The 57,671-nt window shown below is 36.5% G+C and carries 52 protein-coding genes and 1 riboswitch (2 of these 53 running past the window's edge); of the genes, 31 read left to right on the forward strand and 21 right to left on the reverse strand.

Annotated elements, in window-relative coordinates:
• The 3 genes from ilvD to folP all read right to left on the reverse strand — a co-directional run.
• Positions 1-524, reverse strand: the beginning of a protein-coding gene (gene ilvD / locus EK417_RS08105; protein ID WP_136521858.1) for a dihydroxy-acid dehydratase. It extends 1,159 nt beyond the left edge of the window; 524 of the gene's 1,683 nt are visible here — the first part of the coding sequence; its start codon is at positions 522-524; its stop codon lies off the left edge, out of view.
• A 180-nt stretch (positions 525-704) separates the two neighbouring features.
• Positions 705-1,577, reverse strand: a complete 873-nt coding sequence (gene ilvE / locus EK417_RS08110; protein WP_136521859.1) for a branched-chain-amino-acid transaminase — start codon at positions 1,575-1,577, stop codon at positions 705-707.
• Positions 1,578-1,947: 370 nt separating this feature from the next.
• On the reverse strand, positions 1,948-2,814 hold the full coding sequence (folP, locus tag EK417_RS08115) for a dihydropteroate synthase (RefSeq protein ID WP_168801955.1): 867 nt from the start codon (positions 2,812-2,814) through the stop codon (positions 1,948-1,950).
• A gap of 240 nt (positions 2,815-3,054) precedes the next feature.
• Here folP and EK417_RS08120 point away from each other — a divergent pair, with 240 nt between their 5' ends.
• The 4 genes from EK417_RS08120 to tpiA all read left to right on the forward strand — a co-directional run bounded on the left by EK417_RS08120 (position 3,055) and on the right by tpiA (position 6,021).
• Entirely contained in the window at positions 3,055-3,621 is a 567-nt protein-coding gene (locus tag EK417_RS08120) for a DUF1599 domain-containing protein (RefSeq protein ID WP_110367562.1), read from the forward strand.
• Position 3,622: 1 nt separating this feature from the next.
• Positions 3,623-4,741: a BT_3928 family protein gene (locus EK417_RS08125; RefSeq protein WP_136521860.1), complete on the forward strand. Its 1,119-nt coding sequence runs from the start codon at positions 3,623-3,625 to the stop codon at positions 4,739-4,741.
• A 133-nt stretch (positions 4,742-4,874) separates the two neighbouring features.
• The gene (locus tag EK417_RS08130) at positions 4,875-5,222 is read left to right on the forward strand and encodes a tellurite resistance TerB family protein (protein ID WP_034692300.1); all 348 of its coding nucleotides are present in this window, start codon (positions 4,875-4,877) and stop codon (positions 5,220-5,222) included.
• A gap of 40 nt (positions 5,223-5,262) precedes the next feature.
• Complete coding sequence (tpiA, locus tag EK417_RS08135; RefSeq protein WP_076595731.1) at positions 5,263-6,021, forward strand: triose-phosphate isomerase; 759 nt, start codon at positions 5,263-5,265, stop codon at positions 6,019-6,021.
• Between the two features lie 361 nt (positions 6,022-6,382).
• On the opposite strand, the gene EK417_RS08145 is transcribed toward tpiA, so the two are convergent.
• Positions 6,383-7,651, reverse strand: coding sequence for an esterase-like activity of phytase family protein (locus EK417_RS08145; protein WP_136521862.1), 1,269 nt, complete (start codon positions 7,649-7,651; stop codon positions 6,383-6,385).
• 234 nt (positions 7,652-7,885) lie between these two features.
• A riboswitch (cobalamin riboswitch) is annotated at positions 7,886-8,077 on the forward strand.
• 63 nt (positions 8,078-8,140) lie between these two features.
• On the opposite strand from EK417_RS08145, the gene EK417_RS08150 reads away from it, so the two are divergent.
• A complete protein-coding gene (locus EK417_RS08150) occupies positions 8,141-9,247 on the forward strand; it encodes a T9SS type A sorting domain-containing protein (RefSeq protein ID WP_136521863.1) in 1,107 nt (368 codons plus the stop codon).
• Between the two features lie 239 nt (positions 9,248-9,486).
• On the opposite strand, the gene clpP is transcribed toward EK417_RS08150, so the two are convergent.
• Together clpP and dnaG are read right to left on the reverse strand one after the other, a co-directional pair.
• Positions 9,487-10,173 (reverse strand): ATP-dependent Clp endopeptidase proteolytic subunit ClpP, encoded by a 687-nt coding sequence (gene clpP, locus EK417_RS08155; RefSeq protein ID WP_027373257.1) that lies wholly within the window; start codon positions 10,171-10,173, stop codon positions 9,487-9,489.
• A gap of 112 nt (positions 10,174-10,285) precedes the next feature.
• On the reverse strand, positions 10,286-12,268 hold the full coding sequence (gene dnaG, locus EK417_RS08160; RefSeq protein WP_076595736.1) for a DNA primase: 1,983 nt from the start codon (positions 12,266-12,268) through the stop codon (positions 10,286-10,288).
• Positions 12,269-12,479: 211 nt separating this feature from the next.
• Between dnaG and tsaE the strand changes: the two genes are divergently transcribed.
• The 7 genes from tsaE to EK417_RS08195 all read left to right on the forward strand — a co-directional run bounded on the left by tsaE (position 12,480) and on the right by EK417_RS08195 (position 19,351).
• Positions 12,480-12,887 carry a tRNA (adenosine(37)-N6)-threonylcarbamoyltransferase complex ATPase subunit type 1 TsaE gene (gene tsaE, locus EK417_RS08165; RefSeq protein WP_110367555.1) on the forward strand — a complete coding sequence of 136 codons (408 nt, stop codon included), beginning with the start codon at positions 12,480-12,482 and terminating at the stop codon, positions 12,885-12,887.
• Between the two features lie 67 nt (positions 12,888-12,954).
• Complete coding sequence (locus EK417_RS08170; protein ID WP_076595739.1) at positions 12,955-14,145, forward strand: alanine dehydrogenase; 1,191 nt, start codon at positions 12,955-12,957, stop codon at positions 14,143-14,145.
• Positions 14,145-14,516, forward strand: coding sequence for a DUF4258 domain-containing protein (locus tag EK417_RS08175; RefSeq protein WP_034692291.1), 372 nt, complete (start codon positions 14,145-14,147; stop codon positions 14,514-14,516). Before EK417_RS08170 ends, EK417_RS08175 begins: the two co-directional genes overlap by 1 nt.
• Before the next feature lie 19 nt (positions 14,517-14,535).
• A complete protein-coding gene (locus tag EK417_RS08180) occupies positions 14,536-15,309 on the forward strand; it encodes a histidine kinase (RefSeq protein ID WP_136521864.1) in 774 nt (257 codons plus the stop codon).
• Positions 15,284-15,994 carry a LytR/AlgR family response regulator transcription factor gene (locus EK417_RS08185; protein WP_136521865.1) on the forward strand — a complete coding sequence of 237 codons (711 nt, stop codon included), beginning with the start codon at positions 15,284-15,286 and terminating at the stop codon, positions 15,992-15,994. Before EK417_RS08180 ends, EK417_RS08185 begins: the two co-directional genes overlap by 26 nt.
• 249 nt (positions 15,995-16,243) lie before the next feature.
• Entirely contained in the window at positions 16,244-18,523 is a 2,280-nt protein-coding gene (locus EK417_RS08190; RefSeq protein WP_228457911.1) for a cation:proton antiporter, read from the forward strand.
• A gap of 303 nt (positions 18,524-18,826) precedes the next feature.
• Complete coding sequence (locus tag EK417_RS08195) at positions 18,827-19,351, forward strand: hypothetical protein (RefSeq protein ID WP_317129499.1); 525 nt, start codon at positions 18,827-18,829, stop codon at positions 19,349-19,351.
• Positions 19,352-19,358: 7 nt separating this feature from the next.
• Here EK417_RS08195 and EK417_RS08200 read toward each other — a convergent pair whose 3' ends face one another.
• Positions 19,359-20,006, reverse strand: a complete 648-nt coding sequence (locus EK417_RS08200) for a hypothetical protein (protein ID WP_136521867.1) — start codon at positions 20,004-20,006, stop codon at positions 19,359-19,361.
• A 449-nt stretch (positions 20,007-20,455) separates the two neighbouring features.
• On the opposite strand from EK417_RS08200, the gene EK417_RS08205 reads away from it, so the two are divergent.
• The 8 genes from EK417_RS08205 (at position 20,456) to EK417_RS08240 (ending at position 29,634) form a co-directional block, all read left to right on the forward strand.
• Complete coding sequence (locus EK417_RS08205; protein WP_136521868.1) at positions 20,456-21,478, forward strand: LysM peptidoglycan-binding domain-containing protein; 1,023 nt, start codon at positions 20,456-20,458, stop codon at positions 21,476-21,478.
• A 1-nt stretch (position 21,479) separates the two neighbouring features.
• A complete protein-coding gene (locus EK417_RS21300; protein ID WP_181446071.1) occupies positions 21,480-22,310 on the forward strand; it encodes a DUF4280 and LysM peptidoglycan-binding domain-containing protein in 831 nt (276 codons plus the stop codon).
• A 3-nt stretch (positions 22,311-22,313) separates the two neighbouring features.
• Entirely contained in the window at positions 22,314-24,941 is a 2,628-nt protein-coding gene (locus EK417_RS08215) for a M23 family metallopeptidase (protein WP_136521869.1), read from the forward strand.
• An 8-nt stretch (positions 24,942-24,949) separates the two neighbouring features.
• Positions 24,950-25,714 (forward strand): hypothetical protein, encoded by a 765-nt coding sequence (locus EK417_RS08220; RefSeq protein WP_136521870.1) that lies wholly within the window; start codon positions 24,950-24,952, stop codon positions 25,712-25,714.
• Positions 25,715-25,819: 105 nt separating this feature from the next.
• Complete coding sequence (locus EK417_RS08225) at positions 25,820-26,911, forward strand: hypothetical protein (protein WP_136521871.1); 1,092 nt, start codon at positions 25,820-25,822, stop codon at positions 26,909-26,911.
• Between the two features lie 10 nt (positions 26,912-26,921).
• Positions 26,922-28,019: an SH3 domain-containing protein gene (locus EK417_RS08230; protein ID WP_136521872.1), complete on the forward strand. Its 1,098-nt coding sequence runs from the start codon at positions 26,922-26,924 to the stop codon at positions 28,017-28,019.
• 13 nt (positions 28,020-28,032) lie between these two features.
• The gene (locus EK417_RS08235; protein ID WP_136521873.1) at positions 28,033-28,533 is read left to right on the forward strand and encodes a hypothetical protein; all 501 of its coding nucleotides are present in this window, start codon (positions 28,033-28,035) and stop codon (positions 28,531-28,533) included.
• Positions 28,534-28,791: 258 nt separating this feature from the next.
• Positions 28,792-29,634 (forward strand): prephenate dehydrogenase, encoded by an 843-nt coding sequence (locus EK417_RS08240; RefSeq protein ID WP_136521874.1) that lies wholly within the window; start codon positions 28,792-28,794, stop codon positions 29,632-29,634.
• 108 nt (positions 29,635-29,742) lie between these two features.
• On the opposite strand, the gene EK417_RS08245 is transcribed toward EK417_RS08240, so the two are convergent.
• From EK417_RS08245 to EK417_RS08275, 7 genes are all read right to left on the reverse strand, one after another.
• Complete coding sequence (locus tag EK417_RS08245; protein ID WP_136521875.1) at positions 29,743-31,161, reverse strand: L-serine ammonia-lyase; 1,419 nt, start codon at positions 31,159-31,161, stop codon at positions 29,743-29,745.
• Between the two features lie 100 nt (positions 31,162-31,261).
• Positions 31,262-32,605 (reverse strand): ammonium transporter, encoded by a 1,344-nt coding sequence (locus EK417_RS08250; protein ID WP_136521876.1) that lies wholly within the window; start codon positions 32,603-32,605, stop codon positions 31,262-31,264.
• Between the two features lie 84 nt (positions 32,606-32,689).
• The gene (locus EK417_RS08255; protein ID WP_136521877.1) at positions 32,690-33,355 is read right to left on the reverse strand and encodes an alpha/beta hydrolase; all 666 of its coding nucleotides are present in this window, start codon (positions 33,353-33,355) and stop codon (positions 32,690-32,692) included.
• A gap of 177 nt (positions 33,356-33,532) precedes the next feature.
• The gene (locus tag EK417_RS08260; protein WP_076595760.1) at positions 33,533-34,159 is read right to left on the reverse strand and encodes a YceI family protein; all 627 of its coding nucleotides are present in this window, start codon (positions 34,157-34,159) and stop codon (positions 33,533-33,535) included.
• Between the two features lie 78 nt (positions 34,160-34,237).
• Positions 34,238-34,804 carry a YceI family protein gene (locus EK417_RS08265; protein ID WP_076595761.1) on the reverse strand — a complete coding sequence of 189 codons (567 nt, stop codon included), beginning with the start codon at positions 34,802-34,804 and terminating at the stop codon, positions 34,238-34,240.
• A gap of 143 nt (positions 34,805-34,947) precedes the next feature.
• Complete coding sequence (locus EK417_RS08270; protein ID WP_136521878.1) at positions 34,948-35,997, reverse strand: glucokinase; 1,050 nt, start codon at positions 35,995-35,997, stop codon at positions 34,948-34,950.
• A gap of 116 nt (positions 35,998-36,113) precedes the next feature.
• A complete protein-coding gene (locus EK417_RS08275) occupies positions 36,114-36,677 on the reverse strand; it encodes a hypothetical protein (RefSeq protein ID WP_076595763.1) in 564 nt (187 codons plus the stop codon).
• Between the two features lie 380 nt (positions 36,678-37,057).
• On the opposite strand from EK417_RS08275, the gene EK417_RS08280 reads away from it, so the two are divergent.
• Together EK417_RS08280 and EK417_RS08285 are read left to right on the forward strand one after the other, a co-directional pair.
• Positions 37,058-38,464, forward strand: a complete 1,407-nt coding sequence (locus EK417_RS08280; protein WP_228457912.1) for a DUF1800 domain-containing protein — start codon at positions 37,058-37,060, stop codon at positions 38,462-38,464.
• 171 nt (positions 38,465-38,635) lie between these two features.
• Positions 38,636-39,820, forward strand: coding sequence for a DUF1501 domain-containing protein (locus tag EK417_RS08285; protein ID WP_136521879.1), 1,185 nt, complete (start codon positions 38,636-38,638; stop codon positions 39,818-39,820).
• Between the two features lie 353 nt (positions 39,821-40,173).
• Here the strand turns inward: EK417_RS08285 and EK417_RS21025 are convergent, their stop codons facing one another.
• From EK417_RS21025 to EK417_RS08295, 3 genes are all read right to left on the reverse strand, one after another.
• Entirely contained in the window at positions 40,174-40,311 is a 138-nt protein-coding gene (locus EK417_RS21025) for a hypothetical protein (RefSeq protein WP_168801952.1), read from the reverse strand.
• 106 nt (positions 40,312-40,417) lie between these two features.
• The gene (locus EK417_RS08290) at positions 40,418-41,437 is read right to left on the reverse strand and encodes a helix-turn-helix transcriptional regulator (protein ID WP_136521880.1); all 1,020 of its coding nucleotides are present in this window, start codon (positions 41,435-41,437) and stop codon (positions 40,418-40,420) included.
• Between the two features lie 67 nt (positions 41,438-41,504).
• Positions 41,505-41,840 (reverse strand): HopJ type III effector protein, encoded by a 336-nt coding sequence (locus tag EK417_RS08295; protein ID WP_110367540.1) that lies wholly within the window; start codon positions 41,838-41,840, stop codon positions 41,505-41,507.
• Between the two features lie 739 nt (positions 41,841-42,579).
• On the opposite strand from EK417_RS08295, the gene EK417_RS21770 reads away from it, so the two are divergent.
• From EK417_RS21770 to EK417_RS08310, 3 genes are all read left to right on the forward strand, one after another.
• On the forward strand, positions 42,580-43,380 hold the full coding sequence (locus tag EK417_RS21770) for an RtcB family protein (RefSeq protein WP_374709946.1): 801 nt from the start codon (positions 42,580-42,582) through the stop codon (positions 43,378-43,380).
• Between the two features lie 266 nt (positions 43,381-43,646).
• A complete protein-coding gene (locus EK417_RS08305) occupies positions 43,647-45,401 on the forward strand; it encodes a hypothetical protein (RefSeq protein WP_136521881.1) in 1,755 nt (584 codons plus the stop codon).
• Positions 45,402-45,546: 145 nt separating this feature from the next.
• On the forward strand, positions 45,547-46,752 hold the full coding sequence (locus EK417_RS08310; protein ID WP_076595768.1) for a hypothetical protein: 1,206 nt from the start codon (positions 45,547-45,549) through the stop codon (positions 46,750-46,752).
• A 152-nt stretch (positions 46,753-46,904) separates the two neighbouring features.
• Here EK417_RS08310 and EK417_RS08315 read toward each other — a convergent pair whose 3' ends face one another.
• Genes EK417_RS08315 through cobT form a run of 3 tightly spaced genes read right to left on the reverse strand, consistent with a single transcriptional unit; the run spans position 46,905 to position 49,231 of the window.
• Complete coding sequence (locus EK417_RS08315; protein WP_136521882.1) at positions 46,905-47,459, reverse strand: histidine phosphatase family protein; 555 nt, start codon at positions 47,457-47,459, stop codon at positions 46,905-46,907.
• Positions 47,444-48,226: an adenosylcobinamide-GDP ribazoletransferase gene (locus EK417_RS08320; RefSeq protein ID WP_136521883.1), complete on the reverse strand. Its 783-nt coding sequence runs from the start codon at positions 48,224-48,226 to the stop codon at positions 47,444-47,446. The genes EK417_RS08315 and EK417_RS08320 overlap by 16 nt, the downstream gene beginning before the upstream one ends.
• Positions 48,227-49,231 (reverse strand): nicotinate-nucleotide--dimethylbenzimidazole phosphoribosyltransferase, encoded by a 1,005-nt coding sequence (gene cobT, locus EK417_RS08325; protein ID WP_136521884.1) that lies wholly within the window; start codon positions 49,229-49,231, stop codon positions 48,227-48,229.
• A gap of 268 nt (positions 49,232-49,499) precedes the next feature.
• Between cobT and EK417_RS08330 the strand changes: the two genes are divergently transcribed.
• From EK417_RS08330 to EK417_RS08350, 5 genes are read left to right on the forward strand one after another with little or no spacing between them, the layout of a single operon-like run.
• Positions 49,500-50,249: a nucleotidyltransferase domain-containing protein gene (locus EK417_RS08330; protein WP_136521885.1), complete on the forward strand. Its 750-nt coding sequence runs from the start codon at positions 49,500-49,502 to the stop codon at positions 50,247-50,249.
• 2 nt (positions 50,250-50,251) lie between these two features.
• Positions 50,252-51,079, forward strand: a complete 828-nt coding sequence (locus EK417_RS08335) for an SIR2 family NAD-dependent protein deacylase (protein ID WP_136521886.1) — start codon at positions 50,252-50,254, stop codon at positions 51,077-51,079.
• Between the two features lie 10 nt (positions 51,080-51,089).
• Positions 51,090-51,821, forward strand: coding sequence for an ATP-grasp domain-containing protein (locus tag EK417_RS08340; protein WP_136521887.1), 732 nt, complete (start codon positions 51,090-51,092; stop codon positions 51,819-51,821).
• Between the two features lie 44 nt (positions 51,822-51,865).
• Positions 51,866-52,552, forward strand: coding sequence for a hypothetical protein (locus EK417_RS08345; RefSeq protein WP_136521888.1), 687 nt, complete (start codon positions 51,866-51,868; stop codon positions 52,550-52,552).
• 10 nt (positions 52,553-52,562) lie between these two features.
• Positions 52,563-53,654, forward strand: a complete 1,092-nt coding sequence (locus EK417_RS08350) for a nucleotidyltransferase domain-containing protein (RefSeq protein ID WP_136521889.1) — start codon at positions 52,563-52,565, stop codon at positions 53,652-53,654.
• A gap of 94 nt (positions 53,655-53,748) precedes the next feature.
• On the opposite strand, the gene EK417_RS08355 is transcribed toward EK417_RS08350, so the two are convergent.
• Complete coding sequence (locus EK417_RS08355; RefSeq protein WP_110367531.1) at positions 53,749-56,022, reverse strand: polyribonucleotide nucleotidyltransferase; 2,274 nt, start codon at positions 56,020-56,022, stop codon at positions 53,749-53,751.
• A 438-nt stretch (positions 56,023-56,460) separates the two neighbouring features.
• On the opposite strand from EK417_RS08355, the gene EK417_RS08360 reads away from it, so the two are divergent.
• Positions 56,461-57,671 carry the 5' portion of a sugar MFS transporter gene (locus EK417_RS08360; protein WP_136521890.1) on the forward strand. 211 nt of this gene lie beyond the right edge of the window, so the window shows 1,211 of its 1,422 coding nt (coding positions 1-1,211); its start codon is at positions 56,461-56,463; the stop codon falls past the right edge of the window.

Consider the following 57,671-nt stretch of genomic DNA (forward strand, 5'->3'; position numbering starts at 1 on the left):
ATTTCTCCTGCAATCTTTTTACCCAACGCTTCAAAAGCAGAAACAATATTAAGCTGTTCCCCTTTATAGCATCCCGGAGCTATAGTCCCTCCGTACACCATGATTGAGGGTCTGTTCAGTCTTCCCATCGCAATGATGGTTCCCGGCATATTTTTGTCGCAGCCTGGCAATGCGATCAATCCGTCGTAGTATTGTGCTCCACAGATGGCTTCGATACTGTCTGCAATTACATCACGGCTTACCAGAGAATAGCGCATTCCATCTGTTCCGTTGCTCATTCCGTCACTTACTCCGATGGTGTTAAAAATCAATCCGGCTAATCCATGATTCCATGTTCCTTTTTTTACAACCTGAGCAAGATCATTCAAATGCATATTGCAGGTGTTTCCATCATAGCCCATACTGGCGATTCCGACCTGAGCCTTGTGCATATCTTCTTCTGTAAATCCTATCCCGTACAACATAGCTTTGGCTGCGGGCTGTTCACTGTTCTGCGTGAATGTTTTTGAATATTTATTTAACATATTTATTATGCATTTCCTGTTCTTTTTCTCTCCTAAAAATGGAGTTCTTTACTAAATTTCGATCCAAAACTACATTTTGTAATATTCTTTTCATTTTCCGTTTTTCTAAAAAATACAATATTCAATCATTCACAAAATACACACAACCAATTAATAATCAAATATTTAAATCCTAAAAATCTACAATGACAGAACTCTTACCAATTTTAAATATGCCTGCTGTACTCTCCTGCTTGCCGTATTTTCCCAATTTTTGGCAAACGGAACATCATCAAGCGAATCCAGGGCAACAATTTCTGCTGCAGTACCACAAAAAAAGCCTGCATCTGCACCTCTCATTTCTTCCGGCTTAAAAAAGGTTTCTTTTACTGGAATATCAAGCTCATTACAAATCTCCATCACGGTTTGTCTTGTAATTCCCGGGAGGATACTTCCTTTGGCCGGAGTATATAAAACTCCATCTTTTTCGTAGAAAACATTAGCGCCTGAACTCTCGGCAACATTTCCGTTTTCATCCAGAACCAGTGCTTCATCATAGCCTTTGTCTTTGGCATCCTGACAGGCTAATATGGAATTTACATAATGCCCTCCTACTTTGGCCTCCACCTTAAAGGCTTTAGGATTAGGACGTTGAAAAGGAGAAGTCATAATTTTCATTTTATCTGCCAGATAGCCGTTGTTCCATTCCCAGGCAAGAAGAGACAGGTAGGATTTTTGTCCTTTTGAAAGTGACATATTGGGAGAACACGTAACCAATGGACGGATATAAGCATCTGTAAACCCATTTCGATCCAGAAGTTCATAAGTCAATTCTGTAAGCTGGTCTGCAGAATAATCAAAGGGAATATGCATGAGTTCTGCTGATCTTTTCAGTCTTTCGTAGTGTTCTTTTGCTTTGAAAATTTGGGTTCCCTGATCTGTGCTGTAGGATTTGATTCCTTCAAAAACAGAGTAACCATAGTGAAGTGATTGTCCATAAAGATCTGTTCCGGCGTCTTTTGCTTTCATAAATTTTCCGTCAAAATAGATTGTCGTGTCGTCGTTGTAATACATGTTATAGAGGTTTAAAAAAATTAATAATTGGAAATAAAAAAGCCCTCTCACGTTGTGAGAGGGCTCAATATATGTACAGTCATACATTTTCCTTCTCACAGACGCAAGGGAATAATAATGACGATAATAATTACTGATAATAACTGATACATATTTTTGTACTATAAAAAATTAAAATAAAAAAAACCGTTTCATAATTTGAAACGGTTTTATATATAATTTAAATTAAAATCTATTTAAAATGCCGTTTCCTTACTGTTGCTAATGACAACAGCGATAATAGAAATGACAACAATATTTTTCTGATTCGTAAAATTCATATTGCAAATGTATAAACTTTTTAATTACTCACAAATTTTTTTTAAACTTTTTATTTTTTTCGTAAAAAAAGAGTCAGTGTTGCCTTTGCTGAAGCTACATCATGAACTCTTATAATTTTTGCTCCCTGTTCCAATACTTTTATATGAAGTTTTTGTGTTTCCTCATTGATATCAAGAGGTGATTTTCCCAAAGGTTTATAGATAAATGACTTTCTGGAAATACCTATTAAGACAGGGAATTTTCCAAGTCCGAGATATTTCACTTCCTGGATCATTTTCATCTGGTCTTCTACTGTTTTTCCGAAACCAAAACCGGGATCAAGAATGATGTCATTCACTCCTTTTTCTAAAAGTTCTTTTGTTTTTTTGGAAAAATATTGGTTCACTTCCAGCGTAATGTCTTCGAATTTAATTTTATCGTGCATGGTTTCGTAGGAAGGATTTACATGCATCAGGATGTAAGGAAGCTTCGTTTCAGCAGCTATATCAAACATTTCTGCATCATACTGACCGCCAGAAATATCGTTGATGAGATCTATTCCTTCATTAAATCCGAATCTTACTGTTTCTGCATAAAAACTATCAAGCGAAATCAGAGCTTCCGGAAATTCTTTTTTGATCAGAGAAATAAGATTTCCTATTCGGCTTATTTCTTCGGCAGCGTTTAAGAATTCGGCATTTGGACGTGTAGACTGAGGTCCGATATCCAGTATTTCAGCTCCTTCTTTCAACAGCTTTTCGGCATGATGCAACGCAGATTTTTCATTATTGAATTTTCCACCATCAGAGAATGAATCCGGTGTCAGATTAAGGATTCCCATGATTTTTGGAATGTCGAGCTGTACTAACCGGCCATTGCAATTGATTGAATAGGTTTTAGGGTCTGAGGGTTGTAAAGTTAGAGGGTTGGAGAGCATGAGTTGGATGATGATGGGTAAATGATAGTTGATAATTGATGAACGATTTCTGTACTGCAAAATTAGTGATTTATGAGTTTTTAATGAGAAGAAATTAGAATTTACAGGTTGGAAGCTAGAAGTTGGAGGCTGGATGTTAAATAAGCCCTCTTACTCTCCAACCCTCTTACTCACAAACTCAGCTTTTCAAATTCAAAAATCTAAAACCGAATTCGTATATTTGGAAGATTAAGAAAATTTATGCTAAAAACATCAGTACAGTTCGAGAAAGTTATCAGTCAGTGTCGTGATCTTTTCGGTAAAAAATTACAGGATTATGGTGCGGCATGGAGGGTTTTGAGGCCTAGTTCCATTACAGATCAGATTTATATCAAAGTCAACAGAATCCGTACGCTGCAGATGACTGATAAAAAAATGGTGGATGAGAGTGAGGAAGATGAATTTATCGCTATTGTGAACTATTCTATCATTGGGCTTATTCAGCTGGAGAAAGGTCTTTCCAATGATTTCAATGAAAATAAAGAAGAAATTTTAGGTCTGTATGACCAATATGCCAATGAAGCAAAAGCTTTGATGGAAAGAAAAAACCATGATTATGGTGAAGCATGGAGGGATATGAGAATTTCTTCCATTACGGATCTTATTTATCAGAAAGTATTGAGAACTAAGCAGATTGAAGACAATCAGGGAAAAACAATCGTTTCAGAAGGGCTTGATGCCAACTATTTCGATATGCTGAATTATTCGGTCTTCTGTCTGATCAAGTTTTCAGAAAAAGAAAATCAATTCGAACCCAAAACTATTTAATATGCTCAAAGGTTTATTACGCTTTATTATTGCTGTTATTTTTATCCTTTCAGGCTTTGTGAAAGCCGTGGATCTGGTAGGTTTTTCTTTCAAGATGGAAGAATATTTTGCGCCTCCGGTTTTCAACATGCCATTTTTAGAAAAGTTTGCCCTGCTGTTTTCCATTATTGTGGTGGTACTGGAGCTTTTCTTAGGATTTATGCTGCTGCTTAAATTAAAGCTTAAATTTACCTTGTCCATATTAATCGCACTTTGTATTTTCTTTGGATTCCTTACATTCTATTCTGCCTATTTCAATGTGGTAACAGATTGTGGATGTTTTGGAGATGCTATCAAATTCACTCCCTGGCAGAGCTTCTTAAAAGACGTTGTATTGCTGGTAGGATTGATTATTTTATTCATCCTTTACAGAAAAGATTTCCGTAAAAAGGATGAGTATGGAATCACTCAAAAAGAGCCTTCCAACACATTTAAATATATTCTTTTAACCATATTTTCTCTGGGGATGATTTACGTTATGACACAGGGAATTATGCATGAACCGATCATTGATTTCCGTGATTATAAAATCGGTACTGATATTAAAGGTGAAAAAATAAAAATTGATAAAAATCCTTCAGAATATAAATCTTTCTACACGCTGAAAAATCAGAAGACAGGAGCTGTTGTAAAAGTAAATCAGGATGATTATATTAAAAAAACAGAATACTGGGCAGAAGGATCTCCCTGGAAAATTGAGGATGGAAAGAATGAATCTGTCCTGATCAAAGAAGGTTATAAATCTGAGATTGTAAAATTCAAGATTGAAGATCCTACAGGAATGGAAGTTACCCAGGAAATCATTAACGCTCCTAAAGCCATTCTGGTTTTCTCTTATCATCCAAAAGATGTTCCTGCAGATCTTCTTCAGAAAGTGGAAGCAAAAGTAAATACTCAGAAAGGAGCACTTATCTACGGCGTTTCCACCGAACCGAATACTTTTAAAACCATCAAAAATCTAATGATGGACGGAACTGCTATCAAAACAATAGCAAGAAGCAACCCATTTGTACTTATCCTTGAAAATGGAAAAATTGTGGATAAACAACCTGCAAAAGACTACATTACTAATTATAAATGATGAGTGATGAATTATAAATGATCTTTTTGACGAGAGCCAATCGTAGATCAATTATCAATTATCAATTATCAATTATCAATTATCAATTATCAATTATCAAATTTAAACACTAAACTTAAACATACAACAACCCATGCAAAAATCAAATAAATCAATCGCCGGCTATCACTTATTAATGATCCTTTCATCTGTAGACGGAGAATTTGCTCCTGAGGAAGGAATGCTGGTACAGCAATACATGGCAGATGAATTCCCGTTCAGAATGAATCTTGACAACGAGCTTGAAACGCTGGCACTTTTACAGCCTGAAGAATGGAAAGATCATTTTGAATTCCATGCAAGATGTTTCCATGAAGATTCCACCGAGGATGAACGTGTAAAATTTGTTCAGTTTGCAAAGTCGCTGATCAAAGCCGATAATAAAGTAACCGAAGAGGAACATACGTTTTACGTTCTGTTGAAAAACCTTTGGGGATTATAAACAACTACGAAAAAATAAAATAAATCTATATTTAAATCTTATGAGAAGAAAAATAGTTGCAGGAAACTGGAAAATGAACAAAAATGTAATTGATGCACAACAATTAATGATTCAGTTACTAAGCTATAAAAACAACAATGCTACCAACTGTGAGGTTTGGATTGCTCCACCTGCATTGTATCTGATGATGGCAAAAGATGTTTTTGAAAAAGATGAAATCGGGGTGTTTTCTCAGGATATGAGCGAGCATGAAAGCGGAGCTTATACTGGTGAAATTTCTGCTGATATGCTGGAATCTATTGATGCAACAGGTTCATTAATCGGGCACTCTGAAAGAAGACAATACCACGGAGAAACAGATTCTCACTGTAACAGAAAAATCAAATTAGCGCTTGATAAAGGTCTTATTCCTGTTTACTGTAACGGAGAAACTCTTGAGCAGAGAAAAGCAGGACAACACCTTGAAGTCGTAAAAAATCAGACTGAAGTAGCTCTTTTTACGCTTTCTGCTGAAGAGATCAAAAAAGTTGTGATTGCTTATGAGCCGGTTTGGGCTATCGGAACGGGAGAAACGGCAAGTCCGGAGCAGGCTCAGGAAATCCATGCTCACATCAGAAATATTATTGCTGCAAAATACGGACAGGAAGTTGCTGACGAGATTTCTATCCTTTACGGAGGATCTGTAAAGCCGGACAATGCTAAAGAAATATTCTCTCAGCCGGATATCGACGGTGGTCTTATCGGAGGAGCAGCTTTGAAATTGGAAGATTTTTCTAAGATCATTGAAGCTTTTAATTAAAATAAAGAATCTTTTAGGACAAACATGAAAAATTTCATTTTGATATTCTTCGGACTTCTTTTATTTGATTTTCTTTATGTATTTGTTTATGATCAGTTTTTAATTGGCATAAAACCTGACTTTTTGAGTTATCTATTGGCACTGATCAAGGTTCTGGCGATATCTCCGGCAGTTTTATTTAATAAATCATTGCCCTTTTATGCCATTATTCCAACTTATCAGGCGGTACTCGTATTCATTGGAAACGTTCTGGTACAAACTTTTTTAGTATATAGATTTTTCTTTAAAAAGAGAAAGGTTAGCTCACAATAAAAAGCTGCGGGATCTTCGATCCCGCCGCTTTTCGTTAAAAAAAATCCAATTATTGAATATCGACTACATACATCGTTCCTTTGTCTACTTTACCTGTCTTAGGTAAAATTTTGGCTTTTGGATTTCCGTTTCCATCATCTACTACTCCAAAGTCATCATCATTGAAAACAGCCAGTTTATTATTTCCCAAATAAACAATTCCCTCGAATTTATCGTGTTCGTAGCCCAGTTTTGCTACCAGATCTACGGCTAATGTTTTGGTAACAGGCTTTATTCCGGCATTGCTAATTTCATCCCATGAGCATTGCTCTAAAGATTTACCGTTAATTTTCATTCCGTCTACAGCATTTATATCAGCTCCGTTTACATCACTGGCATTGCTTAAGTTTATTCTGTATACTTTTTTTATACCTCCCTGAGAACCGAAATTTCCGTCTCTTTCAATCACCAGGAATTCATTGTTACTTAATGCGGTAATATCACACACCGAATCAGAAGCACCTCCGTCCTGTCTATATAAAAACTGTCTGGTTTGCCCTGTAATAATATCAAAAGTGACAATTCTCGTTAAAGTGGTATTGGTTGCCAATGCTTTGCTGGGGACAAGCATCATTGACTGTATTGTTCCTACCAGCGTTCTTCCATCCGGAGTGATGCAAAGTCCTTCCATTCCTCTGTTGGCTCTTCTTTTGGCTAAAACAGCAGGTAATTTTCTTGGTCCTGTATCTACCCCAATCGGGCTTATTCTCTCCATCTCCATTCCATCAGCACTGTAATGCACAATGTGCGGTCCATATTCATCGGAAACCCAGAATGTACCATCAGCAGCAGCAACAATACTTTCACTGTCCAATCCATATTTATCTGTCCCTAAAATATTGCCGGAAGCATCATAAGCAATTTCCCCAGTACTTCCCATTCCGACAGGGTTTGGAAGTCCGGTAATTGTTTGTCCGTATGGATTTTTAAGTTTAATATATTTAATTACCTCTATATTTCCGTCAGCATTGATTTTAAAATGCATAATGGTTGGGGTAAAATTAGGAGCAAGAAACTTTTTACCATTCTGGAAATCGGTATTAGGACCTCTATCCGTAATGACGTAGAATTCACCTTTTCTTGTAGGGTGAGCGGCTGCACCGGAGCCAAATCCTCCGTTTATCACATCTACTCCATTGATGGCAGCAAGTTTTGTAAATGGAAATTCCTGAGGCAGTTTGGAATAATTAATATCCTGATTAATCATTGTGGTATCGTCATCATTTTTACATGAAGCCAATACTGCCAGCACTACGGCAGACAATAGCAATTTTTTCATATTTACTTTTATGGCTGCGAAAGTATAAATTGATTGTAAACTGATCTTGAATATAATGATAATTGTTTTTTAACAATAGAACAGATAAAATAGTTTGAAAGTGAACAGAAAAATAACAGATTTATAAATAAAAATTCAATAATCCGGTTGAGTAAACAATCAATATAAAAATCGACTTTTTAAGAATATCTGAAAAATAATAATTCACAAAACGGACTCACAGATTTATATGATATATTTGCAGCGTTTTAAGGCTGAACAATGTTCATTAATAGGGAATCAAGTGAGAATGATATTCAAATCTTGAGCTGTACCCGCAACTGTAAACTGTTTAAACTTACCGCAAAAAAATCCACTGGATCTTAAAATCCGGGAAGGAAGCTGTAAGATGTGAGCCAGGAGACCTGCCTTAGAATACTGACTTCAGAGAACGAACCGTTTCTACTCTGAAGATAAGTTTCGGGAATAAAACTTTAAATTAATTATATCATGAGGAAAATTTATCTTTTTTTCTTACTGCTTTGCATGCAGGTATTATCGGCCCAATTCACAGAAAACGATATTAAATTTTGGGTAGGAACCGGATCTAAAAAAGCATATTTCATTGCGGACTTTAATGACAACAGCACACCCAATTCTTATGCATGGGGATACCGTTTTGATGGCGATGGCCTTTTGATGGAAGATCTTATCAATGCAATTGTGGCAGCAGAATCCAAAATGCAGGTTGACATTCCTACAGGATATCTTTCTATTCTGAATTATAATCATCACACATCCACTACTGATGACAGCTGGATAACATGGTCTGGATCCAGCTCATCAAACATGACTTGGAACAATGGGGTAGGTTATACTCCTTTGGTGGACGGAAAATGGTATGGGGTTACATACGGCCTTGATCATTATGATATTCCTCCCTCTCCTCCCGTTCCAGCCTACAGTTCTGCATGGTTTACTCCGTCTCAGGTTACAAACTGGGTTGGAAGCGGAAGTAATAAAAGCCTAATAGTTATTGATTTCGGAACTGATAATGCTAACGGGAATGCCAATTCTTTTGTTTTTGGAATTAAATATAACGGAAGCATCACTGCTGAACAGGCGTTACAATTGATCCAGGCTCAAGCTTCCTATTTTAATTTTGCATCAGCGAATAATCAGATTACTACCCTATCATTAAATTCCTTTACCGGAAATACTTCCGGATCAGACAGCTGGAAATTGTATAAAGGAAAAGACCTATCAAGCTGGCAAGCGAAAGCCAATCTTTCTCAGATTCAACTGGGTAATAATGATTGGTTTGGATTAAGCTTCGGGCAAAGAAGACCATTTACCCCCACAGAAGCACAGCTGACTTTAGGAATTTCTTCTGTTACAAAGAAAAAATTCAGTGTTTATCCAAATCCGGCAAGTGATTTCATTCAGATTGAAACGGCTGAGAAACTGAAAGAAGTGAATATTTATTCAGCTACAGGACAAAAGGTAATAACTTCTCAAGAATTAAAGATTGCTATCCAGTCTTTACCTTCAGGTGTTTATTTTGTTGAGATTAAAACCAATGATAGTTCCACGATACATAAGATGGTTAAGAAATAAAGAAAAGTACCTTTAAAAAGGCGCTTTTTTAATGAGGATATGTGGAAAATCACCCCGTCAAAAATTCTTTGAATTTTCGCGACCTTTCCAAAGGATGGGAATTTTTACATCTTCAGTTGGAGTTTGGCCTGGATTACAGATTCCTTCTGAATAATCAAGAATACAGTTCAAAATCCATAATTGATTCAACAAAAAAACCGCACCAGATGGGTGCGGTTTTCTTATGATATTACAATCAATTATTTTTTCTCAGTAGATCTTTGTAAAACCTCATCTACCATTCCGTAGCCTTTAGCTTCTTCAGAAGTCATCCAGTAATCTCTGTCAGATGATTTTTCTACCCACTCATACGTTTGTCCTGAGTGATGGCCAATGATTTCATAAAGCTCCTGCTTCAGTTTCAACATCTCTCTCAAGTTGATCTCCATATCAGAAGCTACCCCTTGTGCACCTCCTGAAGGCTGGTGAATCATTACTCTGGAATGTTTAAGCGCAGAACGCTTTCCTTTTTCTCCGGCAACCAGTAATACAGCTCCCATGGAAGCAGCCATACCTGTACAGATAGTCGCTACATCCGGCTTGATGATCTGCATAGTGTCATAAATACCTAAACCTGCATAAACACTACCACCAGGAGAGTTGATATAGATCTGAATATCTTTTGAAGGATCAGCACTTTCTAAGAATAAAAGCTGAGCCGTAACGATGTTTGCAACCTGATCATCAATACCTGTTCCCAGGAAGATAATTCTGTCCATCATCAAACGGGAGAAAACGTCCATCTGGGCAACGTTTAATCTTCTCTCTTCCATGATGTACGGAGTAAGATTCGTTGGGCCATACATTCCCATATACTGATCGGTAACCAAACCGTTGTTTCCTAAATGTTTTACAGAGAAATCTCTGAATTCCTTTTTAATGTCCATATTTCTATTATGTATTATTTTTAAAATATTCTCGAAGTTTAAATTACAATATTTATTCCTAAAATTTTATAGGACTTTTTGTCACAGAACATCAAAAAAATCTGACTTCAAATTATCTTTTTCTATCTACATAAATCCCTTTGATAGGCGAATATTCGATGATATTGCTCAACCGTATGGAAGCCTGCTTCAGTAAAGTGATTTTTTTGATCAGCTCATAATACTTTACTTCATCTGTACTGCTGTACTGATCAAGTTCTTTGGCTGTTTCCCTGATCAGATAATCAATATATCTGTATTTATGTAACAGAACATCTCCCTGAATCTGATCTGCCAATTTATCACCATAATTGGGAGGGTAAATATTTCTGGAAGCCCAGTTTTCAAGCTCATCCAGCGGGATCAGAGCATCTACAACCTTTGTGGTGATTTCTTCATCCATAAAAGATACAAAAAAGTTTCCACTTCTGAGTTCATCTTTTTGAATCCCTTCCCTCACCTGATTGATAATAATTTCATTTTCTCTGACTAAAAATGTATACTGCTCCTCTTCGAAATGATGAAGGATTTCTTCAATAACAGTTATCTCATATTCTTCATTCTGTTCGTTTTTTCTTTTCAGAATAATATCTCCGAACATCAGCATATGATCTACCAGTTTGTTTTCCATAAACAGTACATCATACAGAAAAGGATCTTCTTTTTCCTTATCCAAAGGAACAATCTCCATCTTTGGAGCTGCTTTTTCCTTCTGCTGCTGAACATGATGGGTCTGATTTTGCGTAATCTGCTTCTGAACATCCAGCTCATTAAACAAGCTTTGCTCCGAAAGTCCGAATTTGTTGGAAACCTCTTTAAGGTAAACCTCTCTTTTCAGGGCATTCTGTACAAAAGAAACAGATTTTACAATATCTCTGATCGCTTCAGCCTTTTTAATAGGATCATTTCCGATATCCCTCAGAAGAATTTCCGCCTTAAAGTCGATGAAATCCATCGCTTCATTTTCGATGTATTTTTCAACATACTCCTGCGGATGTTTTCTGGCAAAGGAATCCGGGTCATCTCCGTCAGGGAAAAGCAGAACACGGATGTTCATTCCCTCAGTCAGTAACATATCAATACTTCGGAAACTGGCTTTGATACCTGCATTATCACCGTCAAAAAGAATCGTTACATTTTCCGTAAGTCTCTTAATAAGTTTGATTTGTTCTGTTGTCAAAGACGTTCCGGAACTTGCCACTACGTTTTCGATCCCGGACATATGAAGTGAAATAACATCCATATATCCTTCCACCAAAAGACAGGCATTCTTTCTTGAAATCGCTTGTTTACTCTGGTTTAATCCATAAAGAACATTGGATTTATGGTAGATCTCTGTTTCCGGTGAATTGAGATATTTTGCTGTTTTGACATTGTTCTTCAGGATTCTTGCCCCAAAACCTAAAACCCTTCCTGAAAAACTGTGAATAGGGAAAATGACCCTTTCTCTGAAACGGTCAACACCAGCAGGTGTATTTTCCGGAAATATAGAAAGTCCGGATTTCTCAAGAATTTCTTTATTATATCCTTTTTCCAGTGCATAAGCTGTAAAAGCATTCTTCTTCTCGGGAGAATATCCCAGCTGGAACTTTTTAATAATATCATCCCGGAGTTCTCTCTCTTTGAAATAAGAAAGACCTATGCTTCTGCCTTCCTGATCATCCCAAAGAATCTCCTGAAAATAAGTATTCGCTACTTCATGGATTTTATACAGCAGATCTTTTTCAGTCTGTGCATTTTTTGCTTCTTCAGAAATTTCACGCTGGTCTTCTTCAATTTCAATTCCATATTTTTTTGCAGCGTGGCGAAGTGCCTCAGGATAAGTAAAGTTCTCAATTTCCATAAGGAAAGAGATGGCTGTACCACCTTTTCCTGTAGAGAAATCCTTCCAGATCTGTTTGCTGGCAGAAACTACAAAACTGGGTGTTTTTTCATCATGAAAAGGACTGAGTCCTTTATAGTTAGACCCTGCTCTTTTCAGCTGCACATATTCGCCTACAATCTCTTCAACGCGGATTGTGGAGAATATTTTATCAATGGTCTGTTTGGAAATCATGCTGTAAAATTAAGTATTTTTATGGATAAGTTGGAAGAGTTTCAAAGTTTGAGAGTCGGAGGGTTTGAGGGTTTAAGAGTGGGCGTGTAAAAGTTGTTCTTTACAACCTCCAGCCTCTAACTTCCAGCTTCCAGCCTGCAATTTATAATTTCTGACTTCTTCCACTCATTAAAAACTCATAAATCACTATTTTTGCAAAACAAATTAGTATATGCAGTTCACTATCAATACAATCGAAGACTGGCAGGAAGTTGTTGACACCATCATTCCTCAATTAAAACATAATATCTTTTTATTAAAGGGAAATCTTGGAGCCGGGAAGACGACCTTCACGCAATTTCTGCTTAAAAACATGGGCAGCAAAGACGAAGTAAACTCTCCTACTTATTCTATTGTGAATGAATACAATACTGAAAAGGGAAAAGTATATCATTTTGATCTTTACCGCCTGAAAAATATTGAAGAAGTCTATGATATCGGAATTGAAGAATACCTGGACAACTCTTTTTTATGCATCATCGAGTGGCCGGAAGTCTATGAAGAGGAGCTTTATGGTCTTAACTACCACACAATGAGCATTGTGAATACGGATGAAAAAAGAGAAATTTCATTCGAGTAAATATTATGTATCTTTGCTTCTTAATTGAGTGTAAAAAACAATCTGTAAGACATAATTTAATTTAAGGATGAGTACAAATATTTTTACTCCTTTCACAGAAGAAGAATTAATGCCGAAAGAGGAAAAATTGGAGGTTATAAAGAAGGGAAAACAGTTCAGTATTGGAATTCCTAAAGAAACCTGTCTCAACGAAAGGAGAACCTGCATTACTCCTGACGCCGTACAGGTGTTGGTAGAACACGGCCATGAGATCATTATTGAGGCGGGGGCCGGAGAAGGTTCATTCTTTACAGATTTACAATATTCGGAATCAGGAGCGAAGATCACTAATGATCCTAAGGAAGCTTTCGGACAGGATCTTATCCTGAAGATAAATCCTCCTACAGAAGATGAAATTGAGTACATGAAACCTAATACTTATCTGGTTTCGGCACTTCAGATCAATCTCAGAGACAAGGAATATTTCTTAAAGCTTGCAGAGAAAAAAATAAATGCCATCGCCTTTGAATTTATCGTGGATGAATACAAGCAGCTAGCTTTGGTAAGACTGGTCGGGGAAATTGCAGGTACCGTTTCAATTTTATACGCTTCCGAATTATTAGCCTTATCCAATGGTTTAATGCTGGGCGGAATTACAGGAGTAAGACCTGCAGAAGTTGTGATTCTTGGAGCCGGAATTGTAGGGGAATTTGCTACAAAAGCAGCAATAGGTCTTGGAGCCAGCGTAAAAGTTTTCGATAACTCTTTATCAAAACTGAGAAGACTCCATACTATCGTTGACAGCCGTGTACCTACTTCCATTATTGATCCCAAAGAACTCAGCAAAAGCTTAAGACGTGCCGACGTGGTGATTGGAGCCCTTCCAAGATTGAACATGACCCCTATCGTTACCGAAGATATGGTCATGAAAATGAAAAAAGGCAGTGTAATCATTGACATCACCATAGACAACGGTAAAGTGATTGAAACTTCAGAGCTTACCACCATGGAAGATCCTTATATCATCAAGCATGGTGTTATCCACTGCGGACTTCCGAACCTTACTTCAAGAATGCCGAGAACCACCACCAAGGCCATCTCGAATTTCTTCCTTTCCTATATTTTAAATTATGACGAGGAGGGCGGCTTTGAAAACATGCTGATCCGCAAAAATGAAATGAAGCAGAGCTTATATATGTACAAAGGAAGACATACCAAGAAGATCATCTGCGACCGTTTCGGACTTACGTACCACGATATCAATCTTTTAATTTTCTAATGAAGAAACTGAAATTTTATGCAATAGGCTTCGTTCCGGGGCTTTTGATCGTATTTTTTATTTTAAACAAAAAAGGGGCAAGCTGCAGCGGTTATTTACCGAACAGCCGCGTTATTGCTGAAAGTCTTTCCAAAGAATTCAAATATTCTGAAGAGGCTAAAAATGCAATGACGACCTACAAGATTGATGAGAAATTTATAAAAGACAGTATTATTACGAACGGAAAAGTAGACTTTGACCGCAGCCATGCTCAGAAAAAACCTTGTCCTGATTATCTTATCACTTATCCTGAAAAAAATCCTTCTTACGAGATCACTTTTGAAAAATGTGAAGAAACAGTGACGGTTAACGGTCTTAAAAAGCTGAAATAGTTTCCAATAACGACAAGCTATGGACGGCAATTACTACATGATTCATGACTATCTGATATTCATCGGAGTTTTTGCCATTTTTCTTTTCCTGACAATAAGCATTTATCTTTTCAGCCAGAATCAGAAGCTGAAACAGAGAAATACCAAACTAACAGAAACCAATAAGCTTATTGAACAGCGTCTGAATGAAGTTCGTCTGGAACATATCGGGACAAAGCTGAATCCGCATTTGTTTAAGAATATTCTCAATTCGGTGCAGTCTCATGCCTATCAGACCTATATGTCACTGGATAAGCTGGCGAATGTGCTGGACTATATTTTATACGAAAGCAACAATAAGTATGTAAGTCCGAAAGAAGAGCTTAATTTTGCTTTAAGCCTTATTGAGATTAATAAAATCAAGATCAATCCCCTTTTTGATTTCAGGATCAAATCCAGGATCAATAAATCTGATGCTTTATACGAAGAAAAGGTATTTGCTCCGCTGATCTCTGTGGATCTTATTGAAAATGCCTTCAAACATACAGATTTCCTGGTCCAGGATTCTTTTATTTCTATTTATATGGAACTTGAAGGTGGAATTTTCACCATGAAAGTCAGTAATAAAGCTTCCCTGAAAAACATTCTGGAAAAAGAAAAAAGCGGTTTTGGAAGCCAGTCTTTTGATCAGAGGCTCAAAATGATCTACAGTACTTATTATCAGCTGGAAAGAAGCTCAAAAAACGGAATCTTTACGGCGGAATTAAAAATAAATTTAGGAGAGTTCTATGATAAAATGCGTTATTCTGGATGATGAATTACTGGCCATCAGTTATTTAAAGCTTCTATGCGAACAGATTGACAATGTAGAAGTGGTAAAAGCATTCAATGATCCTAAAGTTTTCCTGAACGAAATAGACAACCTCGACTGCAACTTGTGTATTCTGGATATTGAAATGCCCGGAATGACAGGCCTTCAGATAGCTGAGATTATTTCAGGTTCAAAAAAAATTATCTTTACAACAGCTTATAAAGAATATGCAGCCGAAGCTTTTGATCTGAATGTGGTGGATTATGTACGAAAACCCATCAAAAAAGAACGGCTGGTTCAGGCATTTGTGAAAGCTAAGGAACTGGTGGAAAATGCTCCTAAAAAAACTTTTATCGAGTGGAATACCAATATCGGGAAAACCGTCATATTTACCGAGCAGATTTCTTATATCAAAACCTCTGAAATCGACAGCCGGGATAAAGATATTATGCTTATAGACGGAACTACCATCGTTTTAAAAAACCTGAATTTTAAAAATCTTCTTGAAATGCTTCCTGCAAAAGATTTTGCACAGGTCAACAAAAAAGAGATCATTGCACGCTCTTCCGTTAAAGTATTTTCCACCACCGAAATTATTACGACCATTCCTACCGAAGACCATACTTTTCTAAAACTTCAGATTGGAGATGCCTATAAAAATTCCCTGATGGAGCTGTTCGGAAAATAGGACTATTTCAAATATTTCCGGTTTCACCACATAACTTCCAGCCTGTACTGCAACTCTCTTTTCAATACAGAATCCGTTTGCTTTTGTTCAAAACCCATTGATATGATGAAAGCCAGGCTTTAGCTCAAAACATCAAACCAGCTTTCCATTAGATTTTTATTACATTTTTCAGAGCATTCATTACATTTAAAAAAAAAGAGTATTTACCATAACTATATTCTTATCAACTTTGCATAAAATATTGGAATCATGAATTTGGGAAAATACAAAAATCTAATTTTCTATATTACAACCATAGCCGTTTTTTCTGCACTGATGTATTATTTCATCATCGAAGGACAGACATTGGAAGTAAAAGAAAATATCTTTGCTAAAACCAGCAGCGGCTCAACGTGGGAAAATTTTCTGGAATCATTTAAAACCAATCTTCACCATCCGCTTGCTTTATTATTGGCCCAAATCGTCACCATTATTATAACGGCAAGGCTTTTCGGATGGATTTGTATGAAAATAAAACAACCCACCGTAATCGGAGAAATGATTGCAGGTATTGTGCTTGGGCCATCTCTTGTCGGAATGTATTTTCCAGAATTTTCAGCATTTCTTTTCCCAAAAGAATCATTGGGGAATCTGCAGTTTCTGAGTCAGATAGGTCTTATTCTTTTTATGTATATCGTAGGAATGGAGCTGGATCTGAGTGTATTAAGAAAAAAAGCTCATGATGCCGTGGTCATCAGCCATGCGAGTATTATTATTCCTTTTGCTTTGGGAATTGGGCTTTCTTATTTTGTGTATCAGGAATTTGCACCAGATGGCATCCAGTTTACCTCTTTTGCCTTATTCATAGCGATCTCGATGAGTATTACAGCATTTCCGGTACTGGCGAGAATCGTACAGGAGAGAAACCTTCAGAAAACCAAACTCGGAACGATTGTGATTACCTGTGCTGCTGCCGATGATATTACAGCATGGTGTATTCTTGCGGCCGTAATTGCTATTGTAAAAGCAGGCTCTTTCACAAGTTCAATCTATGTGATTATCATGGCAATCACCTATGTATTTTTAATGATTAAAATTGTCAGACCATTCCTGAAAAGAATCGGAGACCTTCAGGCAGGAAAAAATACGATCAGCAAACCCATGGTTGCTATCTTTTTCCTGACACTGATCCTGTCTGCATACGCCACTGAGGTAATTGGTATCCACGCCTTATTTGGAGCTTTTATGGCCGGAGCTATTATGCCGGAAAATACAAAGTTCCGCACCCTTTTTATTGATAAGGTTGAAGATGTGGCTTTAGTACTTCTGCTTCCATTATTCTTTGTATTTACAGGACTTCGTACCCAGATCGGCCTGCTTAACGACAGCCATCTGTGGATGACGGCCGGATTTATTATTATGACCGCAGTTCTCGGAAAGTTTGCAGGAAGTGCCCTCACCGCCAGATTTGTAGGTATAAACTGGAAAGAAAGCTTAACGATAGGAGCTCTGATGAATACAAGAGGTCTTATGGAACTTATTGTCCTGAATATCGGATACGACCTTGGTGTTTTAAGCCCTGAAATATTTGCAATGCTTGTAATTATGGCACTTTTTACAACCTTCATGACAGGGCCTGCACTGGACTTCATCAATTTTATTTTTAAAACTAAAAAAGATCCGGACGAATCTATGCAGAGTAACGATTCTAAGTACCGCGTTCTTCTCTCTTTTGATAAACCGGAATCCGGAAGTACTTTGTTGAAACTTGCACACAACTTTACCCATAAAATGAATGGCAATAAGAGCATCACTGCCATGAATATTGCTCCGGTAGATGAAATGCATGCCTATGACATCAATGAGTATGAAGAATCCCAGTTCCAGAACGTGATTGAAACCTCTCATGACCTTAATCTGGAGGTTACAACATTCTTTAAAGCATCTACCGATATTGAAAGTGACCTTGCCAATATTACCAATAAAGGCCATTATGATCTCCTGCTGATCATGCTTGGAAAATCAATGTATGAAGGAAGTTTATTAGGAAGATTATTAGGCTTTACAACCAAAATTATTAATCCTGAAAAGCTTCTGAATACGGTAAAAGGCAAAGGAAATATCTTCAACAATTCTCCTTTTGACGATTTTACCCTTCAGATTCTCGATAAAACCCATATTCCTGTAGGTGTTCTGGTGGAAAAAGATTTTAAGGCCGCAGACAAAGTGTTTGTTCCGATCTTCAATCTGAGTGATTTTTACCTTCTTGAATATGCGAAAAGGCTTATTAATAACAATAATTCTCAGGTTATCATTCTGGATGCGGCAGGACAGATCCGAAATAATATTGAAGTGAAAGAACTGATCAGAAGTATTGAACAGGTTGCTCCTAATCATATCACCCTGTACAATGAGAAAAAAATTGAGAAAGAATTCCTGAATTCTCAGGACCTGATGCTCATCAGCAGCAAAAGCTGGAAAAATCTGATCGATACAAAGAGCCTATGGCTGTCTGATATTCCATCCACATTAATAATATCAAATCCATAACATAACACACACCGATATTTCTATTTCTATTGAAGCTGTAAATATTATTCGTGGTCTGTAAAGAAAAAACGGGTATATTTATAGCTTCAATTTTTTGGGTCATGCTGATTAAATGCCACCCATTAAAAAAAGAAAACACCTTACCCAAGCTGTACATTCACATTCCCTTGGGGAAATGTAAGGTCGGTCTACGATCCTGAAAGTGCAAGCAGCCTGATGGGAATCAACTTTAATGAAGAGGAAAAAACAAATACAAAATAACTTATAACCAAAGAATAAGATAATACTATGTGCCGATATGCCATGATGGTTTACAAAGGACATTATGCCTGTTTCAACTGCCAGAAAACATTCAAACGCCGCCACCTGAAAGATGTGGACCGGGATGTTCAGACCTCTGTGGAAGCCAAGTGTCCGGAATGTGGGAATCTGATGGCTAATATGGGACTTGACTTTAAATCCCCGCCCAAAAATGATGACAAGCAATGGGCTCACATCCGGGATTTGTATACGGTTGGAATCACTTTTCATTCCTGTGGATGCTCGGGACCGGGATATATTCCCCAGGACCGGAAGGCTATTATTGATTACCTTGAAAAAGTTCGTTCAGAATATATGAAATCCCTGGTATTCTGGAGATACCGGATAGAGCCTGAAAATAAAAAAGAACGCGAACTGGACTATCAAAAAAACAGCTCACACCTAAGGGCCGTCAACCGTAATGCTTTCAAAGAAACGGTGACCAATCAGGAAGGAATTAACTATTGGCTTAAAAGAATCACTGAACTGGAAGAAAGGCTGAATATTATCAAAGCTGATAAACCATAACGCTACTCTAATTTGCAAGCTTCAGAAGCTTTTTGAAACTCTCTGTTAAGTTTTTCTCCTGTTCATACGGATAATCAGCACTGATATTAAATCCACGTCCTGTAGTATTGGTGATCATAATGATATTTCCATTTTCAAAATAATTCCGGGTCATTATTACTTTTGATTTTTTCAAGTCAAATGCTTCCATGTCATTATTTTCTTTCATTGCTTTAGTGTCATAGAAAAGCGGTCGGTTATACCTATACTCTTTCTCGAAAACAAAAGAAAGCTGTCCGTTCATAAGATAATATTCTATCAGCATTTGTCCCATTTCTCCATAATGTCTGGCTATAACTTTTTCCAGCCCTTTATCTGTATAATAAAATGTGGCCTCCCCTCCTTCTGCAGATTCTCCTTCAATATCTTTCTTTTTGACAGAAGTCCATTTTGTCACGGAATTGATACTTTTAAAATTAGCCTGGATAGGTTTTATCCTGTTTTTTAAACTCTTGCTGCCCGTAGTATCTTTCTCGGTCAATGTTTCACCAATCTTTACAGTATCCTGTGCTTTAGTGGTGAAAAAAACAGGCACTTGACCTCCGGACTTCTGAGCATATGCAGAACTCAAACTGATCCATATTATGAAAAATCCATGCAAGAATCTATTCTTCATATTTTCTTTTTTATAGCTTTAAAATTAATAATAACTTTTGGTTGTATTGTATATCATGAAACCACAAAAGTCACAAGAGTTTTTTTGGCTTGCTTTAAACTGTTTTTAAAAGTACATAAGTTTTAAAATATAGCTGCTTAGATTCCTACGGAATGACATAATTGGAGTGATAGTTTTACCCATACAGTTTGTCATTCCGTAGAATCAAGCCACATTAAACCAACACGAAAAGCATCAACAAAAACTCCAATACTGACCAGCATCACAACTGAAGACGTAAAAATTCCCATCCTCCGGAGGCATGCGAAAATTCAAAGAATTTTTGACGGGGTTGTTTTCTGTACGACATCAATCTCATGTCGTAATTCTACGACAATTTTTAAAATTTAATTCCAAAAATTAATTTAAAATAGAGTTTTTTAATAGCTTTATCTGATAATTCACTTTGGATGGAAATTGATTTCTTACAATATCAGGTACGAAACGGAGACACGCTTACCTCCATTGCTTCCCGGCTGGGTATGACCAGTGAGGAGCTTAAGCTGTTTCATAATTCCCATTGCCCGAAAATGGATAAAGTCTGGTTTGAAAACCTTAATGACGTTAAAAATATTTTTGTCCCTACTCATTTTAAAACAGAATCACAGAAGGAAAATGAAAGGAATAACAGTCTTCCCGGCCAGTTCTCTGATTCCTTTTGGGCCCAAACTTATAGTATTAATGAGACTTTTGAAACGTCTTTCGAATCTTCGGTTAACATCGATTATACCATTGATGTAAATCTCCGAAAAGACAAAAACACAGGTCTGTATATCCTTAGCTACAGTCAGAGAGACTTTAAATCCGGAGGAAATGAACCGGATGATAAGGTAAGCGGCCTTTCTATAGCCTGCATGAAAAGTATTATGCCGCTTGAATTTATCCTAGATGAACAAGGCAGGATAAAAGGATTGACAGATCATAAAAAAATCACTGACACTTTTACCAGGCAGCGTAAAGAGCTTGAAGCGTTTTATATAGGCGAAATCGCTCAAAATTATATGGATTCTTTTGAAAGGAGTATCAGCAATGAAGCGTTTTTATTACGACAATTTCAGAGTACGCTTCTGTTTCAGGCCCTGTTTCCCCAAACAGACTGGTTCCGGAGAAAGATAAAGTGGACAGAACATTTTTATTTTATACAGAACTCATTTCCGGTAGCCTGTGAAATCAATACTGAACAGAAAAATGAAGAAGAAGACTCTGTTTTGACTATTTTAAACGGAAAAATCACCGAAAAATGCACTTCACAGGAGATCATGCGCGGGATCAGACTCAAAGAATCAGCAGCAATACCAGCTTCAGGAAATATTGTATTAGAATACACCACTCACACTAAAAACAAGAATCTTCTTCAGGCTAAAGCCTCGGTTTTACTCAGCCATGAAGAGGTATTGATACACCAACATCACATCATTATAACACAAGGATAATATGAAAAATTATGTCATACAAAAAGGCGATACTTTCAGTTCACTGGCCCGGCAGCTTAAGCTGAAAAATGAAGGTATTTTAAAAACTTACCATAATCTCCACTGCCCGCCGGAAGACATCATGGAGGAACCTGTTCCGGGAAAAACGATTTTGATTCCGGAAGATCCACAGCTCATGACTGAGGAAACAGAACCTCAAAATATAGCTGCATCTTCTCAGGAGGAATCTACAGAAAATGCAGGTTCTGATGAAGGAGATTCAACGGAAGAAACTCCACAAAATGAAGAGCAGTCATCCGGAAAAACGGAACAACAAAGTGATAAAGAAGACAGTGGTTCCAGTCCTCATGAAGGAAAATATTTCATTGTGCAGAAAGGAACCGTGCAATGCAATCAGGGGTTCAAATTTCCAAAATTTAAAGTGACCAGCCACCAGAAACACTACTGGAATGATGAAGAAGGAAACGCTGATTATCTGGCCGTAACAGAGGATGATCTTCAGCTCGATCCTGCGGCACAGCCGTTTGGACAATGCAAACTCAAGCCAAGTTCGGGAGGATATCTTCCGTGTGCTTATGCTCCTGCAGGAAAGTGGCAGAAGACGTATGAAAAAGTAAAAGTGATGGGAAAAAGCTGTCTTACGGAAATCTCAGAACTGATGTGCAGCACGGGCGGGAAAATTACCATCCTCAAGCACGGACAGCAAAGCGAAATCGGTAAAAGCCAGGTTGCCAAAGCAAATACGCAGGAACAGCAGGTTTATAATCCCGTTGTGGATTTTGATGAATTCAAGGAAGGTACAAAAGATACAGACGAACTTTATTACAGCTAAGCCATGACAGGAACTATTATCGGGAATCAGAATCCTCTGGTAGGAACAACGTATACCTACGAAATAAAACCTTCAGGACTGTCATTTGGTCTTAAAGGTGATTATGAATGGTATCTCTTTAAGAAACAAAAGAACGGAAGCTGGAAAGATATCACAGGAAAGCCCAAGACCGGTGAAAAGGTAACGTACAAGTTTGGGGAAATAGCACTGGGAATAGAGTTTCAAATGAAAGTCTATGAAACTAAAAAAGGTCTTTTACCCGGACTTCCCTCTACCAGAGAACTGGCTGGCAGCTGTATATTAATTCCTACCAGCAATAAGGTTCCGAAGATTGATAAAGTAGTACTCTTCAACAGAGGAGCAAAAGACGTTAATAAAGCCAGCTACCGTGATACTCTTATTGCGCAGGCTCATTGTATTGCGATGTTTAATAAAGAGATTGAGTTTCACCTTTGGGAAGATGACGCGCCTGGAAAAGGGCACGATGCCGGTATTAACAAAAACAACCGTCACACCCGCAGCTATAAGGCTCGCGTCAATGAAAAAGGCATTGCAGAAGTATCAATACCTCTGATGTCTGATGAAAAAATCCTTCGTCAGATGGCCAATCAGTTTCTGATGAAAGGTGACAGAAATGAAGGCGCGAATCATGAATATTATGTTACGGCCACCTACTCCGGAAAAATTCAGGGTGCCAGCCAGGTGAATGTAGATGTGGCTAACCCTGATCATAAAGGGCAGCCTCAAAACCAGCCAAAACCCAAGCCACAACCTGAAAAACACACGCCAAAATTCCCGGCCGGACAAGGAGGTGGTCCCAAACAGCCGGATCCTAAAGGCAATATTATAGAAGCGGTTTTCATTGATGATACAGGAAAAGAACTTTCCAAAGTCGCTGTAGGTGATAAAGTAAGGGTAAGAATCCACTCCAAAAATATGGTGGGAAAACACATCCAATATGTAGTCTGGGAATATGATACCACTTCCAATGATGAAGTTTACAGAAGCGGAAATATTAAAATTCCTGCCGATATATGTGATACTTCAGGATTTGTCATTACCAAAGACATTTTCGGAAAAGGAATAGACTCTCCTATCGGCGATCCGGATTCCGATACACAAAATTATTTCATCGAAATTATCTCCAAGGATCTTTCTGCAGAATCTCAGAAATTTGGGGTAAATTCGGAAGGACTGATGAAGGTGGAGAAGGTGAAAAGTGCGGCGGGGGTGCAGAATACACAGAAACCAGATAAGTCAGGAAGTTGTATATGTCAGGAACAGTATAAAGATTTAGTATGGGGTGAAAAAGTAAACTGTGAATTTAGAAAGAAAGTTGTACAAATATGTGCAGAATTATGGGGTGAAAATAGAAAGCTAGAAATGGCAAATGGATTAATGGCTGTAATGAATGTTGAAACAAGTGGAAGTTTTAAAGCACAACAATTAGAAGGATGGAACTCAACAAAAGATCCAAATAAAATGACAATAAAAGACTTCTGGAAAGAGGGAAACAGAAAGTCATCAAGAGCAATAGGCTTAATCCAATTCACCCAAGATGCCTTACAAAATAATCTTAAAGAATATAAAAGTAATCCAAAATTATCTGTTGAAGAACGCTTTGATGAACTAAACAAACTAAAATTAGAATATGCTCAAATGGGAGAAATAAAACAACTTGATAAGGTAAAAAAATATTTTGAACCGCACAAAAACAGTATTAAATCTCCTGAAGATATTTATTTATCAGTTTTTGCCCCTATAGGAGTAGGCAAAAATGACGATTTTATTTTATATCAAAAATATGATAATCCGCAAAATGAAAAAGAAAAAACAAGTAATAAAAATTATAAAGCAAATAAAAGTGTAGATGAAGAGAATAACGATGATAAAAAAATTCAAAGAAGAGAAATATTAGGTAGATATAATATTAGTTTTAGCCGAGGTTTAGGCAATAAACCAAAAACATTCAACTGTGAAAGTGCTGTAACAAATCCTCAGAATTCTTCTCCTAAAAACACTAAATGGCATGATCCAGTTGACAATCCAATGTTATGCTTGTACACTCAAAATGGGAACTACAGACCTAGATATAATGTTTTTGGAACAGTCAGAAAAGAAAGAAGTAATCACAACCATCAAGGAATAGACCTTCTTGCTCTACCAGGGTCAAATGCTTATGCATGCGTAGATGCATATGTGGAATTTATAAGTATACAATCAGGATATGGAAATGTAATTTGTTTGAAAGTAAAAGACCCTAAAGAATTTTTGAAAAGAAAAAGAGATTTCAATTTACAATATTCAAATATGGGAGAAATACAAAGTGGATCAGGTTTTAGCTTTAATGGTGATTTTTATTTATTTTATGCTCATTTACAAGAGGTAGAAAAATCATTAAAAACTAAGCAAGAAGTTAGCTGTGGGACAATTATTGGCAAGAATGGCACAAGTGGTTACGGACAAACTAAAGACCCACACTTACATTTTGAAATTAGAAGTTCTGTTACCGGTGGTGGGTTAAGTAATCGATGTCATCCAGGTATTTTCGTTTATTACAAAGATGAAAATACAATGTCACAAAAAGAAAAAGATTATCAAAAAGAAATAGCACAAAAATTTTGGGATTAATTAATAATATGAAAAAGATAATAACAATTTTAATTTCGTTCTTTCTATTATCCTGTCAAGGACAGAAAAAAGAAGAAGAAAAAAACAGTAAAAAAGAAACATCAACATCTGAAGTTTCAAGCAAGTCAGATAACACTAAAAACCTACTTCAATTAACTAAAATCAATTGTTACGAAGAAAGTACAGAATCAACAAATTATACATTAAACTGTAAAAACTTCACTGTCTCAAATACCCTTATTGAAGGAAGTGATCAAAACAGATATGAACTTATAACTTTTGTTTTTAATGACATAGAGAAGGCTATAATTAGGAAAATCAATAATGAAGATCTGGAAACCTCTTCTCCTATTGTATATTTTTCAAATACCTCTAAAAACTATATCATCTTCTTTCCTATAAATGGTGAAAACCATTTTGGGTGGAAATTATATCTGTATAAAAATAAAGTTTTATACCCGTTGGGACAAAGGGTATTGTATTGGAAACCAGATTATGAAGAATCTAATATTAATTATTCTGATATATTAAAAATCTATGAAACAGGAGATAATATTCTTGTTCAAATACCAAGTAAGTACATTATTAAAAATGATAATGATTACCAAAATTATCCTAATTATTTAGATGGAAAATATTATGAGAAGGAAGAGAAATCCTACTTTGAATTTTCAATATCAAAAATAGAATATTACAAAAAGTATAAAAATGGACTTTTTGAAGGAGATTATAATAAAATGATTAATAATAAAATAATTGACTTAATAAAATAAGCCATTCATAAGTATAGAATATCTGATAGATTTTCTATGAATGCTCACTTCAATTTATTATAAATTAGAGACCATAAAATCACTGAATGTAAAAACTTTGAATTAATGAAGGGTATATTATTTATAGCAATTTTAGCATTTTCGACCGTAGCTTCATGTCAAAAAAATCCAGATAACTTAGTAAATATTCCTACTCAAAAAAATTTAAATGAATTTCTAAAAATCACATTGTCTGAAGGTGAGAATATTTTCATTGGAAAATTGAATACTATAAACAATTCTCCACGTGAAGATTTCGAAATCAAGAATATTAAAGATTCTATTTTTGTATATAAAAATTTTATAGAATCAGATAACTTTGATGGTAAGAAGATTATTATTGAAAAAAGTAATTCCTTAATAAAAAAAATTGATCTAATTTATAAAGTAGCTCTTTTTTTTAATGGAACTGAAAAAGCTAATAAATTTATTCCCTTAAACTTCAATATACCTGTTACTATTGATAAAAATTCTACAATTCCTTTATTTTCAAAACTGAAAAATAATAAAGAATTACAAAATTTTATTGTTAAAAATAATTCAAAAATAAAAGAAAAGGCTTATGAATATTATATAAATTATTACTCTAATATTCCTGACGAAGAACTTAAAACTTGCTGTATTACAGATTTTAATAATTATAACAAACTTAAAAATATAAATAAGAATTCTATTGCCGCATTGGATATAGAAAAAGATTTAGGAATGTATATTGATTATGAATCTATAATAATTAATTTAATTGGTAGCCCCCTTAAAAAATCTATTATTTTCACAAAAAATATTGACAGCAATACACCTGACAATCAAAGTATTAAAAATACAGAATTTACAACTAGCAATAATGATTGGAAAGGCTCTTATAAAATTTCAACCAAGGCCATCAGTCAATTTGATAATAATGAAACAAATATTCTTTATTCAATAACGGTCGAATCGAACCAAAAAGCAATTTTAAGTATTGGAGCAGAAAATGTGGAAGATTATTGGTGTGAAGGAGAATATCGTTTAATTAAGGAGGATAATATTTTACATGCAAAAGGAAAATGTGATCAAGATGATATCGATGACTTTTATTTAAAAAATGAGAATAAAAAATATTTTATAAAAAGTAAGAGATTTATAAATAAAGATTGGCAGGAATTAGAAAAAGAATAAATAAAACTCAATGATGAAATCCTTTTTAATTCTATTATCATTTATATTCTTTTCTTGTTCAGGCAAGCAAGAAGAGAATATAATAGAAACAGAAATAATTGAAAGTTATTTTACCAATCAAAAATTCAAAAATACCAAGGAAAATTTTGATAAAATAAATATGGATTTACTTGGTATCAAATCTGATAAACTTCAAGACGGATATAATAATATTTTAATTTTTAATGAGGCTACCAATTATCAGATATCAAAGGAGGGAAAATATATTAAAATAGGTAATGATATTATACCTGATTTAGATAATGTTAGGGCAAGCATAAATAATAATCAAAAATATCCTTATTTTGAGGAATTATTAACTCTGAATAAAATTATTTATCAGAATGATTTAACATCGATTTTAAGTGTAGCAACTAAAAATCCTGGTCTTGCAACTGATTTAGTAGTCTTATTTAATTATGAAAAAAATGAAACCCTTTTTAACTCTGCGGTTAAAAATATTCAAAGCTGGGATGATATTGAACAAAGTTCCAGGCTAGCATTTATATTTTATAATAACAATACAAATTCATCTAAAATTAGAGAAAAACTATTAGAAAGTTTAAAATCCAAAGATTCTTTTCTGTATGTATTAACAACTTATCTTGCTGATAATAAAGATACTATTATAAAAACAAATGGTATTGAACATTCTTCAATAGAGAAGGCTATTGCTTATCTTTTACAACTTGGCTTTACAGGTAAGGAAAATGTTGATATCCAATCTGACAAATCATACTTACTATTAAATAATGTCTATATTTCTCACCCAGAACTAAAGAAATCTTTTCAAAAAAATAATTATTATGGTTATACTTCCCTTGAAAAATACTCAAAAGATTATGGTCTTCTTCAGGAAGATAATCAAGAAAAAAAATATTCAACAATAGTAGATCCAGACGGTTTTACTAATCTAAGAAAAGATAAAAATACAACAGCACAAATTCTTCAAAAGATTAAAACCGGTGAACAAGTAGAAGTTTTAGATCAAAACGGAGATTGGTGGTTAGTGGTTTCTAAAGAAGGTAAAAAAGGATATGTTCACAAAAGCAGGATAAAATCTGAATAAATAACTTAATCAAATGATGAAAAACTTTTTAATTTCACTATCGCTCATATTTCTATCATACTCATGTGAGCAGAAAAAAGAGCAAAAAAGCATAACTGCAATAAATAAGACAGAATTAAACAAAACTGACTCCTTAATTTCTCATAATGAAAATGAGTCATCAACAGTAGTAACAGATAATAATTTTAAAAAAAATAATATTGATTTCTGGAAAGGAGAATATTATTTTGAAGCATCAAATAGAGACGAAGCAAAAACTGTTTTTAACATTACAATAAATTCTCTTGAAGACATTTCTATAGATGTTACTGAAGAAGGAACAACAAATAAATATTCTAAATTAAATGCTGAAGAAGTTAATCATCAAAAAATTAAAATAAAGTATGATGATTCTTCTGATGAGATGGGAATTATTTACATTGAAAAATCAGATGACAATTACTTTATTTCAGGAAATCCCATATACTTTATAAACCCCGGAAATAATGAGATGCCTTTACAGAAATTGAAATAATAGGATGCTAGAACTGATGCAGCAATGTAAAAGCCTAAAAACCATCCTCAAAAAACCAATTCCCCCCATCTATATACAATTTCGAAAAGAAATTTCGTTTCATTTAAAAAATATTTTTACCTTTGCTACGTGAATTTTAACAACGGAACATATTATTATAGAATTTTTACCTCAGCTCTGGGATAGGGATTCTTATGAATATAATTTAAAACCTCGTCCTAGGGACGAGGTTTTTTTATTTTAAAAAATGTAAAAAAGATGAAAATAAGTATTATTGGAGTGGGATTAATCGGAGGTTCGATGGCTTTGAAATTAAGAGAGAAAAACATCGCCGGCTTCATCTACGGAATCGATAACAATACACAGCATATCAGTGACGCATTGGAAATTAAAATCATTGATGCAGGAGTAGATCTTGAACATGGAATTAAAAATTCGGATCTGATTATTCTTGCTATTCCTGTAGATGCTGCACGAAAACTATTGCCTTCTGTTCTGGATCTTGTGTCTGACCAGCAGACCGTAATGGATGCAGGCTCTACCAAAGCAGGAATTGTAAATGCTGTGAAAGACCATCCGAAGCGTTCAAGATTTGTAGCGTTTCACCCAATGTGGGGAACAGAAAACAATGGTCCAAAATCTGCCATTGCAGAAAGTTTCTCGGGAAAAGCAGGTGTCATCTGCAACAAAGAAGAATCAGCTGATGATGCTCTGGCTACCGTTGAAAAAGTAGTCCATGCTCTGGATATGCACATGATTTATATGAATGCAGAAGATCATGATGTTCATACCGCTTATATTTCCCATATCTCCCATATCACATCTTACGCCCTTGCCAATACCGTATTGGAAAAAGAACGTGAAGAAGAAACGATTTTTCAGCTTGCCAGTTCCGGTTTTTCAAGTACCGTTCGTCTTGCCAAGTCGCATCCGGAAATGTGGGTTCCTATCTTTAAACAAAACAAAGAAAATGTACTGGACGTTCTGAACGAACATATCACTCAGCTCAGAAAATTTAAATCTGCGCTTGAAAAAGAAAACTATGAATATCTGGAGGAATTGATTTCCAACGCCAACAGAATCAGAGGAATTTTAAGATAAAATCCTTTATACGATACTAAAAGCCCGACGGTTTTTACTTTTATTTTATTAAGAAACCCTTAGTCATTGTGGCTAAGGGTTTTATATTTTGAAATAAAATGATTTCTATTAACATTCCGGAACATTGACTGCAATGGCCAGTCCGCCTTCCGAAGTTTCTTTAAAACGGTCGCTCATCGACTGAGCGGTTTCCCACATGGTCAGAATCACTTCATCCAATGTTACTTTTGCTTTGGTGGGATCACTTTCCAATGCGATATTGGCTGCGGTAATCGCTTTCATCGCGCCCATCGTATTCCTTTCAATACATGGAATCTGTACCAGCCCTTTAATTGGATCGCAGGTTAATCCAAGGTGATGTTCCATCGCAATTTCTGCCGCCATCAATACCTGTCCTACACTTCCTCCTAAGATTTCTGTAAGTCCGGCTGCTGCCATTGCAGAAGATACTCCGATTTCCGCCTGACATCCTCCCATTGCTGCAGAAATGGTTGCATTTTTCTTGAATAAGGTCCCGATTTCTCCTGCCACAAGCAGGAATCTTATAATATCCTCCTCACTCGTAAATGGTGTAAATGCCTGAGAATACATCAATACTGCAGGAATAACTCCACTCGCTCCATTGGTAGGTGCGGTAATAATCCTTCCGAAACTTGCATTTTCTTCATTCACTGCCAGTGCAAAACAGGCAATCCATTTGTTGATATTGGTAAAGTTTTCTTCAGCGTCTACTACCTGCTGAAACCATTCGTCTTTGTTTTTATAGATTTTATCTCCGAGCAGCTTTCTGTTGATTCCTGCGGCTCTTCGGGAAACATTCAGTCCGCCAGGAAGAATTCCTTCCTTATTGACCCCTTTATAAATACATTCTTTGATCTGCTGCCAGATATAAAGTGCTTCCTGTCTCGTTTCTTCCTGAGTTCTCCAGCTTTCTTCATTCATGAAAATCAAATCTGACATTTTATCAAATCCCAGCTTTTCACAATATTTTGCGATATCCGAAGCTTTATGACAAGGATACAATGTACGTACACACTGCTTTTGAATAGAGTTTTTTTCCTGGCTGGCAATGAAACCACCTCCTACAGAATAAAAATCCTGCACAAGCTCTGTTCCGTCTTCGAAAACAGCTCTGAAGATCATTCCGTTCGGATGAAAATCAAGGCTCTTTTTCATGTTTAAAATCAAATGATGTCCGTAGATAAACGGAATTACCTTTTCACCACCAAGATTAATGGTTTGAGTACTCTTGATGTATTCTATTTTTTCATCAATTTTTGAAGTATTGATCGTTTTAAAATCCTCCCCGTTCAACCCAAGCATTCCTGCAATATCAGTTCCGTGACCAATCCCCGTTTTTGCGAGTGAGCCAAAAAATTCAAGAAAAACCTCTTTAACTTCTTCTATTGATCTTTCTCTTTTAATAATCCTGATAAATGCAGCCGCTGCATTCCAAGGTCCCATTGTATGCGAACTGGATGGGCCTATTCCTACCTTAATAATTTCAAAAACCGATATTGATTCCATAAATGATTCGTCATTTTCCTCAAAAACAAAGATACATGATAAATCCTAAAATCAATCTTCAAATTTTTAATGAAATCAACATATCATCACAATATAGAAACTATTGCAGGCATTCCTCATGCTGAGAAAGATCAAGTCCTTTATTTTCGGACTCTTCGGAAACTCTTAATGTGATTATTGAATCAGTAAGTTTATATAAAATTAATGAACCTAAAAAAGTAAAAACAGATACCAAAACAAGGGCTGCCATATGATGAAGAAAAACATCAACTCCGCCATGAAGGAGACTAGCTTTTTCACCATGTGCAAAGATAGCGGTAAGGATCATTCCCATAATTCCTCCTACTCCATGGCAGGCAAAAACATCCAGGGTATCATCTACTTTTTTTAAAACCTTCCAGTTCACCATCAGGTTAGAAACAATCGCAGTAATAAACCCGATAAAAAGGCTTTCCCGGATGCTTACAAAACCACATCCCGGAGTAATAGCAACAAGTCCCACTACAGCTCCGATACAGGCTCCCAAAGCGGAAACACTTCTCCCGTTGATCCTGTCAAAAAAGATCCAGGTCATCATCGCGGAAGCAGACGCTATGGTGGTTGTTCCAAAAGCTGTAGCCGCAGAAGCAGAAGCACTCAAAGCAGATCCTGCATTAAATCCAAACCATCCGAACCACAACATTCCAGTTCCCAGAAGTACATACGGAATATTGGAAGGCTCATGGTGAGGGTTTTTCCGGTTTCCTACCACCAAAGCGCCGGCAAGCGCAGCAAAACCGGCACTCATATGCACCACGGTTCCCCCTGCAAAGTCTTTCACCCCAAAATATTTGTTTAAAAGACCATCAGGATGCCATACCATATGACAAAGCGGTGTATAAATAAACAGGCTGAAAAGAACAATGAATAATAAATAAGATATAAAACGAACTCTTTCCGCAAAAGATCCGGTAATAATAGCCGGAGTGATAACCGCAAATTTCATCTGAAACAGGGCAAAAAGAATAAAAGGAATTGTGGGAGCCATCAGTTTATGAGGAAGATTTCCTACTCCACTAAAAAAGGGGTAACTGAGCGGATTTCCAATGATACCGTAATGCTTTCCGGCAATTGTAATCCCGATAGATTCACCGAAGGATAGAGAAAACCCTACAACCACCCAAACCATGGAGATAACGCCTAAAGCAATAAAGCTCTGCAGCATGGTAGAAATTACATTTTTTCTCCCGACCATTCCTCCGTAAAAAAAGGAAAGCCCGGGAGTCATCAACAGGACAAGACCCGCAGCCGCCAGAATCCAGGCAACATCAGCACCTACAATTTTATCTTCACTTAAAAATTCTCCTGTATCAGGAATATCCGCAGCCGGATTCCAGAACAAGCCGCCTATGGCAACGATTGCAATAACACAGAATGAGATGATCCATTTTAATCCTATTTTCATGAAATTTATATTTAACCCTATCAAATTTAAACATAAATTCTATAAAAATCATATTTTTAAACCAAACACCCCTAAAAAAAATATTCAACTAGTGGTTTTTTCTATTTTTTCCGAAAACACTTCTTTCAGTATTTTGGAAACTTCTTTAGATTTGGTGGCCGGAAAAAGATGTGTCCCTCCTTTCACCACATAATTCGGATTGGAATAGCGGATGGGGAAAACAATGTCTTTATCACCTAATATCTGAATGACATTGGGATTCTCCTCAAATTTCCATTCAGAAACCTTTTCTACGGACCATTTCAGATAATAAGGATCTCTTACTTTAAAATATTGAAGGAGTTTAGGATTTTTAGGATCAAAAAGCTTTCGGATCACAGCATATACATTAGCAGCTTTGTCGTTGAACAAGCTTACAGGAAGAATTCTTGGAATTTTGGTAACTTCACCTGTCCTGATGAATCTGGATTTTTCCCTGTCGGATTTTATACTTCCCAGGATCACCACTTTTTCTGCAGGTTTCAGTTGATTGATCTCCTGAACAATAATTCCTCCGAAAGAATAGCCCAGCAGGCAGAAAGGCTCGGAATCATCTATTTTTTCCGCCATTCTTTTAACATAAGCACCGAAAGGCTCATTTTTTTCAGGAATAAGCCAGTCTATAAAAATCAATTCACAATGTTTGGGAAACTCTATTCTTTCAAGGACCTTGAAGTCTGCTCCCAGACCGCTTACGATATAAATTTTCATAGCACTAATTTATAAAAAATACGGAAACAAAAGAATGTACTCCTTAGATTTAACAGCGAGGCTGTTTAAACTTTTATAATCATTATTTTAACAACAAAAAGCACAAAAGTTTAAACAACTTTGGCATTAAAAAAGAGCAATTCTCATGAACTGCTCTTCTGTATTAATAAATACATCTTATTTTTTCTTTTTCGGAACCCTGTTCTCGTTATCCAGCATTTCTGTAGTAACTTTGAATTGGATATCCATTTCGTTCTTAATGAAATAATCTTTCAATGAAGACTGATAGAATACTTTAAAGTCTCTTCTGTTCAGAGAAAACTTTGCAGACTCAATAGAAGTTGTGAACTGAGTAACGTATACATTGGCAGGGAAAGAAATTGTTTTTCTCACTCCTTTAAGGGTAAGGTCACCGTACACTGTAGAGTTGTATTCACTGTTTGCTAATGGAATAATTTTAGTCAAATGGAATTTTGCAACAGGAAATTTTTTCACTTCAAAGAAGTTTGAGCTTTTCAGATCATTAGTAAGCTTGATCTGATCTTCATCAGACACATCGCCCGCCATCAGACTTCTCATATCTATTACAAACTCTCCATCTACCAGAACCGTATGGTCAAAGTTAAATTTTCCGCTTTTCAGTTTTACTGTTCCTGAATGGGATGTTTCTTCGGTTTTCACCACTTTATACCCCCACCATCTGATCTCTGATGAAGTCACTTTTGACACTTTATCAAATTTCTTCTGGGCAGAAACAAACGACATGCTTGCGCACACCATAGCAAACAATAGTAATCTTTTCATTCTTTTTTATTTACAATTCAACAAAAATAAAAAAAAGTGTAGAACTTCTACACTTTTAACAATCTTTTTTTGATTAATTTATTGAGCAGTTACCTTTACAAGCATATCAATATCATCTTTCACAAAAACATCCTGCATAGTAGACTTATAAGCTACGTCAAATTTCTGTCTGTCGAAAGAGAATTTATTGGATACCAAACTTACTACTCCTTTGCTGTAAGAAATCTTCGCAGGGAAAGAGATTGGGCTGGTTTTTCCTTTTACAGTAAGGTTTCCTGTTACAAGAGAATTGTAGATTTTATCATTGTTTTTCTTTACTCCTGTAATTTTAAAGGTTGCAGTAGGGAATTTTTCAACTTCAAAGAAGTCACCATTTTTAAGGTGTCCGTTTAATTTCTGCTGATATTCTCCTGTAAGGTCAGTAGAGTTAATTGAAGTCATATCCAATACGAAGCTTCCGCCTACCAATTGGTTTCCTTTCATTACCATATCTCCGGACTTTACTTTTACAGTACCTTCATGAGAGCTGGCCTCAGATTTTGCTACTTTATATCCCCACCAGTGTACATCAGATGCTACTACTTTTTTCGACTGTCCGAAAGCCAGACCACCAGCTAAAACTGCTAATAAAAATATTTTTTTCATTGAATAGAGTTGTTTACTTATTTAACGATACAAAGGTAGGTATCTTACTTAATAGATTTCATTGATGTATATCAAGAAAATTTATTATTTTCATGAATAATATCATCTCATAAAAAAGCTCCGAATTTCTTCGGAGCTTTCTTTTATTCCTGATAGTAAGCCGTATAAAGTGCTATACCATTTAATGCAGTGTGATTTTGCTTGACCAGATAGATGGGAGTATTTTTAAGCATTTCCTCCATTTTATCACTGATCTTGAATTTCTCATAGAATTTTGCCTTATCAATATATTCTGCAATCATCTGAGGAATATCTCCGGCAATCAGTAATCCTCCGGTAGCTTTCAATTTTAATGTTAAGTTGTTCGCTTCCCTTGCCAGAAATTCAAGGAAAGTATCTAAAGCAATTCTGCAGATTAAAACATTCTCCTCTACAGCAGCTTTATAAAGCTCTTCCACAAAATTCCCCTGCGCAAGACGTTCTCCTAACCATTCCGGCTCAGGATGCCTTTTTACGTCTCTCAGGAATCTGTATATATTGAATAACCCTGACTTGGATAGTACATTTTCCCAGCTTACAATACCATAGATATTATTTAAGAACTGGTAAAATTCAACTTCCACGTTGGTTCTTGGAGAAAACTCTGAGTGTCCTCCTTCTGTTGCAAAAGGTCTCAGGTATTTTCCGTCAAAGAAATATCCCGCTTCTCCCAATCCGTTTCCGGGAGCAAGAACCGCTACATTTCCTTTTTCAAGATGTCCGCTTGTATAGATAGCTTCCAAATGATTGTCTTCAAGAAGAGCCATTCCATAAGCAGAAGCTTCCAGGTCATTCAGCATATCCACTTTTTCAAACCCGAAATCGCGGACATATTCAGCAATATCCAAATGCCAACCTAGTCTTGCCGGACTGCTTTTCCCGTCCAATACAGGACCTGGCACTGCCATTCCCAGGCGTTTTACATTTTCAAGCTGATTATCCTGAATAAACTTCTTTAAGATATCTGAAAAGGAAGCATATTCTTTGGTTGCATATGTATTTTGTACTTTTATCTCAAGACCTCCGTTCCCGGAAACGAAATAGCCTAAGATTGTTATATCTTCACGGAGGCTTGCCCCAATGATAGAAACATTATCATTATTACTGTTCTCTACTCCTGGTAAATAAAGTGGAAATTTTGGATTCAGAATCATAACCTCAAATTTTACCAAATATAATAATTGTTTTTGTAAATCCTGCACAGAACAAAAAAACCTTTTCACTTTCGTGAAAAGGTTTTGGTTAATAATTGTTTATATATTAAATCTAACTACTTTCCTAATGGAATATTGTAACCGAATCCTACTCCGATATTCCCCACATTATAGTCCTGACCTGGCAAATCTCCTTTAGTTCCTACAAAAACCTTTTGGTACTGTACGAAGAAATTCCAGTCTCTGTTGTGATATCCGATCTCAGGCTTAAGGTAGAAACCTCCGCCAGCTCTTTCAACATTGGTATTGGATGCTACTGTTTTATCTCCAACAAGGAATCCGTATCCTAAATCAGTTCCGAAATAGAAACCGGTTTGTTTTGGATAAATTCTGATTAAAGCGGCTACAGGAACTACTCCTACATCATTATTTTTATATCCGTTGTTTTCTTTTCCAAAATAATGAGTATAACCTGATGCGATACCCAGTCCGAATCCTGGTGTGATCAGATTCTGGTAAGCTACATCCACTCCTACTGCTGCAGAAAGGTTATCTGCGGGAACTGCTAAACCAACATTTGCACCTACCTTGATCATGTTATTCATTTGAGCACTTTGGGCGCTTGCGATACCTGCTGTTAAAATACCAGCCAGTACTATTGCTTGTTTAAACATTTTCATAACTCTAATTTTTAAATTTTACTAAACAGGAGGATGTAAAAATCATGCCAAGCAAGAGATTTTCTTTGATTTTAACATTCAAAAAACTCATAAAACAATGATTATCAAATCGTTATTTTTAACAAAATTTAAATATTTGTTTAACAAAAATTATCAAAAATGATAGCTAAAAAGTGAATTAAAGAAAAAAGGAAGGAAGCAAGAAGATGGAGGCTGGAAGTAATATCCTGTTATATAAAACTTATGTCTATTATGATTAAAGTAAAGGACAATTTCTTCTTCCTGCTCACCATAACTCCCAGCTTCATTCCTCCAGCTTCCAGCCTTAAAAATAATATTAACAATCCTTAACCCTTTATTATTTTAACTTTTTTCCCGAAATGACATCAAAAAATAAATTCTCCATGATGGCTGATTCATTATCAAAAAACAAGCATCTTCTTTGGCGCGCAGGTTTTGGTGTTGGTATTAATCAAATTGATGATTTGAAAAATAAAAACATTAAAGCGTTACTTAATGAATTATTTAAAGAAGAAAACTACAGCGAAATCACTTACGACACTCCTGATACTGTTTCAGCAGCGAATTATATGAACAGTACAGCTCCCGCAGAGAAAAAAAAAGAAATGCAGCGGATTAACAGAGAGCAAAATAGTGAACTCAACCTGAATTTCCTGAACTCCATCGTTAACAGCAAGGAGCAGATGAGAGAAAAGATGGCCTTTTTCTGGCATGGACATTTTGCCTCAAGGGTACTCAATCCAGGATTCAATAAACAACTTTTAAATACCATCAGAAAAAATGCGCTTGGAAGTTTCAAAGATCTGCTTTTTGAAGTAAGCCAGTCGCCGGCGATGCTTAACTTTCTCAATAACCAACAGAATAAAAAAGACCATCCTAATGAGAATTTCGCCCGTGAAGTTATGGAACTTTTTACCATGGGAAGAGGAAACTACACTGAAAAGGATGTAAGAGAAGGCGCGAGAGCCTTTACAGGATGGAGTTATGATAAAGAAGGGAATTTTAAGGAAAGAAAAAATCTCCATGATGAAGGCAGCAAAACTTTTTTAGGAAAAACAGGCAACTTTGATGGAAGCGATGTTTTAAATATTATTTTGGAGCAAAAAGCTACGGCACAGTTTATTACAACAAAGATCTATAAGTTTTTTGTGAATGAAAAAGCAGATCAGGATATCATCAATAAGCTCAGCAACAATTTCTACAATTCAGGATATGACATCAAAAAGCTAATGACTGAGATATTTTCGAGCACCTGGTTTTATGATCAGAAGAATATGGGCAACAGGATAAAATCACCTGTAGAACTGATGGCAGGAATCATGCGAATCCTTCCTATGCAAATTCAAAACCCTGAAAACCTCATCGTTTATCAGAAGTTATTGGGACAGATGCTGCTTTATCCACCCAATGTAGCAGGATGGCCAAATGGAAGATCGTGGATTGACAGTTCTACTCTGATGCTGAGACTTCAGATTCCGCAGATATGGTCAGGACTTCGCCCTTTGGAATACAGTCCCCGCCAGGATGATGATATCGATATGGGAATGAAGCCGCGTGAGACAGCTTTGAACAAAAGCTTTAAAAATCCCAATATCACCATCGATTGGGGCCGCATTGAAAAGATTTTCGCCCATAAAAACTGTGAAGATTATCTTCTGCAGAGCACCAAAAGCCTCGACATGAGCTCTGTAAAGAATTTTTCAGACAAGAGTATAAAAATGAATGTTATCAATCTGATGTCAACCCCGGAATACCAGTTGATGTAGGTTGCAGGTTACAGGTTGCAGGTAATAGCTGTTAAAACATAGCTTAATTGCCATCTATTTATCTTTTACTAATATAAAAATGAATGCCAGTAAAAATGTCGCTCAGCCCTACAATCAGCAACCTATAAACCGCTACTTATCACCCGCAACCTTCAACCTAAAAGCAAAATTATGTTAATCAAAAGAAGAGAATTCCTCAAAATAAGTTCACTGGCTACCGCTTCCATGCTGATGCCGAATTTCTTAAAAGCCATGACTCTGGATGAAGCGCTGAATCCCGGCCAGAACATTCTGGTAGTTCTTCAGTTTACAGGTGGAAATGATGGTTTAAACACGATCATTCCGGCTAAAAATGATATTTATTTCAGAGAAAGGAAGACACTGGCTATTCAGGACTCTGTACCCCTTACAGATGAGGCAGGAATCAATCCGTCTCTCTCCTATTTCAAAGAGCTTTTTGACAGCGGAGAGCTTTCTGTGATGAATAATGTGGGATATCCCAACCCGGATAAGTCGCATTTCCGAAGCATGGATATATGGCAGTCGGCAAGCAGAAGTGATCAGTTTCTGGAAACAGGCTGGCTGGGGCGTTTTCTGGACGAAGAATGCTATCGCTGCGACCATCCTACGCAGGCACTGGAAGTAGATGATATGTTAAGCCTTGCATTAAAAGGAGAAAATAATAAAGCATTTGCCTTTAAGGATCCCAAAAGACTGTATCAGACCAGTCAGGAAAAATATTTTAAATCTCTCTATGACCACCATCACGATGATGAAACCGTCTCTTACCTTTACCAGACTTTAGGTTCTACGATTAATAATGCTGACTATATTTTTGAAAAAAGCAAAGCCAGAACAACCGAACAAATTTACCCCAATTCTCAGTTGGGAAAAGACTTTAAAACGGTAGCTTCTTTAATAAAATCTGACATTAATACTCAGGTATACTATCTTTCGATCGGAAGTTTCGATACACACGTCAATCAGAATGACAGACAGAAAAAGTTATTCAACGATATTAATGAAGCTGTAAAATCCTTTGTTGCCGATATGAAAAGCAATGGTCTTTTCAAAAATATCCTGTTAATGACATTTTCAGAGTTTGGCCGCCGTGTGGCACAGAATGCCAGTAACGGTACAGACCACGGAACTGCCAACCAAATGTTCTTTATCAGTGGAAACCTTAAGAAAAAAGGCATATTGAATGCTCTTCCTGATCTACAAAACCTGAGTGAAGGTGATCTCATCTACAAAGAAGATTTCAGAAAAGTATATGCTACGATTTTAAAAAACTGGCTTAAAGCAGAATCTTCCAAAGTATTGGGATGGAAAGACGGAATTTATGATTTTATATAGGGAAAACGCAACCGCAAAAGTCACATTTTTTTTTAGAAGCATTGATCTAAAAAAAATGGATAATAAGTATGTTTAGATTCTTACCGGAATGACACAATTGGAATGGTAGTCTATCCACACAGTTTATCATTCCGTAGGAATCCAGCCTTCTTTTCCCAAAAACATAATCCAGACCAACACCTCAACCGAAGACGTGAAAATTCCCTTCCCTCGGAAGGTTGACAAAAATTCAAAAAAATTTTTGACCGGGTAGTTTTCAGCATTCATCAAAAAGATCCATTAACAAAAAAAGAGACCGTACATCCTTATGACAGTCTCTTTTCAATAATTTTAAATTTAAACTACTTTTACATTTAAGCCGTAATCTGCTTTTTTTCGCTCTCTTTGTCTTCCTGTTTTTTATCTATTTTCTCAGATATTTTTTTCACGATATACTCTATCGCCAGTGGTGCTATGATCGCAATTAATGCTTTAAATATTCTTGATTTCATAATTAATTTGGTATTGTTAACGTAATAATACAATTTCCAAGCCAAGATAAAATGTGGAAATAAGTAATTTGCAATAATGCTTTGCTAATCATACATCTAAAACAAGTTAGTTTTCCTCAGGAATAATCAGACTCTGATAATTTCTACATCCTGCATTAAACTTTTCCTCCATTTTCAGCCGTAGCTTTTTAGGCTTATGTACAATAAGAGAATCTCCAAAACCAAGGAGCAATCTTTCCAGTTCATAATTGATCTGAACACATATTTTAAAAAGAGTTCCGTCATGGTCTTCCTTTAAGATCTCCTGGCTTTTATGCAGCGGCTTTGTTTTCACATAGGGAGCATTTCCTGCGTCTACCCAAAAGATCACATTTCTGGGATCCATTGATTCTGAAACGGTAACTCCTACAATATCTTTGAAGTATTCATCTCCATCCAGTTCCTTATCAATATATACAAGACTATCATCTGTTTCGATACTTTCCATTCTGTCCAGTGCCAGATTGTACATTTTCTGTTTGTAAAGACAGATCAGAAACCAGCGGTTGTTGAATTCCTTCAGCAGCTGCGGATGTACTGTAAAAACATTGGATTCTCTTGCTGTAAAGCTTTTATAAAGAATCTTCAGTACCTTTTTATTGGCGATGCTTTCATACAGAATATCAATATGCTCCAGCCCTTTCAGCTGTTCATTTTTATCCAGATGTATAATGGATTTCTGGCTGGTGGCATGAATGGAATCTTCCAGTTTCTGAATAACCCCATTCATTTCTTTGAACATGGAAAAATCCTTGAACTGTTTTAAAATCTGAACTGCATTGTTCATTGCCTTCAGATCGCTCTCATTCACAGAAATATTATGAATACTGTACTCCGGATCGCTGTAACGGTAATATTTTCTTTCGTAAACTTCAATAGGAGCTTCATACCCGAATTTCTCACTCCGCATATTCTGAAGATCAAGCTGAACGGTTCTCTTACTTACATAAGATTCTTTTCCCTCAAATTCAAACAATGCTTCTGAACATTCATCAATGAGATCTTCCAGCGTATATTTCCTGTATTTGTTTTTAAGACATTTATCTAATGTTTTGTACCTGATCAGAGCATTTTTATTGGATGACATACCTTAGTGTTTAATGATTTGGTGTTTTTTAATAAGAATTGCTTTTCTTTCTGCTCTTTTCCTACAATTATTTTTCTTTTAATGCATTGTCATCAAAAGTAATTCCTTCCCAGCCGAATTTCATAAAGTTCCGGATATTCTGATGATCATTTCCTTCAGGTTTTTTCAAAACATCTTCTCTGTAAAACTCACCAAACAGCCAAAGTGTTTCGTCTTTCGTCAGATCTTTAATGCTTGCAAAGCTGAAAACTTTGCATGAACCGTTGTTTTGCCCGGCCTGGTTGGTGGTATCACCGTTTTGAAATGCGGTAGGAGTAAATTCATAATGTTCATCAATATGAGCGATCACATCGTTAAACTGGATGGTTTCCGGGAAATGTTTTAATTGTTCTAATAATACCATGGGCCTTGTTTTTTTAATTATATACTCTTTTACGAATCTGCCAAAGGGCTTTTTTTCACTTTTTTAATAAATCTTTGTAAAAATAATTAAAATTTCTTTACCTGCGCAAAACTATTGCGCAATAATGATATTACTTTGCATCATCAAAATGAACAAAATGGAATTTAATGGAAATCATTTAATCGAATTAGGATATAGACCGGCAAAATGGTTTAAAGATGCCATCAGCTATATCAATGAGAATAATCTGGATGAGCATCAGACCGCAGAATATCTGCTACAGTTCAAACAACCTGATATTATTCCGCTTCATGAAACGGCTAAAGATTTTATGATCAACATCCGTGCAGAACATGAAAGTGAAAATGATAATGTGGACAAGGTAATCAAAACTATGAATGTTCTGATGAAAACCCCTACTCTGGTTGGCGGAGCTTTAATGCCTGATGCCTGCCCTACAGGCCCTGAAGGACAGATTCCGGTAGGAGGTGTGGTTGTCGCTCAAAATGCCATTCACCCGGGATTTCACAGCGCCGATATCTGTTGTTCAGTAATGCTGACGGATTTCGGAAAGACCAATCCTAAAGATGTTCTGGATGCTGCGCATTCTATCACCCACTTCGGATATGGAGGAAGACCAAGAGGTGAACAGATGCCGATGTCTCAGGAACTAATGGATGCTTTCAGAGAAAATGAATTCTTAAATGATGAAAAACTGATCAGCATTGCCCGTTCTCATATGGGAACACAGGGAGACGGAAACCATTTCCTTTTCGTTGGAATTTCCAAAAATACAGGAAACACGATGATGGTAACGCATCACGGATCAAGAGCACCGGGAGCTGCCTTATATGATAAAGGAATGAAGGTTGCCAACCGTTTCAGACAGGAAATCTCCCCTGAAACATTGAGAGAAAACGCCTGGATTCCTTATGATACCGAAGAAGGGAAATCTTATTGGGAAGCACTGCAATTGATTAGACAATGGACCAAAGAAAACCATACTTCTCTTCATGACGCCGTACTGAACAAACTGGAAATGGAGAAAGAAAACAGATATTGGAACGAACATAACTTCGTTTTCAAAGACGGAGACCTTTTCTATCATGCGAAAGGAGCTACTCCACTGGATGATAAATTCATGCCTGATATCACAGGACCAAGACTGATTCCTTTAAATATGGCAGAACCGGTACTGATTGTTCAGGGAAAAACGAATGAAAGAAACTTAGGTTTTGCACCGCATGGAGCAGGAAGAAATTTCAGCAGAAGCCAGCATAAAAGATCTTTGGCTCATAAAACAACCGAAGAAATCTTCAATGAGGAAACGGCAGGATTGGATATCCGTTTCTACTCCAATGAGGTTGATATTTCTGAACTTCCAAGCGCTTATAAAAGTGCTAAGAATGTAAGAGCACAGATAGAAGAATACGGACTTTGTGAAGTTCTGGATGAAGTGATGCCCTACGGATGTATCATGGCCGGAGACGTTCAGAAGAATGCTCCATGGAAGAAAAAGAAGAAATTCAGAAAAGCATAATTTTTAATAGAATGGCCAAACCTTGCGGGTTTTAGAAACCCGTAAGGTTTAAATAAAAACAATAGCTAAATTTTAAAATTAAGGCAAAGAAAGTTCCTATATTTCCAGATTTACTTTCCGCCTTTTTACAAATTATAAGGCAAACGGAGTTCCTATATTTTTTGGAAAAATACTCCCCGCTTTTTATAGACTATAGGTAAAAGGAGTTCCTATACCCTTCACTTTTAATGAATCTACTCCTCACTTATTTTTTTAAAATTAAAACAATGAAAACACTACAATTATTCAATGCTGTACTGGCCAGGAAGTCCGATGAAAAGCCATTTATTTCTGATGAAGGTTTCATCATTGAACCGGATGCTTTATGGGCAAAAAATGAGATCATCTCTTTTTATGCAAAGGAAAAACTGAATGGCAATGATTTGAATAAAACTTTTCATAAATCCTGGGAGAAAATAAAGAATACTTCCAGAATTGATTTATTTTTTGAACAGATCAGACATTATATTTCAACCTATGGAAGTAATTTCCAAAGTGAAATTTATATTCCTGATGAAATACTGAATGTTCCTGGTACAAAGTTGATTTTTAAAGTTATCAAGGCTTATTCTGTGGAAGAAATGCAGGAAAAATGTCTTGCCCTTTTAAGATCAGGCATCGCTTTAAAAGAAGAAACCATTGACGACTTGCTTTCTATTTTACATACGGAACTGGAATACGATTTTACAGGAAAAGAGAACATCAGAAATAAAGAAGCGGTTATAAAAATAGCGGATCTCTATGATGTTTATCCTGAAAATCCCGTTGAGTTTTTCCGTTATGTTATTTATAAAACAACGAACACTACACTTTTAATCAAAAATGATGATTTGATTAATTTAATTAAGCAAAGTAACTTCAACCCAACCTATCTGTTTGAAAGCTTTGGAATGGAAAAAATGGCAGAAATTTTCAACAGATTCAAACCATTATTCCTGGCGTATAAAAACAGAGCACCAAAAGCGATCAACAAAATATCCAAGCTGTCTAAAGTACACCATAAACCATTGGTTTCAAACCCGTTGAATGATGCTACCAATACATTACTGGAAAACAGTGATTGGCACTGGCTGGAAAACGCGACACCATTTGCCCTATTCAAGGCATTATCAGCATGTTATTCAAGAATGTATGGTCAGGATACTTTTGTTTACAGAGTTCGAAACGGAAAATCATGGACTAAAAAAGGGAAAGAAACTTACGTGAATCAGTTCAATTATGATTTCATTTTGGACTTTTTGAAACTGAAATATGAAAACCTTTCCGGAAAGAAATTCTACTTCCCAGAGAATGTAGAATTTGCATTGCCAACTTCTGAAAAAATGTTTGTTGGAAATATTCCTGCCGGAACGCGTTTTTATGGTGATAGACTTGCGGTAGGTATTTATTGGGAAGACAAATGGGGTGCGAATGACCTTGATCTTTCAGGATTGAATATCGCCGGAAAAATAGGTTGGAATGCAGCTTATAATCATGGTGACGGACAATTGATGTATTCCGGAGATATGACTTCTGCTCCCAACGGTGCTGTTGAATATCTTTACGCCAATAAAGGACATTGTGCGCCAACGCTTGTCATGAATAATGTTTTCAGCGGGGACGCGAATTGTGGATATAAAATTGTGATCGGAAAAGGAGATGATATTTCCTACGATTATATGATGAATCCTAACCATCTTTTTGCTGAAGCCAGGTGTAATTCTGTTCAAAAGCAAATGATTCTGGGAATGCTGGTGACAAAAAATGAAAAACAATGTTTCATACTGTTGAATTTCGGAGCCGGACATTCTCATGTTTCAGGAAACAGCCAGGTTTCCATGATGGCAACACGTGCATTGTATCAGCAATGGTATGAAGCGATGCCTTTCAATGAGCTTATCAAAGAGCTTGGAGGTAAGATTACCTCAGAAAAAACAGATGCTGATTTTGATTTATCGCTGGAAAGCCTGGAAAAAGATAGTTTTATCAGAATTTTTAAATAAATTCCATGACGTCATCTGATTATTATATTGGGTGGCGTATTTGGTTTGTATCTATTGCAACAGTCTCAACGACAGGCAATTTTTTTTTAAAGTGATCATCTTTTTCTATATATTTGCCAACCTAATTAAAACTAATAACATAATCATGAAGAAATTATTATTTCTATTCTTATCCCTTACCCTGGTATCATGTGGTTCAGACGGCGGCAGAGATGATGAAAACGGTACAACCAACAATGTCAATGCTTCTCCAAAAGTGGTAACCGGTAAACCTGCTTTCAGCAATGCACAGTTCAAATTTGCAGGAACAGTAACCTCTTCCGGATCCGGGTATTCAAGACGTGGATTCTGCTGGGCAAAGAATATTAATCCTACCATCAGCAATTCCAAAATGATTGAAGAGTATACTAATACTACAGGAGATTATCAGCTTATGGCAACTTACAGTACTGATTTTGAAAAATCAACTACTTATTATGTAAGAGCATATGTTGCAGCTAATAATGGTGATATTATTTATGGAGATAACGTAACATTCGTTACGCCTGCAAAGATGGATATTGCATTCAAAATGGCTAAAGCAATATATACTACTTCAGCCACTTTAAGCACGGACGATATTACGGTCAATTATCTTGAAGCGTTCTCTCCTGATGAAAAAGGATTCTGCTACAGAACGAGTGCCGGAGTGAATATCTCAAACGGTCAAATCATCAAAATATCAAATCCTAATAATTATTCAGCGTACGAGCTGGAAGCTACGGCCTTACTTCCGAACACTACATATTATGTAAGATCTTATGTAAAAGAAGGTGCACAGGTATATTATTCGGACGAAAAAACATTTAAAACAGCAGGTGCCATTGGTGCTTCAGGAGGATATGTTTTTTATGATAAGGGAGAGTTTACGGACGGCTGGAGATATCTGGAAGCTGCTCCTGCCAACCTTACTTATAATGGTTCTGATAAGATCAAATGGGGATGTACATTTAATATCATAAACCAGACTCAGGCTGTAATGGGATCAGGACCTGCTAATACCACAAGAATTATTTCCCAATGTTCGGATGCCAACTGCGCGGCCAGACTATGTGCCAATTATACTGTAAATGGCGTTGGTAGCTGGTTTTTACCTTCTGAAGAAGAATTAATGGCATTCTATAAAAGTGCCAAGAATGTTTACAATATTGCATCCAACCCATGGAATGATGTATCTCAAAAGTATTATTGGAGTTCTACCGAAATACCGGGTGGTAACTCAGCAAGAATTCTGGACGGATATGCTGGTTATATGTGGGAATACAACAAAGATTACAACATGGTAAGGGTAAGACCTTTCAGAAGATTCTAAAATATGAGTTAGTCTCACAAATAAATGATGTGGTTGAGAATCTCCTGTATGAAACCCTTTCTCTGAAAGGAAGTCGAGAAAAATCATAAAAAAAGTCCGTTTTCACTAGTTGTGAGACGGACTCTTTATTGTAATGAGAATATAAAATGATTTTAAACATTCACCTTTTTAACAGAAAATAGTCCGTCATTCCAATTAATAATCACTTTTCTCCCGTAATCAATCTGAATACTGAACATATTCTCTAACGGAAACTGAAGCACAGCCTGAAGGATCAGACGAATAACTCCGGCATGAGTAATGAGGAGCACTTTCTCCCTGTTTTTTTTCCGAATCAATTCATTCCAGAAGTTGAGGACCCGGTTTTGCATTTCGAGAAGATTTTCTCCTCCGGAAGCGTTTACACGGATAAAATCCTTGTACCAGGGATTGATTTCCTCTTCAGGAATATCTGTCCATTTCTTCAATTCCCAGCTTCCAAAATTCATTTCACGAAGCCTTTCATCTGTTTGATAATCGAATTTAAAATAATCAGCTAAAAGACTGCATCGCTCAGAAGGACTTGAAATAATTACATCATAATGATCATCAATATCCACCGATTTAAAATCATGGATACACTCTTTACGTAAAGGCATTTCAGCAAAACCATAACATCGGTTTTCCGGATTTTCTACAGCTGTATGCCGGATTACATGAATTTCCATACGATGATTGTTCCTAAATAAAATAAAACTTCACAAACCTGCTGTACTGAACCCAGACAGTCGCCGGTATAACCTCCGATATGCCTTTTAAAATACCAGCCCATATATATTTTTCCTAAATAAGCCAGAGCAAAAGCAAAAATCAAGTGCCAGTCCGGAATGAGGTAAAAAGCAATTAAAACACTGATGAAACCAACTATTAAAGCCGTTTTATCCAATGGTTTATTGGCCAAAGGTTTCGACTTGCTGACATCAATATCAGTGACATATTGATGGGTATAAATCATCGTTCCCGATATAAACCTGCTTGTGGTATGAGCTAAAATAACAATCAGTAAAACGCCTATTGGATCACTCATTCCCAAAGCCTGAATACTGTAAAATTTTAAAGCAAAAAGCAGAATAATCCCTATCGTACCATACGCTCCTACCCGGCTGTCCTTCATAATCGTCAGAATTTTTTCTTTCCCGTATCCGCCTCCGAAGCTGTCGCACATATCCGTAAAGCCGTCTTCATGAAACGCTCCTGTCAACAGAACACTTGAAATCATCATGACAACAATTCCTATTTCAAGATTAAAAAGCAACGTGGAAAGATAAAGAATCACAGCATTGATCAATCCAACCAATAATCCGACCCAGGCAAAATATTTCTGAGATTTATTCATGATTTCACCCGAATACGGAATGGTAAACGGAACCGGAATTCTTGTGAAAAACATGAGTGCGGTTGCAAAATAGATCAGTTCGTTTTTTATAGCTTTCATTTAGTTTTTATTTGATACATCTGCATCTTCAAAGCTGGACATTTCATTCAGGAAATTAACCGCACTCTGAATAATCGGATAGGCCAATGCACAACCTGTTCCTTCTCCCAGGCGCAGATTCAGATTGAGGACAGCCTGCTCTCTCATCAGTTCCAGCAGCTGAGGATGGGCATTTTCATTGCTTACATGGCAGAAGATACAGTTATTCAAAACTTCGGGGTTCTTTTTCCATACGGTGGCTAGAGCGACAGTGGCGATAAAACCGTCTACCATAATCAGCATATTGTGATGGTACGCTTCTTCTATTGCACCAATCATTTGGGCAATTTCTAACCCTCCAAAAGTTTGGGCTATCTCATCCTCAGTCATTTCAGCCGGATATTTTTCAATAGCTTCTTTCAAGATACTGATCTTATTGTCCAGCTGATGATCATTCAGTCCCGTCCCTCGTCCTATACAATTGGTGATATGAATATCAAACAGCTTACTCATCATTAAAGAAGCAGCGGAAGTATTCCCGATTCCCATTTCTCCAAAACCAATGATATTGCAGCCTTTTTTAGCAATATCAGCAACCACAGACTTTCCATTTTTAAGAGCCTGATGGTATTCTTCAGAAGTCATCGCTGGTTCTTCAAGGATGTTACGGCTGGATTTTCTTACTTTTTTGTCTGCCAGATTCAGTCCTTCCGGAAAATCGAAATTGACTCCGGCATCTACAATTTTTATGCTGATACCATTCTGTCTGCAAAAAACATTGATGGCAGCACCTCCGCCAAGGAAATTCATGACCATCTGATAGGTGACTTCCTGTGGATAGGCACTTACCCCCGCTTTGGCAATCCCGTGGTCGGCTGCAAAAACTACCATATGGGGATTCAACAATTGTGGTGAAGTAGTTTTCTGAACCATTCCGATTTTATGGGCAATATGTTCAAGATGCCCTAATGCGCCTAACGGTTTTGTTTTAAAATCAATTTTATGCTGTAATTCTGATGATAACATGGATGTTTATAGTGATGTTAAATGGAAAAGTACAATATTAGTGAAATAGAGAGGATTTTGTATGATTTGTCTGGAGTTTTTATAAGCGGGAAGCCAGAAGCTGGGAGCTGGAAGTTAAATATCCCACAATTTCAAACTCTCTGACCTTATAACTCTCAAACACTCTCACTCTCCTACTCTCAAACTCAAAACCCGGACCTCGCAACAAAAAAACAACGTAAGAACATTGCGCACTTCACTCTTTACTTTGCATCATCAATCAATACCAATGACACCAAAAATACTTGAAAAAATAAGAGAAGTGGAAGCTGCAAAGGGCGTAGAAGTCCTTCTGGCCGTAGAATCAGGGAGCAGAGCATGGGGTTTTGCATCTCCTGACAGTGATTATGATATCCGTTTTATCTACCGTCACGACAAAGACTGGTATCTTTCTCCGTGGGATAAAGATGAAACGATAGAATTTATGACAGAAGATGACCTGGACGGGTCCGGCTGGGATCTGAGAAAGACCTTTCATCTCTTGTTAAAGTCGAATGCAGCTTTGCTGAGCTGGTTTTATTCTCCTATCGTTTATAAAGCGGATGAAAAGTTTGTAGAACTGTTCAAACCTTTGGCAGATGCCTGTTTTTCTCCGGTTGCGGTTTCTTACCATTATCTGAGCATGAGCAGGAAATATCTGGAAGCCTGCAGAAGTGATGAAGTAAAATTAAAAAGCTACTTTTATTGCTTACGAACCACATTAACAGGAAAATGGATCATAGAAAAAGGAACGGTTCCTCCTGTGTTATTCAGTGATCTGCTTGTTTTAACCGATGATGAAACCAAACGGAAAATAGAAGAACTTATCGCTTTAAAAGCCACCAAAGGAGAATCTTATTACCACCCGAACGATTGGGAACTCTTTAATTTTCTGGAGAAAACAATCGCTGAGAATGAGGGAAAATCGAAAGGTTTATCTGGAGGAAAGGCGGATAAAGGTGAGATGGAGAGGGTTTTCAGAAAAATACTAAATTTATAACAATGAAACTAATAGTAGAAACACTTATACAGGAAACTTTACAAAAAGAGAAAAAAAATCTTTTTTCTTTTCTTACCGGCGCCGGAATTTCCTCGGAAAGCGGACTTCCTACTTACAGAGGAAATGACGGCATATGGATAAAAGGGACAAAATATCATCAACCGGAAGAATTCGGAACATTCCGGTATTTCAGTCAGAATCAGGAAGAAGTATGGCAGTACAATCTTTTCTGGAAAAAACTGATTGAAGAAGCTCAGCCCAACACCGGACATTTTGCTATTGCAGAAATAGAAAAAATACTGAAGAACCAGTTTCAACTCATTACTCAAAACGTAGACGGGCTGCATCACAGAGCAGGAAGCCAGAAAATTTTCGAAATCCATGGAAACAAACAAAGCGTTCGGTGCAGTTCCGGATGTAACGGTGTTCTTCCTATGCCTTCAGAATTAAAGTCTAAAGAGCTTACGGAAGATCTTACGGAAAAAGATCTGGACCTCTTGCGTTGTCAGGATTGTGGAGACTGGCTTCGTCCCAACACTTTATGGTTTGATGAATCGTATAACGAAAAACTTTATTTTCTAAACTCTACGCTAAGGGCTGCAAAAAAGACAGGAATTCTTTTTATAATCGGAACTTCAGGAGCTACTACATTACCTCAAATCATCGCAGAGAAGGTTTTGCAATATGGTGGTTACCTGGTAGAAATTAACACTGAAGAAAACAGCTATTTTTTTGAACGTTTTTCAAGAACAAAAAAATATATGCTGATCAGAGAAAAAGCTAGTGATGGACTAATCAAGATCAAGGAAATGATAGAAAAATATACATAACAGTACTTGTATGAAAAATATAATCGCACTTTCTCCTATGTATACGGAGGATAGCAATAATCTGAAAAAAGCATCGCTCAATTCATCCTACGAGTTGAGCCGCTTTAATGCAAAATGGAATGTTCCCGAAGAATTCCGGGCAGAGGTAATTGCGGTGTATGGTGAAGATATTTATGCCGAAATTGTGGCGGAACAATGTCATTTAACCTTAACTAAACCCGATGACAACTGGCTTTCAAAAGTTTCGGAGGAATTTACCAAAAGGAAAATTTCTTACGGAAAGCTGAAAGATTTTGTGCATGAAGAAAATATCTTCATCAAATGTTCGGATTTTAAGAGCTTTAAAGCCGGAGTTGTAGATAAAGTCACGAATATCAAAGGCTTTGACACGCTGGATTTGGAAAGCATGGTTTTCACTTCCGATGTTGTGGAATGGGAACTTGAAGTAAGATGTTTTGTATTAAATCATCAAATAATAACCCATTCTTCCTATTGGCGAAACAATGCTTTCGACACCAATCCGCTTTCTGAAAATGAGCAGAAAGATTTGTTTGAGTTTTTTGACAGGTTTATTACACAATATGCCGAAACACTTCCCAAAGCAATCGTTCTGGATTTCGGGATCATCAAAGGAAAAGGATGGGCTTTAATTGAAGCGAATCCAGCCTGGTGTTCCGGGTTGTACGCGTGTGATGCGGAAAAGGCTTTGGAGGTGATTGTGGAAAGCTGTATAAAAAATTAGGATTATTTTCAAGTAATTCTAAGATTAAAACTAAATAAAAAAATATGTCAAAATACTTTAAATTTGAAAATAAGTCAGATTATATATATTATCTATCTGAAATTATTATAGATACTATTCAAAAAAAAGAACGTCTTGAATTTTATTTTAATGAAATCATCACACTTTTAGAATCTAATCCGAATGCAAAACTAATAAATTCAATATTATATGAAAGCATTAGTGATAAAACTATAAGACCTTTACAATATTTATCTAATTTAATTGGGGATGAAAGTAAAAAAGCTGTTTCTTACAGAAAGTTTAGAAAAATATTATTTAAGAATAGAAATAATTTAAATATTAAAATTGACAATTTATCAAATGAAGAAGAGAAATTATTAGGAGAATTTAATCAACTTAGAAATTGGGGATTACATATACCTGAATCCATTTTTATTCAAAAAAAATTATTTTTTAATATGGATGAAAATTATATTTTAGAAAATAAATCACAAATAATTATACCAAAGTATTATAACTTCGAAATTAAATTCCTTCAAGAATATAAAGAAGAACTCAGTAACTTTTTATCTTCAACAGAAATTATACTTTCAAGAATGAAAAAAGACTACGAGCAACTTATTGGAGAAAAATTTGAGTTTGTTTTTGAAGATAATATTTATAAACCATATAAGATAATGGATATAGCTCAAAACTCCTGGGATATTCAGAATGGGAAAAAAAATTAAATGCTTTTAAATGACCATCCAACACCTAAAAAACCAAAACCTCCTCTTATTCGAAGCCATTTCCGGAAGCCGGGCTTTTGGGCTGGCGACGGAGAATTCTGATACGGATATCCGTGGAGTGTATTATCTGCCAAAGGAAGATTTCTTTGGACTGAATTACATTCCGCAGATTTCCAATGAAACGAACGACATTACCTATTATGAAATCGGGAGGTTTGTAGAACTGCTTCAGAAAAACAATCCTAATATTCTGGAAATTCTGGCGAGTCCGGAAGATTGTATTCAATATAAACATCCGCTGATGGATCTGCTGAAAACTGAAGATTTCCTGTCAAAACTCTGTAAAGATACTTTTGCGGGCTATGCTGTTTCCCAGATTAAAAAGGCGAAAGGTCTCAACAAAAAGATCTTAAATCCTATTGATAAAGAGAAAAAATCTATTTTAGATTTCTGTTTTATTCTGGATGGACAGGGTTCTGTACCATTGAAAAAATGGCTGCATGAATTCCCTTCCTCTGGAGAACGGGGTGGTTTATCACAGGAAAAATGTGGATTGGTAAATATTGACCATACAAAAGGAATGTATTCGTTATTTTATGATGAATCTGGAACGTTGGGCTATAAAGGAATCATTCAAAATGAACAAGCGAACCAGGTTTCCGTATCATCCATTCCTAAAGATGAAAAACCTGTTGCTTATCTGTTTTGCAACCTTGATGCCTACTCTGTGTACTGTAAAGATTACAGGGAATATTGGAAATGGGTAGCTGAGCGCAATGAAGACCGTTACAATGTCAATCAGAACCATGGACGGAATTACGACAGCAAGAATATGATGCACACCATCCGTTTATTACAGTCCTGTGAACAGATTTTTAAAACCAACTCTTTGAATATCCGTGTTGATAACCGTGATGAACTGTTAGACATCAAAGCGGGAAACCAGTCTTACGAAAGCGTCATGCAAAAGGCAGAAAACCTGATACAGTCTATAGAAAATCATTATTCCATTTCCAGGCTACCCAACGCTCCGGATCTGGAAAAAACAACAAAAGCCTTAATTCAGATAAGGAAAAAACTGTATCATAATAATGAATTATGAGTGGCAGGATTGATGAATTTCAACACTTCCACTGTCAAAAAAAGCAAAAATCCCTCAAATTGAGGGATTTTTTATGTTTAAGAATGAATCTTATTTAAGCTTCGTTGGAAGGCGTTTGGTTTTCCACTGGCTTTTCGCTTTGCGGCTTTTCACCTTGTGGCTTCTGCCCTTCAGGTCTTCTTTGTCCCTCTGGTCTGCCCTGTCCTTCCGGTCTTCTCTGCCCTTCAGGTCTGCCTTGTCCTTCCGGTCTTGGAGGTCTTGGTAAAAGAACTTTACGGGAAAGTTTCATTTTCTTACGGTCGTCGTAACCCATGAACTTCACTTCCACTTCATCACCTTCTGCATAAGGAACTTTGTCTAAACGAGCCCATTCAATTTCAGAAATGTGAAGAAGTCCTTCTGTTCCTTTAGCAATGGCTACAAATGCACCAAAGTCCATTACTTTCACTACTTTACCTTTATAAATTTCTCCTACAACAGGTACGAAAGTAATTTCATTGATCTTGGCAATGGCAGCGTTGATTTTTTCTCTGTCTGTACCAGAAATTTCGATACGTCCGATTTCCCCTACTTCTTCAATAGCAATCACTGTATCCGTATCTTTCTGCATCTGCTGAATGATTTTTCCACCAGGTCCGATTACAGCACCGATGAAGTCTTTTGGAATCTCCATTACCACCATTTTCGGAGCGTGAGGCTTCACGTCTGCTCTTGGCTGAGAAATAGTTTCAGTGATTTTGTTCAGGATGTGTAATCTTCCGTCTTTAGCCTGCATCAAAGCTTTCTCCATGATATCCATAGAAAGTCCCTGGATTTTGATATCCATCTGACAAGCGGTGATACCGTCTGCAGTACCTGTTACTTTGAAGTCCATATCTCCCAGGTGATCTTCATCTCCCAAGATATCAGAAAGTACGGTAAATTTCCCTGATTTTGTATCCGTGATCAGACCCATTGCAATCCCTGAAACAGGTTTTGTAATCTGAACCCCTGCATCCATCAATGCCAGTGTACCTGCACAAACTGTTGCCATTGAAGAAGAACCGTTAGATTCTAAGATATCGGAAACAATTCTGATTGTATATGGGTTTTCTGCCGGAATTACTGCAGTTAAAGCTCTTTGAGCTAAGTTTCCGTGTCCTACTTCTCTTCTTGAAGTACCTCTTAAAGGTCTTGCTTCACCTGTAGAGAACGGAGGGAAATTATAGTGTAAGAAGAATCTTTCGTCGTGCTGCGTGATTACGCTGTCGATCATGTTGGCATCTTTTACAGAACCCAGAGTTACTGCTGTTAAAGACTGAGTTTCTCCTCTTGTAAAGATCGCAGAGCCGTGAGCTCCCGGAAGGTAATCAATTTCTGACCAGATTGGACGGATCGTCTGAGGATCACGACCATCAAGACGGATATTGTCTTCAAGGATCATCTGACGCATTGCTTCTTTCTCTACGTCGTGGTAATATACTTTAACGAAAGGTGTTACTCTTGCCAGTTCTTCTTCATTCTCAGCATATTGTGCTAAAAACTCTTCAAGAACAGCTTTGAATTTTTCTCCTCTTTCTTCTTTATTAGATGGAGTTTTTGCTACTTCGTACACTTTGTCGTAACATTCTTTCCATACTTTTTCACGAATTTCTTCATCGTGATCTTCGTGGCTGTATTCTCTTTTAGGGAAAGATTTTCCCACTTTTTCAGCTAATCTCTCCTGAGCTTCAATCTGTTTTCTGATCTCAGCGTGAGCGAAGTTGATGGCTTCAAGCATTTCCTGCTCAGAGATCTCCTTCATTTCTCCTTCTACCATTACGATGGAGTCTTTAGTAGCTCCAACCATAATGTCAATATCTGATTTTAATAAATTTTCATAGCTTGGGTTCACGGCCAGTTCTCCATCAATTCTTACGACTCTTGCTTCAGACATTGGTCCGTTGAAAGGAATATCTGTAATTGCAATAGCTGCAGAAGCTGCTAAACCTGCCAATGCTTCAGGCATTACTTCTTTATCGTAAGAAATCAATGAAATCATTACCTGTACTTCCGCGTGGAAATCTTCAGGGAATAGAGGACGCAATACTCTGTCCACCAATCTCATTGTAAGCACTTCATCATCAGATGGTTTTGCTTCTCTACGGAAGAAATTTCCAGGAATTCTTCCACCTGCATAAAATTTTTCTCTGTAATCTACCGTTAATGGTAAAAAGTCTACACCAGGATTTGCTTCTTTGTTGGCTACAACTGTTGCTAAAAGCATAGTTCCACCACATCTCACCACTACAGATCCGTCTGCCTGCTTAGCCAGCTTTCCCGTTTCAATAGTGATTTCCCTGCCGTCTGCAAGGATAATCGTTTCTGTAAACGCTTGAGGTATACTCATAAATTTGCTTCTTTATACTCCGTATTGAGTATGATTAATATTTAAACTCTTTAAATTTTCGTTTGCAAAGGTACTATATAATAATGATATATTAAATTTTTCGATGCCTTTAATAGGCGTTTAAAATACAAAAAATTGGCTATCAATTGATGAAAGTCTGAAAATTCACATCATTAATCTGAACTTATTCACTATTTATGAAAATAAAAAAGTCTTTTTTTGAGGATAATGTATTGAAAAATCCAGTGGTTTTTGTATTATTGTCTCAAAAAATGAAAATAATACATTGATCTGAAAAAAGCATCTGTTCCATTCTAAAAACTATTAAAAATATTGCAAACCAACAGGCTGATTCCTATATTTGCCCTACTTCACCAATTACAATGCTGTAGGCTAAAAAAGTTAAGGAACTCTCCTTATCCAGATAAATAAATGTTTATGATTAATAAAGAAGTACAATCTCAAAGCAGGAATTATACGGTTCCGTTAATTACCATCACCCTGCTGTTTTTTATGTGGGGATTCATCACCTGTATGAATGACATTCTGATTCCCTATCTGAAGCAGCTGTTCAATCTTACCTTTTTCGAATCCATGCTGGTACAGTTCTGTTTTTTCGGAGCTTACTTTATCGGATCGCTGATTTATTTTATGATTTCCATTACGAAAGGAGACCCCATCAATAAATTAGGCTATAAAAAAGGAATCCTGTTCGGAATTTTTCTGGCAGCATTTGGCTGCGTTCTGTTCTATCCGGCAGCTACATTTTCATATTACCCTCTGTTTCTGGGTGCTTTGTTTATTTTAGGATTGGGCTTTACGGTATTACAAATTACAGCTAATGCCTATGTTTCACTGTTGGGAAGTGAAGAATCTGCATCCAGCAGGCTGAATATGACCCAGGCATTCAATGCCTTCGGAACAACTATTGCCCCGGTACTTGGAGGCCACCTTATTTTTGAATTTTTCTCTTCTCCGGACGGATCATTCAGTGCGGTAGCTACAAGAATTCCCTATCTTATTTTTGCTGGGATCCTCTTACTGGTTGCTTTATTGATTTCCAGAGTAAAGCTTCCTTCCTTTCAAATGGGTGAAGAAGAAGTGGTAAAAGGCTGGGGAGCACTTGAATTCAGTCATCTGAAATTCGGAGTATTTGCTATGTTCTGTTATGTAGGCGGAGAAGTTGCCGTAGGAAGTTTTATTATCAGTTTCCTGGAGCAACCGCAGATTATGGGTTTTAATGAGATCATCAGTAAAAATTACCTTTCCTTATATTGGGGCGGAGCGATGATTGGCCGTTTTCTTGGAGCCATCTCTTTAAATCAATCAATAAGTCAAAGCAAAAAGGCTGTTTATATGCTGGGAGCAGCTGCAGCTGTTTTCCTTGTGATTTTCAGCATTGTCAATCTTACTTTCAGTCAGATCAGCTTTTTCATTGTGTTTATCATACTTAATTTCATTGCTTTTTTCGTGGGTAAAGCAGCTTCGGCAAGAACTTTATCCATCTTTGCAACGATCAATGTTGCGTTGTTAATTTCTGCAATGGTGAATCATGGTGAACTGGCCATGTACAGTATTCTGGGAATCGGAATTTTCAATTCTATCATGTTCTCGAATATTTACACACTGGCTATTTCAGGATTGGGTAA

The sequence above is a fragment of the Chryseobacterium candidae genome (assembly GCF_004916905.1).
Classification (GTDB): domain Bacteria; phylum Bacteroidota; class Bacteroidia; order Flavobacteriales; family Weeksellaceae; genus Chryseobacterium; species Chryseobacterium candidae.

What these genes read in the sequence shown, in the direction of transcription:
- ilvE (WP_136521859.1), bottom strand. Translation starts at nt 1,577, where the DNA reads ATGTATTACAACGACGACACGACAATCTATTTTGACGGAAAATTTATG.
- folP (WP_168801955.1), bottom strand. Translation starts at nt 2,814, where the DNA reads ATGCTCTCCAACCCTCTAACTTTACAACCCTCAGACCCTAAAACCTAT.
- EK417_RS08120 (WP_110367562.1), top strand. Translation starts at nt 3,055, where the DNA reads ATGCTAAAAACATCAGTACAGTTCGAGAAAGTTATCAGTCAGTGTCGT.
- EK417_RS08125 (WP_136521860.1), top strand. Translation starts at nt 3,623, where the DNA reads ATGCTCAAAGGTTTATTACGCTTTATTATTGCTGTTATTTTTATCCTT.
- EK417_RS08130 (WP_034692300.1), top strand. Translation starts at nt 4,875, where the DNA reads ATGCAAAAATCAAATAAATCAATCGCCGGCTATCACTTATTAATGATC.
- tpiA (WP_076595731.1), top strand. Translation starts at nt 5,263, where the DNA reads ATGAGAAGAAAAATAGTTGCAGGAAACTGGAAAATGAACAAAAATGTA.
- EK417_RS08145 (WP_136521862.1), bottom strand. Translation starts at nt 7,651, where the DNA reads ATGAAAAAATTGCTATTGTCTGCCGTAGTGCTGGCAGTATTGGCTTCA.
- EK417_RS08150 (WP_136521863.1), top strand. Translation starts at nt 8,141, where the DNA reads ATGAGGAAAATTTATCTTTTTTTCTTACTGCTTTGCATGCAGGTATTA.
- clpP (WP_027373257.1), bottom strand. Translation starts at nt 10,173, where the DNA reads ATGGACATTAAAAAGGAATTCAGAGATTTCTCTGTAAAACATTTAGGA.
- dnaG (WP_076595736.1), bottom strand. Translation starts at nt 12,268, where the DNA reads ATGATTTCCAAACAGACCATTGATAAAATATTCTCCACAATCCGCGTT.
- tsaE (WP_110367555.1), top strand. Translation starts at nt 12,480, where the DNA reads ATGCAGTTCACTATCAATACAATCGAAGACTGGCAGGAAGTTGTTGAC.
- EK417_RS08170 (WP_076595739.1), top strand. Translation starts at nt 12,955, where the DNA reads ATGAGTACAAATATTTTTACTCCTTTCACAGAAGAAGAATTAATGCCG.
- EK417_RS08175 (WP_034692291.1), top strand. Translation starts at nt 14,145, where the DNA reads ATGAAGAAACTGAAATTTTATGCAATAGGCTTCGTTCCGGGGCTTTTG.
- EK417_RS08180 (WP_136521864.1), top strand. Translation starts at nt 14,536, where the DNA reads ATGGACGGCAATTACTACATGATTCATGACTATCTGATATTCATCGGA.
- EK417_RS08185 (WP_136521865.1), top strand. Translation starts at nt 15,284, where the DNA reads ATGATAAAATGCGTTATTCTGGATGATGAATTACTGGCCATCAGTTAT.
- EK417_RS08190 (WP_228457911.1), top strand. Translation starts at nt 16,244, where the DNA reads ATGAATTTGGGAAAATACAAAAATCTAATTTTCTATATTACAACCATA.
- EK417_RS08195 (WP_317129499.1), top strand. Translation starts at nt 18,827, where the DNA reads ATGATGGTTTACAAAGGACATTATGCCTGTTTCAACTGCCAGAAAACA.
- EK417_RS08200 (WP_136521867.1), bottom strand. Translation starts at nt 20,006, where the DNA reads ATGAAGAATAGATTCTTGCATGGATTTTTCATAATATGGATCAGTTTG.
- EK417_RS08205 (WP_136521868.1), top strand. Translation starts at nt 20,456, where the DNA reads ATGGAAATTGATTTCTTACAATATCAGGTACGAAACGGAGACACGCTT.
- EK417_RS21300 (WP_181446071.1), top strand. Translation starts at nt 21,480, where the DNA reads ATGAAAAATTATGTCATACAAAAAGGCGATACTTTCAGTTCACTGGCC.
- EK417_RS08215 (WP_136521869.1), top strand. Translation starts at nt 22,314, where the DNA reads ATGACAGGAACTATTATCGGGAATCAGAATCCTCTGGTAGGAACAACG.
- EK417_RS08220 (WP_136521870.1), top strand. Translation starts at nt 24,950, where the DNA reads ATGAAAAAGATAATAACAATTTTAATTTCGTTCTTTCTATTATCCTGT.
- EK417_RS08225 (WP_136521871.1), top strand. Translation starts at nt 25,820, where the DNA reads ATGAAGGGTATATTATTTATAGCAATTTTAGCATTTTCGACCGTAGCT.
- EK417_RS08230 (WP_136521872.1), top strand. Translation starts at nt 26,922, where the DNA reads ATGATGAAATCCTTTTTAATTCTATTATCATTTATATTCTTTTCTTGT.
- EK417_RS08235 (WP_136521873.1), top strand. Translation starts at nt 28,033, where the DNA reads ATGATGAAAAACTTTTTAATTTCACTATCGCTCATATTTCTATCATAC.
- EK417_RS08240 (WP_136521874.1), top strand. Translation starts at nt 28,792, where the DNA reads ATGAAAATAAGTATTATTGGAGTGGGATTAATCGGAGGTTCGATGGCT.
- EK417_RS08245 (WP_136521875.1), bottom strand. Translation starts at nt 31,161, where the DNA reads ATGGAATCAATATCGGTTTTTGAAATTATTAAGGTAGGAATAGGCCCA.
- EK417_RS08250 (WP_136521876.1), bottom strand. Translation starts at nt 32,605, where the DNA reads ATGAAAATAGGATTAAAATGGATCATCTCATTCTGTGTTATTGCAATC.
- EK417_RS08255 (WP_136521877.1), bottom strand. Translation starts at nt 33,355, where the DNA reads ATGAAAATTTATATCGTAAGCGGTCTGGGAGCAGACTTCAAGGTCCTT.
- EK417_RS08260 (WP_076595760.1), bottom strand. Translation starts at nt 34,159, where the DNA reads ATGAAAAGATTACTATTGTTTGCTATGGTGTGCGCAAGCATGTCGTTT.
- EK417_RS08265 (WP_076595761.1), bottom strand. Translation starts at nt 34,804, where the DNA reads ATGAAAAAAATATTTTTATTAGCAGTTTTAGCTGGTGGTCTGGCTTTC.
- EK417_RS08270 (WP_136521878.1), bottom strand. Translation starts at nt 35,997, where the DNA reads ATGATTCTGAATCCAAAATTTCCACTTTATTTACCAGGAGTAGAGAAC.
- EK417_RS08275 (WP_076595763.1), bottom strand. Translation starts at nt 36,677, where the DNA reads ATGAAAATGTTTAAACAAGCAATAGTACTGGCTGGTATTTTAACAGCA.
- EK417_RS08280 (WP_228457912.1), top strand. Translation starts at nt 37,058, where the DNA reads ATGACATCAAAAAATAAATTCTCCATGATGGCTGATTCATTATCAAAA.
- EK417_RS08285 (WP_136521879.1), top strand. Translation starts at nt 38,636, where the DNA reads ATGTTAATCAAAAGAAGAGAATTCCTCAAAATAAGTTCACTGGCTACC.
- EK417_RS21025 (WP_168801952.1), bottom strand. Translation starts at nt 40,311, where the DNA reads ATGAAATCAAGAATATTTAAAGCATTAATTGCGATCATAGCACCACTG.
- EK417_RS08290 (WP_136521880.1), bottom strand. Translation starts at nt 41,437, where the DNA reads ATGTCATCCAATAAAAATGCTCTGATCAGGTACAAAACATTAGATAAA.
- EK417_RS08295 (WP_110367540.1), bottom strand. Translation starts at nt 41,840, where the DNA reads ATGGTATTATTAGAACAATTAAAACATTTCCCGGAAACCATCCAGTTT.
- EK417_RS21770 (WP_374709946.1), top strand. Translation starts at nt 42,580, where the DNA reads ATGGGAACACAGGGAGACGGAAACCATTTCCTTTTCGTTGGAATTTCC.
- EK417_RS08305 (WP_136521881.1), top strand. Translation starts at nt 43,647, where the DNA reads ATGAAAACACTACAATTATTCAATGCTGTACTGGCCAGGAAGTCCGAT.
- EK417_RS08310 (WP_076595768.1), top strand. Translation starts at nt 45,547, where the DNA reads ATGAAGAAATTATTATTTCTATTCTTATCCCTTACCCTGGTATCATGT.
- EK417_RS08315 (WP_136521882.1), bottom strand. Translation starts at nt 47,459, where the DNA reads ATGGAAATTCATGTAATCCGGCATACAGCTGTAGAAAATCCGGAAAAC.
- EK417_RS08320 (WP_136521883.1), bottom strand. Translation starts at nt 48,226, where the DNA reads ATGAAAGCTATAAAAAACGAACTGATCTATTTTGCAACCGCACTCATG.
- cobT (WP_136521884.1), bottom strand. Translation starts at nt 49,231, where the DNA reads ATGTTATCATCAGAATTACAGCATAAAATTGATTTTAAAACAAAACCG.
- EK417_RS08330 (WP_136521885.1), top strand. Translation starts at nt 49,500, where the DNA reads ATGACACCAAAAATACTTGAAAAAATAAGAGAAGTGGAAGCTGCAAAG.
- EK417_RS08335 (WP_136521886.1), top strand. Translation starts at nt 50,252, where the DNA reads ATGAAACTAATAGTAGAAACACTTATACAGGAAACTTTACAAAAAGAG.
- EK417_RS08340 (WP_136521887.1), top strand. Translation starts at nt 51,090, where the DNA reads ATGAAAAATATAATCGCACTTTCTCCTATGTATACGGAGGATAGCAAT.
- EK417_RS08345 (WP_136521888.1), top strand. Translation starts at nt 51,866, where the DNA reads ATGTCAAAATACTTTAAATTTGAAAATAAGTCAGATTATATATATTAT.
- EK417_RS08350 (WP_136521889.1), top strand. Translation starts at nt 52,563, where the DNA reads ATGACCATCCAACACCTAAAAAACCAAAACCTCCTCTTATTCGAAGCC.
- EK417_RS08355 (WP_110367531.1), bottom strand. Translation starts at nt 56,022, where the DNA reads ATGAGTATACCTCAAGCGTTTACAGAAACGATTATCCTTGCAGACGGC.